53 protein-coding genes and 2 pseudogenes (1 of these 55 running past the window's edge) are annotated in these 57,671 nt (G+C 36.1%); 53 read left to right on the forward strand and 2 right to left on the reverse strand.

Annotation, left to right across the window (positions count from 1 at the left end; all coding sequences use genetic code 11):
* The 53 genes and pseudogenes from NCCP28_RS09275 to dapA form a co-directional block, all read left to right on the forward strand.
* Positions 1-1,528: flagellar hook-length control protein FliK (locus NCCP28_RS09275; protein ID WP_248561146.1), on the forward strand; the 1,528-nt coding region annotated here is incomplete at its 5' end.
* An 18-nt stretch (positions 1,529-1,546) separates the two neighbouring features.
* Positions 1,547-2,176 carry a flagellar hook assembly protein FlgD gene (flgD, locus tag NCCP28_RS09280; RefSeq protein WP_248561147.1) on the forward strand — a complete coding sequence of 210 codons (630 nt, stop codon included), beginning with the start codon at positions 1,547-1,549 and terminating at the stop codon, positions 2,174-2,176.
* Positions 2,177-2,188: 12 nt separating this feature from the next.
* On the forward strand, positions 2,189-2,572 hold the full coding sequence (locus NCCP28_RS09285; RefSeq protein ID WP_248561148.1) for a TIGR02530 family flagellar biosynthesis protein: 384 nt from the start codon (positions 2,189-2,191) through the stop codon (positions 2,570-2,572).
* 81 nt (positions 2,573-2,653) lie between these two features.
* Entirely contained in the window at positions 2,654-3,532 is an 879-nt protein-coding gene (gene flgG, locus NCCP28_RS09290) for a flagellar basal body rod protein FlgG (protein WP_248561149.1), read from the forward strand.
* Positions 3,533-3,591: 59 nt separating this feature from the next.
* Complete coding sequence (locus NCCP28_RS09295; RefSeq protein WP_101175829.1) at positions 3,592-3,813, forward strand: flagellar FlbD family protein; 222 nt, start codon at positions 3,592-3,594, stop codon at positions 3,811-3,813.
* Entirely contained in the window at positions 3,803-4,231 is a 429-nt protein-coding gene (gene fliL, locus NCCP28_RS09300) for a flagellar basal body-associated protein FliL (RefSeq protein WP_248561150.1), read from the forward strand. Before NCCP28_RS09295 ends, fliL begins: the two co-directional genes overlap by 11 nt.
* A 174-nt stretch (positions 4,232-4,405) precedes the next feature.
* A complete protein-coding gene (gene fliM / locus NCCP28_RS09305) occupies positions 4,406-5,404 on the forward strand; it encodes a flagellar motor switch protein FliM (protein WP_248561151.1) in 999 nt (332 codons plus the stop codon).
* Positions 5,394-6,620, forward strand: a complete 1,227-nt coding sequence (gene fliY, locus NCCP28_RS09310) for a flagellar motor switch phosphatase FliY (protein ID WP_248561152.1) — start codon at positions 5,394-5,396, stop codon at positions 6,618-6,620. Before fliM ends, fliY begins: the two co-directional genes overlap by 11 nt.
* Before the next feature lie 27 nt (positions 6,621-6,647).
* Entirely contained in the window at positions 6,648-7,010 is a 363-nt protein-coding gene (locus NCCP28_RS09315; RefSeq protein WP_101175825.1) for a response regulator, read from the forward strand.
* Positions 7,011-7,036: 26 nt separating this feature from the next.
* A complete protein-coding gene (locus NCCP28_RS09320; protein WP_248561153.1) occupies positions 7,037-7,714 on the forward strand; it encodes a flagellar biosynthetic protein FliO in 678 nt (225 codons plus the stop codon).
* Positions 7,707-8,372, forward strand: a complete 666-nt coding sequence (gene fliP / locus NCCP28_RS09325; protein ID WP_248561154.1) for a flagellar type III secretion system pore protein FliP — start codon at positions 7,707-7,709, stop codon at positions 8,370-8,372. The genes NCCP28_RS09320 and fliP overlap by 8 nt, the downstream gene beginning before the upstream one ends.
* A gap of 15 nt (positions 8,373-8,387) precedes the next feature.
* Entirely contained in the window at positions 8,388-8,657 is a 270-nt protein-coding gene (fliQ, locus tag NCCP28_RS09330; RefSeq protein WP_248561155.1) for a flagellar biosynthesis protein FliQ, read from the forward strand.
* Between the two features lie 6 nt (positions 8,658-8,663).
* Positions 8,664-9,440: a flagellar biosynthetic protein FliR gene (fliR, locus tag NCCP28_RS09335; RefSeq protein ID WP_248561156.1), complete on the forward strand. Its 777-nt coding sequence runs from the start codon at positions 8,664-8,666 to the stop codon at positions 9,438-9,440.
* Position 9,441: 1 nt separating this feature from the next.
* Positions 9,442-10,527 (forward strand): flagellar biosynthesis protein FlhB, encoded by a 1,086-nt coding sequence (gene flhB, locus NCCP28_RS09340; protein ID WP_248561157.1) that lies wholly within the window; start codon positions 9,442-9,444, stop codon positions 10,525-10,527.
* A 131-nt stretch (positions 10,528-10,658) separates the two neighbouring features.
* Entirely contained in the window at positions 10,659-12,695 is a 2,037-nt protein-coding gene (gene flhA, locus NCCP28_RS09345) for a flagellar biosynthesis protein FlhA (RefSeq protein ID WP_248561158.1), read from the forward strand.
* The gene (flhF, locus tag NCCP28_RS09350; protein ID WP_248561159.1) at positions 12,692-13,852 is read left to right on the forward strand and encodes a flagellar biosynthesis GTPase FlhF; all 1,161 of its coding nucleotides are present in this window, start codon (positions 12,692-12,694) and stop codon (positions 13,850-13,852) included. Before flhA ends, flhF begins: the two co-directional genes overlap by 4 nt.
* Position 13,853: 1 nt before the next feature.
* The gene (locus tag NCCP28_RS09355; RefSeq protein WP_248561160.1) at positions 13,854-14,717 is read left to right on the forward strand and encodes a MinD/ParA family protein; all 864 of its coding nucleotides are present in this window, start codon (positions 13,854-13,856) and stop codon (positions 14,715-14,717) included.
* Positions 14,718-14,726: 9 nt separating this feature from the next.
* A complete protein-coding gene (locus NCCP28_RS09360; RefSeq protein WP_248561161.1) occupies positions 14,727-15,833 on the forward strand; it encodes a protein-glutamate methylesterase/protein-glutamine glutaminase in 1,107 nt (368 codons plus the stop codon).
* A 20-nt stretch (positions 15,834-15,853) separates the two neighbouring features.
* Positions 15,854-17,914: a chemotaxis protein CheA gene (locus tag NCCP28_RS09365; protein ID WP_248561162.1), complete on the forward strand. Its 2,061-nt coding sequence runs from the start codon at positions 15,854-15,856 to the stop codon at positions 17,912-17,914.
* A 30-nt stretch (positions 17,915-17,944) separates the two neighbouring features.
* On the forward strand, positions 17,945-18,415 hold the full coding sequence (locus tag NCCP28_RS09370) for a chemotaxis protein CheW (protein ID WP_248561163.1): 471 nt from the start codon (positions 17,945-17,947) through the stop codon (positions 18,413-18,415).
* Between the two features lie 2 nt (positions 18,416-18,417).
* A complete protein-coding gene (locus NCCP28_RS09375; protein WP_248561164.1) occupies positions 18,418-19,059 on the forward strand; it encodes a chemotaxis protein CheC in 642 nt (213 codons plus the stop codon).
* Entirely contained in the window at positions 19,052-19,549 is a 498-nt protein-coding gene (locus tag NCCP28_RS09380; protein WP_248561165.1) for a chemotaxis protein CheD, read from the forward strand. The genes NCCP28_RS09375 and NCCP28_RS09380 overlap by 8 nt, the downstream gene beginning before the upstream one ends.
* Before the next feature lie 620 nt (positions 19,550-20,169).
* Entirely contained in the window at positions 20,170-20,934 is a 765-nt protein-coding gene (locus tag NCCP28_RS09385; protein ID WP_248561166.1) for a FliA/WhiG family RNA polymerase sigma factor, read from the forward strand.
* Positions 20,935-21,059: 125 nt separating this feature from the next.
* Positions 21,060-21,593, forward strand: a complete 534-nt coding sequence (locus NCCP28_RS09390) for a hypothetical protein (RefSeq protein WP_248561167.1) — start codon at positions 21,060-21,062, stop codon at positions 21,591-21,593.
* A gap of 155 nt (positions 21,594-21,748) precedes the next feature.
* A complete protein-coding gene (gene rpsB, locus NCCP28_RS09395) occupies positions 21,749-22,450 on the forward strand; it encodes a 30S ribosomal protein S2 (RefSeq protein WP_248561168.1) in 702 nt (233 codons plus the stop codon).
* 145 nt (positions 22,451-22,595) lie between these two features.
* Entirely contained in the window at positions 22,596-23,480 is an 885-nt protein-coding gene (tsf, locus tag NCCP28_RS09400) for a translation elongation factor Ts (RefSeq protein WP_248561169.1), read from the forward strand.
* Between the two features lie 79 nt (positions 23,481-23,559).
* A complete protein-coding gene (pyrH, locus tag NCCP28_RS09405) occupies positions 23,560-24,285 on the forward strand; it encodes a UMP kinase (protein ID WP_101175808.1) in 726 nt (241 codons plus the stop codon).
* Positions 24,285-24,842 carry a ribosome recycling factor gene (frr, locus tag NCCP28_RS09410; RefSeq protein ID WP_248561170.1) on the forward strand — a complete coding sequence of 186 codons (558 nt, stop codon included), beginning with the start codon at positions 24,285-24,287 and terminating at the stop codon, positions 24,840-24,842. The genes pyrH and frr overlap by 1 nt, the downstream gene beginning before the upstream one ends.
* 347 nt (positions 24,843-25,189) lie before the next feature.
* Positions 25,190-25,966 carry an undecaprenyl pyrophosphate synthase gene (locus tag NCCP28_RS09415; protein ID WP_248561171.1) on the forward strand — a complete coding sequence of 259 codons (777 nt, stop codon included), beginning with the start codon at positions 25,190-25,192 and terminating at the stop codon, positions 25,964-25,966.
* A gap of 20 nt (positions 25,967-25,986) precedes the next feature.
* Positions 25,987-26,784: a phosphatidate cytidylyltransferase gene (locus NCCP28_RS09420; RefSeq protein ID WP_248561172.1), complete on the forward strand. Its 798-nt coding sequence runs from the start codon at positions 25,987-25,989 to the stop codon at positions 26,782-26,784.
* 53 nt (positions 26,785-26,837) lie between these two features.
* Positions 26,838-27,980, forward strand: coding sequence for a 1-deoxy-D-xylulose-5-phosphate reductoisomerase (gene dxr / locus NCCP28_RS09425; protein WP_248561173.1), 1,143 nt, complete (start codon positions 26,838-26,840; stop codon positions 27,978-27,980).
* A 15-nt stretch (positions 27,981-27,995) separates the two neighbouring features.
* Positions 27,996-29,264, forward strand: a complete 1,269-nt coding sequence (gene rseP, locus NCCP28_RS09430; protein ID WP_248561174.1) for an RIP metalloprotease RseP — start codon at positions 27,996-27,998, stop codon at positions 29,262-29,264.
* A gap of 100 nt (positions 29,265-29,364) precedes the next feature.
* Entirely contained in the window at positions 29,365-31,065 is a 1,701-nt protein-coding gene (locus NCCP28_RS09435) for a proline--tRNA ligase (protein WP_248561175.1), read from the forward strand.
* Between the two features lie 242 nt (positions 31,066-31,307).
* A pseudogene (locus NCCP28_RS09440) lies at positions 31,308-34,232 on the forward strand (PolC-type DNA polymerase III); the annotation flags it as partial.
* A 751-nt stretch (positions 34,233-34,983) separates the two neighbouring features.
* A pseudogene (locus NCCP28_RS09445) lies at positions 34,984-36,387 on the forward strand (PolC-type DNA polymerase III); the annotation flags it as partial.
* A 395-nt stretch (positions 36,388-36,782) separates the two neighbouring features.
* The gene (gene rimP / locus NCCP28_RS09450) at positions 36,783-37,253 is read left to right on the forward strand and encodes a ribosome maturation factor RimP (RefSeq protein WP_282579544.1); all 471 of its coding nucleotides are present in this window, start codon (positions 36,783-36,785) and stop codon (positions 37,251-37,253) included.
* A 48-nt stretch (positions 37,254-37,301) separates the two neighbouring features.
* Complete coding sequence (nusA, locus tag NCCP28_RS09455) at positions 37,302-38,432, forward strand: transcription termination factor NusA (RefSeq protein ID WP_248561176.1); 1,131 nt, start codon at positions 37,302-37,304, stop codon at positions 38,430-38,432.
* A 9-nt stretch (positions 38,433-38,441) separates the two neighbouring features.
* Positions 38,442-38,732, forward strand: coding sequence for an RNase P modulator RnpM (gene rnpM / locus NCCP28_RS09460; protein ID WP_375709387.1), 291 nt, complete (start codon positions 38,442-38,444; stop codon positions 38,730-38,732).
* Positions 38,729-39,031 carry a YlxQ family RNA-binding protein gene (locus NCCP28_RS09465; protein WP_248561178.1) on the forward strand — a complete coding sequence of 101 codons (303 nt, stop codon included), beginning with the start codon at positions 38,729-38,731 and terminating at the stop codon, positions 39,029-39,031. The genes rnpM and NCCP28_RS09465 overlap by 4 nt, the downstream gene beginning before the upstream one ends.
* A gap of 19 nt (positions 39,032-39,050) precedes the next feature.
* Positions 39,051-41,219 (forward strand): translation initiation factor IF-2, encoded by a 2,169-nt coding sequence (gene infB / locus NCCP28_RS09470; protein ID WP_248561758.1) that lies wholly within the window; start codon positions 39,051-39,053, stop codon positions 41,217-41,219.
* Positions 41,216-41,497, forward strand: a complete 282-nt coding sequence (locus tag NCCP28_RS09475) for a DUF503 domain-containing protein (protein ID WP_248561179.1) — start codon at positions 41,216-41,218, stop codon at positions 41,495-41,497. Before infB ends, NCCP28_RS09475 begins: the two co-directional genes overlap by 4 nt.
* A gap of 18 nt (positions 41,498-41,515) precedes the next feature.
* A complete protein-coding gene (rbfA, locus tag NCCP28_RS09480) occupies positions 41,516-41,875 on the forward strand; it encodes a 30S ribosome-binding factor RbfA (protein ID WP_248561180.1) in 360 nt (119 codons plus the stop codon).
* Positions 41,876-42,083: 208 nt separating this feature from the next.
* Entirely contained in the window at positions 42,084-42,998 is a 915-nt protein-coding gene (gene truB / locus NCCP28_RS09485) for a tRNA pseudouridine(55) synthase TruB (RefSeq protein ID WP_248561181.1), read from the forward strand.
* Between the two features lie 108 nt (positions 42,999-43,106).
* The gene (gene ribF / locus NCCP28_RS09490; RefSeq protein ID WP_248561182.1) at positions 43,107-44,045 is read left to right on the forward strand and encodes a riboflavin biosynthesis protein RibF; all 939 of its coding nucleotides are present in this window, start codon (positions 43,107-43,109) and stop codon (positions 44,043-44,045) included.
* Positions 44,046-44,254: 209 nt separating this feature from the next.
* Positions 44,255-44,524, forward strand: a complete 270-nt coding sequence (gene rpsO, locus NCCP28_RS09495) for a 30S ribosomal protein S15 (protein ID WP_101175791.1) — start codon at positions 44,255-44,257, stop codon at positions 44,522-44,524.
* Between the two features lie 439 nt (positions 44,525-44,963).
* Positions 44,964-47,084, forward strand: coding sequence for a polyribonucleotide nucleotidyltransferase (gene pnp / locus NCCP28_RS09500; RefSeq protein WP_248561183.1), 2,121 nt, complete (start codon positions 44,964-44,966; stop codon positions 47,082-47,084).
* A gap of 282 nt (positions 47,085-47,366) precedes the next feature.
* Positions 47,367-48,323 (forward strand): polysaccharide deacetylase family protein, encoded by a 957-nt coding sequence (locus NCCP28_RS09505; RefSeq protein WP_248561184.1) that lies wholly within the window; start codon positions 47,367-47,369, stop codon positions 48,321-48,323.
* Between the two features lie 346 nt (positions 48,324-48,669).
* Positions 48,670-49,908, forward strand: coding sequence for a M16 family metallopeptidase (locus NCCP28_RS09510; RefSeq protein ID WP_248561185.1), 1,239 nt, complete (start codon positions 48,670-48,672; stop codon positions 49,906-49,908).
* Positions 49,909-50,113: 205 nt separating this feature from the next.
* Positions 50,114-51,016, forward strand: a complete 903-nt coding sequence (gene dpaA, locus NCCP28_RS09515) for a dipicolinic acid synthetase subunit A (protein ID WP_248561186.1) — start codon at positions 50,114-50,116, stop codon at positions 51,014-51,016.
* Entirely contained in the window at positions 51,013-51,606 is a 594-nt protein-coding gene (gene dpaB / locus NCCP28_RS09520) for a dipicolinate synthase subunit B (protein WP_248561187.1), read from the forward strand. The genes dpaA and dpaB overlap by 4 nt, the downstream gene beginning before the upstream one ends.
* 224 nt (positions 51,607-51,830) lie before the next feature.
* Positions 51,831-52,880 (forward strand): aspartate-semialdehyde dehydrogenase, encoded by a 1,050-nt coding sequence (gene asd, locus NCCP28_RS09525; RefSeq protein ID WP_248561188.1) that lies wholly within the window; start codon positions 51,831-51,833, stop codon positions 52,878-52,880.
* A gap of 245 nt (positions 52,881-53,125) precedes the next feature.
* Positions 53,126-54,352, forward strand: a complete 1,227-nt coding sequence (gene dapG, locus NCCP28_RS09530) for an aspartate kinase (RefSeq protein ID WP_248561189.1) — start codon at positions 53,126-53,128, stop codon at positions 54,350-54,352.
* A 38-nt stretch (positions 54,353-54,390) separates the two neighbouring features.
* A complete protein-coding gene (gene dapA / locus NCCP28_RS09535; RefSeq protein ID WP_248561190.1) occupies positions 54,391-55,257 on the forward strand; it encodes a 4-hydroxy-tetrahydrodipicolinate synthase in 867 nt (288 codons plus the stop codon).
* A gap of 233 nt (positions 55,258-55,490) precedes the next feature.
* On the opposite strand, the gene NCCP28_RS09540 is transcribed toward dapA, so the two are convergent.
* Positions 55,491-57,092 (reverse strand): GNAT family N-acetyltransferase, encoded by a 1,602-nt coding sequence (locus NCCP28_RS09540; RefSeq protein ID WP_248561191.1) that lies wholly within the window; start codon positions 57,090-57,092, stop codon positions 55,491-55,493.
* A 47-nt stretch (positions 57,093-57,139) separates the two neighbouring features.
* Positions 57,140-57,671: the 3' portion of a glycerol-3-phosphate acyltransferase gene (locus NCCP28_RS23775; protein WP_375709398.1), read on the reverse strand. 47 nt of this gene lie beyond the right edge of the window; only the last 532 of its 579 coding nucleotides appear in the window; the start codon falls outside the window, past its right edge; the stop codon is at positions 57,140-57,142.

Consider the following 57,671-nt stretch of genomic DNA (forward strand, 5'->3'; position numbering starts at 1 on the left):
GGATGAAAGAACATTTATGTCAGAAGGAACTGGGCATCCAATCGAAGAAATATTAAAATTCAGTCAGGATACTAGTCAATTAGCACAACAAAATAAAGAGTATGCTGATGGTTTAGGCAAAATAAGAAGAGATCAAAGTGTTCGAACTATGGAAGCACATGCAGAAATGAAGAATTTGTCTAATGCGAATGAATCAGCGCACCGAATAACTCCTTTATTTGAACAATTACAGCAAGTAACGGAAGGAAAAGCCTTCAATCGTTTTAGAAGTCAGTTTGCAAACACAAATTTTGCATCACAAGCTGCTAATAGTGAAAAAAACAGTAATAAGACTACTTTATTACAAGAAACTCCAACAAGCAGTAGTGGAATAATTAGGCAAACAAATGGAATGAATATAACAGAGAATACGGAACAAGAGCTGCCTATTCATGCGGGCACAAAAATAAATGAAGCAGCTAGTTTGCAGCCGAATTTGCAGTCAAATCAAAAAGAAGCAATGTCTCTGAATCAAACAATGGCGCTTGATACGGTACAATTAATTAATCCGCTGCTTTATCAAACATCTTCTCAAATGGCGGAAAGACGAGCAAATGAACACAATAAGGATGCCGTCATGGCAAATGGTTCACAAGCTCGTGCAAATGCAATTATAGATGAAGCTGCAATAAATTCAGGCCAGATAATGCATAGTGGACAGTCAATAAACCCATTTCATTACAAAACTTTTGTAGGAAGAGCAGATACCCAACTGAAAATTTCTAGTCAAGCAGTGAAGCCAGCAGAAGCAGCAACAGAAGGGGAAGAAACGCCATTCCAGCTAAATAACATCAAGTCATTGGTTTCGAGCATTGTAGATAAGTTGAATACAGCTGCAAAAAAAGAAGAAAAGCCAAATGCAATGTTTGCCAAAATGGTAAATCCACTAATGATAGGTTCCATAAAAAAAACAAATGATGTGGAAAGTGTTAGAATGGAAAGTATTAAACCGCTAGTGGAAAAGAATGAAACAGATGCCAAAACAATTGTTGTAGGACAAATGCAAACAGCAATCTCAGCAAAACAAGAACCATTAGTACTCTTAACAGCAAGCGGCAATCCAGTTTCAGCACATCAGTTGCGAGAACAATTAGAGAAGGTGCTTTCAAATGGAAAGTTTGTCAATAATGGGGATAATCAAACATTTACGCTAAGGTTAGCTCCAGATCATTTAGGTTCTATAAAAATAGAAATCTATCAAAAAGAAGGCAATATTTCAGCGAAAATCTTTACTGCTTCACAAGAAGCAAAAGACGTGTTGGAAACTCATTTAACAAGCATTAAACATACTCTTGGTTCGCAAAATGCTGTTGTAGATAAATTAGATATTTCGTATACTCCATCTCCTCAAGATAAAACGGCAAAAGATAATCAACAGCATCAGCAACAACAGCAAGAGCAGCAGCAAAAAGAAGAGCAGCCTTCCCAGCAGAAAGAGCGAGAAAAACAAAGAAAAACCTTTTTGGAAGAGCTTCTTAATATGGAATAAGTTGGAGGAGGTGAGAATATGGCGAATACAATTGATTCGTCCCTTTATTTAGCAAATTATCAAGAGCAAACAAAAGCAACTGGAAACTCTGCTCTAGGAAAAGACGACTTTTTGAAAATATTAATTACACAATTGCAAAACCAGGATCCAACTAAACCGTTAGAGGATAAAGATTTTATTGCACAAATGGCTACCTTTTCTTCTCTGGAACAAATGACCAATATGAATACAACGATGGAAAGTTTTATTACATTGCAGACACAATCCAATTTAATATCATATGGCCAATTTGTCGGCAAAGAAGTGAACTGGACGAAAACAGAAACAGATAATTCAGGTGCAGAAACGACAACTTCCGGAACAGGCAAAGTGGCATCTCTAGCCTATAAAAATGATAGTGTAGAATTTACATTAGAAGATGGCACAACTTTATCGCCTGCCAATATTTCTAGCATAAGTGCAGAAACAAGTAATTTGGCATCAGCAAGTCAACTGATTGGAAAGATTGTCACCTATTTAAATGATAATCAGGAAGAACAAAGCGCCGAAGTGAAATCCGTGTCGTCAAAAAATGGCGTGATGCAATACACGTTAAATGATGCAAACAACACACAAATCACTTCCAAGCAAATAACTAAAATTGAATAGGAAGTGATTGAAATGGATAAATCTGTTTATCCTGCTTTTCAATCACAAGCTGCCATAAAAAAAGGCGTAAATGCCATTAAATTTAAAAATAATGGGACATTTTCAGCGCATTTAAAGACATCTATTGACACATTTGATAAACTAAGCATCAGCAAACACGCCAATGAGCGCTTACAGCAACGAGGGATTGTGATTGATGAGACAAAATGGCAGCAAATAGAAGCGAAAGTTAAACAGGCAAGGCAAATGGGTGTAAAAGAATCATTAGTTCTTCTTAATGATGCTGCACTTATTGTCAGTGCCAAAAATAATACAGTTATTACTGCAATGGACAGACAAGAAGCAACCGAACAAATCTTTACAAATATAAATGGCACAATCGTTATGAATGAATAAATAAAAAAATCAGCTGGACCAATAATGGAAGCTGTCACTGTGGAAGGATAGAAGCAGTGAAATTGAAGGGAGAAAAAGCAAATGTTACGTTCATTATATTCAGGTGTTACAGGAATGAAAAACTTTCAAACAAAATTAGATGTTATCGGAAATAACATTGCAAACGTCAATACGTATGGTTTTAAAAAGGGAAGAGCAACATTCAGCGATTTAATCAGTCAAACAACAGCTGGTGCAACGGCTCCATCTACTACAACTAATGCTGGAGGGATGAATCCAAAGCAAATTGGTTTAGGTTCACAAGTGGCATCAGTTGATACAATTGCTACACAAGGAAGTATGCAGACAACTGGAAGAACCCTTGACTTATCACTTTCTGGTGAAGGATATTTTGTATTAGCAGGACCTGACGCTAATACACAATATTATACAAGAGCAGGTAATTTTTATTTAGATGCCGATCGAAATATTGTAAGTTCGAATGGATTGAAATTGCAGGTAACAGGGGGAATTACAGGAGATAATAATGGAGAACCTACTTCCTCAGGAAATGTTGTAGGTAGCACGGTAATCCCTACTGGTGCACAAAGTTTCAGTATCGGTTCTAATGGAATTATTACGTATATTAATGAAAATGGAGAAACTAGACAAGCCGGTCAAATTCTTCTTGCAAAAGTTTCTAATCCAGAAGGGTTAACAAAAGTAGGAGCAAATATGTATCAAACATCTGCAAACTCAGGAGGATTATCACAGCCAACAACTACCCAACTTGGTGGTCTGGTATTTTCAGGAGAAGACGGTACTGGTGCCATCAACAGCGGATACCTTGAAATGTCCAACGTGGATTTAACAGATGAATTTACAGAAATGATTGTTGGGCAAAGGGGCTTCCAATCTAACTCCAAAATTATTACAACATCTGATGAAATCTTGCAAGAACTGCTTAACTTAAAACGATAAGTAGAAGGGGGATTTAGAGGCTAGTGGATACTTATTCATTAGTCTCTAAAAAATAATTGATGATAACTGTAACACGATTAAATGGTAAAAAATTTAAATTGAATGCTTTGTTTATTGAAACAATTGAATTATTTCCAGATACAACAATTATGCTGTCAAATGGAAATAAATATGTTGTAAAAGAGACCGAGCAAGAACTGATGGAATTGATACATCAATTTTATCGATCTGTGAGCCTTTTCGGATTACCGAACTTGGGAGAGAAGCACAATGAAGAATAATAAAATACTTATGATTATGCTAATACTATTACTTACCATTGCCATTGTTGGTGCTGGAGCATTTTTTTATTTATGGAAGTATACTGGAGATCAAAAAGAAAAAGAGCCTTCTATTGATGAAGTGATTGAGTCCTCCGTAGATATTGAAGAAATGACCACAAATTTAGCAACTGATAATTTCATTAAAATATCATTTAAAATCCAAACAGACAGCAAAAAAGCAAAAGAAGAATTAGAAAAAAGGGATTTCCAAGTGAAAAATATTATAATTCAAGAGCTTTCGGAAAAAACTGTGGAAGATATGAAAGGGAAAAAAGGACAAATTACATTGGAGAATGATTTAAAAGAACAAATAAATGAGCACATGCAAGAAGGAAAAGTGATCCAGGTTTATATTACCAGTTCTCTACTTCAATAATGTAAAGTATTTAAGGCAGTGAAAAATTTTGTCTGAACCTAATCCGTGTTGGTTAATGGGGAAAATCAGGTTGATGAGTAGTATAAACTCCGTTTCCTCTTAGAAATAACGAGGACATACTGCCGTTAGACATGATAAATGATGGGATCATCATACTTAAGGGGTGAAGATTTTTTGTCAGGAGATGTACTATCCCAGAATGAAATAGATGCACTATTATCTGCTATAACTTCTGGTGAAATGGATGCAGAGGAGCTAAAAAAAGAGCAATTAGAAAAAAAGGTAAAAGTGTATGATTTTAAACGGGCACTCCGGTTTTCGAAAGATCAAATCAGAAGCTTAACACGCATACATGAAAATTTTGCTCGATTGCTGACGACGTTTTTCTCTGCACAGTTGCGAACATATGTACAATTTAATGTTGCTTCTGCTGATCAAATACCATATGAAGAATTTATTCGCTCGATTCCCAAAATGACTATATTGAATGTGTTTGATGTAGCACCTTTAAATGGACGAGTTCTTATGGAAGTAAATCCTAATATTGCATATGCAATGATGGATCGAATGATGGGCGGCAGAGGATCCAGCATTAATAAAGTAGAAAATTTAACAGAAATAGAAACAAAAATAATGTCTAATACCTTTGAAAATGCTTTTGACTATTTTCGGGAAGCAATGGAAGAGCTAGTTGATATTGAACCATCTTTAGAGGAATTTGAAGTAAATCCTCAATTTTTGCAAATGGTTTCTCCAAATGAAACTGTTGTGGTTATTTCGTTAAATACGACAATCAGCGATACAAGCGGAATGATTAATATTTGCATTCCTCATGTTGTATTAGAACCGATTATCCAAAAATTATCTGGACATTATTGGATGCAAACAGAAAAAAAGGCTCCAGAACCTGAAGTGATAAAAGGACTAGAAAATAATGTAAAAAAATCAGTTATCCCGTTATCAGCACAATTGGGAACTTCAGAAATCTCCATACAGGATTTTTTAATGCTGGATGTTGGCGATGTTATAGAAATGAATCAAACAATAGAAGAACCTCTGCTTATTAAAGTAGGAGATATTCCTAAATTTTATGGACAGCCAGGTAAAGTCAATAAAAAAATAGCTGTTCAAATTTTAGGGGCTTTAGAGAGGGGGAAAGAAGATGATGAGTAAAGATATGCTTTCACAAGATGAAATAGATGCTTTATTAAGAGGCGACGATATTGAAAAACCACAAACAGAATTAGTGGTAGAAGAGTATTTATCTGCAATGGAACAAGATGCTTTAGGGGAAATCGGCAATATATCATTTGGCAGTTCTGCTACTGCATTGTCTACTTTGTTGAATCAAAAAGTAGATATTACAACACCTAGTGTAGGTGTCGTTTTGAGAAATAGGCTTCCAGAAGAGTTCCCTCATCCATATGTGGCGATACGAGTAAATTATACAGAAGGTTTTTCAGGAATGAATTTATTAGTAATAAAGCAATCAGATGCCAGCATTATTGCTGATCTGATGCTTGGTGGTGATGGAATAAATCCATCAGAGGTAATGGGAGAAATCCAAATGAGCGCTGTTCAGGAAGCGATGAATCAAATGATGGGATCTGCTGCTACTTCTATGTCAACTATTTTTAATAAAAGAGTTGATATATCGCCGCCTACGATTGATATACTTGATTTAACACAAGGAGAAGGCACAGACAAGATTCCAGCAGATGATCTTTTTGTGAAAATATCCTTTCGTTTAAAAATTGGAACACTTATTGATTCAAAGATCATGCAATTATTGCAGCTGCCTTTCGCCAAAAAATTAGTAGAAGGCTTATTAAATACAGCAGATAGTACAGAAGAAGTTTCCAATCCATCCAATTTAGATTATAATTCTGTTTATGAGCCAAAAGAACCAACTGTGGAAGATGTTTTAGTCTCGCCTGCTTATTCGGAAGGCACTGGTGGAGGGTACAATCAATATGCTCCATTAAATCAAGCAGCTCAACCGACTGCTCCACAGCCAGTCAATCACCCAACGCAACATTTCGGGGCAAGTTTTCCGAATGGCTCACAACCGAATGTGCAACCAGCTGTATTTTCAAATTTTGAACCATTTACACCTGCAGAACCGGAGACAAAAAATTTAAATATGCTGCTGGATATTCCTCTTCAAGTAACAGTAGAATTGGGACGAACCAAGCGCTCCGTAAAAGAAATTTTAGAATTAACAGCAGGTTCTATCATTGAATTGGATAAATTAGCAGGTGAGCCGGTCGATATATTGGTAAATAATCGTCTTGTTGCACAGGGGGAAGTAGTCGTTATTGATGAAAATTTCGGTGTAAGAGTAACCGATATTGTTAGTCAAAGCGATCGTTTAAATAAACTAAGATAATCATTATTTTAATGGGGGTAGAGATTTATGGCACAAAAGATTTTAATAGTGGACGATGCAGCATTTATGCGCATGATGATTAAAGATATACTATCAAAAAATGGATATGAAATTGTTGGGGAAGCTGCTGATGGCATGCAGGCAATCGAAAAATACAAAGAAACACAGCCAGATTTAGTTACGATGGATATTACAATGCCCGAAATGGATGGCATTACAGCATTAAAAGAAATCAAAAAAATTAATCCGAATGCTAAAATAATTATGTGTTCTGCGATGGGGCAGCAAGCGATGGTAATAGATGCCATTCAGGCGGGAGCAAAAGACTTTATTGTGAAACCATTTCAAGCAGACCGTGTATTAGAAGCTATTAGCAAAACATTGGGTTAAGTTAAAAAAAGTAGAGGGTGCCTTTAGTGGATAGATTAAAGTATTTATTTACAAGTTCACTACTCATTTTTGTTCTCATAGGCTTGGGAAATCAAGCCTATGCAGAGCAGCTTGATAATAGTGTTCATGATATGTTTGAAGACTCAACAAGTGATGAAAAAGAGAGCACAAAGGAAGGTCAGGGACAAACGCAAAAAGAAACAAATATAGCAAAAGATACTGCTAATATTGGAATTTCTTTTTTTGATATTGTCAAAATGGTATTTGCCACTGTGTTTGTTGTGGCACTTTTGTATGTCCTTTTAAAGTTTATTAATAAACGCAACCATTCTTATAAAAGCTCACAATTAATCGAGAATTTAGGCGGGACGTCTCTTGGAGCGAATCGTTCCATTCAAATTGTAAAGCTCGGAAAGCGCCTATTAGTTGTTGGGGTAGGAGAAAATATTCATTTAATTAAAGAAATCGAAGATGAAGCAGAGTATAAAGAGATTTTAGAGGACTATAATCGAAAAATGGATCAGTTGATTATTCCAAGCGATATTGTGACAAAGGTAATGGGGAAGGCAAATAGAACGCCAGCAGAAACAAATAATAATGCGCCTTTTGCTGCACATTTAAAAAAACAATTACAAGAAATTTCTAATCGCCGCAAAGAAGCATTGGGTGAAAAGGAAAAGAAAGGGTCAGAAAAAGATGAATGAATTTATGCAATTTTTTAATGACAGTTCTCCTGAAAATGTTTCTACTTCAGTACAGCTGTTATTATTGTTGACTGTCCTTTCTTTAGCACCGAGTATTTTGATTTTAATGACTTGCTTTACAAGAATTGTGATTGTTCTTTCCTTTGTCAGAACGGCGCTTGCGACCCAACAAATGCCGCCAAATCAAGTGATTGTTGGCTTATCTTTATTTTTGACTTTTTTTATTATGGCACCAACATTCCAAGAGGTGAATGATAAAGCTTTAACCCCTTTATTTAATGAAAAAATAACGTTGGAACAAGCCTATGATCGAGCAGCAGTGCCTTTTAAAGAATTTATGAGCAAACATACAAGACAAAAAGATTTGGCATTGTTTTTGGAATATTCTGGTGCCGAAAAACCTAAGTCTATTCAAGATATTCCCTTAACAACACTTGTTCCTGCTTTTGCTATTAGTGAGTTAAAAACAGCATTTCAGATTGGATTTATGATATTTATTCCCTTTTTGGTAATCGATATGATTGTTGCGAGTATTTTAATGTCGATGGGGATGATGATGCTTCCGCCGGTTATGATTTCCCTCCCATTTAAAATCTTGCTGTTTGTTCTTGTAGATGGCTGGTACTTGGTTGTTAAATCTTTATTAGAAAGTTTTTAAGAAGGTGTGAATTAGATGTCGCAAGAAATGGTTATATCCGTTGCAGAAAAGGGAATACTAACCGTACTAATTGTCAGTGGACCGTTGCTTATTATTGCATTAGTTGTAGGGCTAGTGATTAGTATTTTTCAGGCTACTACCCAAATACAAGAGCAAACTTTAGCTTTTGTTCCAAAAATAGTAGCAGTGCTCCTTGGAATTGTATTTTTTGGTTCCTGGATGCTAAGCCATATGCTCTCTTACACTGTTGATATATTTTCAAATTTAACAAGGTTTATAGGGTAATGAGAGATGATTGATTTTCTGCCGAAATTTCCAAGCTTTTTACTTGTATTAGTGCGTGTTACATCATTTTTTCTTATGCTCCCTTTATTCTCTTATCGGACGATTCCAACAAATCATAAGATAGGTTTAGGGTTTTTTCTTTCCATTCTTATTTTTTTTAATCTGGATGCTCCTGTCTTAACCATTGATGGTACATATTATTTACTTATTTTAAAAGAAGCGCTCGTAGGATTGTTTATTGGTTTTTTGGCTTATATGCTATTTTCTGCCGTCCAGATTGCTGGAGGCTTAATTGACTTTCAAATGGGATTTGCGATGGCAAATGTTATGGATCCGCAAACAGGAGCCCAAAGTCCTCTTACAGGGCAATACTTAAATATTGTGGCCTTATTTTTTTTATTGTCGGTAAATGGTCATCATCTTTTATTGGACGGCATTTATTACAGTTATCAATTTATTCCATTGGATCAAGCATGGATAGCGTTTGGACAGGAGAATGTCTCCCTATATTTAATAAAGTCGTTTTCTGTTATGTTTGCTGTTGCTTTTCAAATGTCTATCCCAGTTGTAGCTAGTATTTTTTTGGTGGATGTAGCTTTGGGAATAGTAGCAAGAACAGTTCCTCAATTAAATATTTTTGTTGTTGGTGTGCCGATAAAAATTATTGCTGGGTTAGTGATATTAATGATTGTAATGGGTGTATTAATGGCATCTGTTTCCAATCTTTTTACAACTATTCTTAACGCAATGCGGGGAATAATGAACATATTGGGAGGTTCATAATGTGAAGCTTCTAGTTTTAGATTTACAGTACTTTGCGGGAGAAAAAACAGAAAAAGCAACGCCGAAAAAAAGACAAGATACACGCAAAAAGGGACAAGTTGCCAAAAGTCAAGATGTTAATACGGCAATTGTATTAATTGCAGTGTTTGCTGTTCTGTATTTTACAGGCAGCTATATGCTTAAAGGGTTTGTTTCTTTAATGAATCATTCTTTGCAAGACGTTTTATTGATCAATATAACAGATGAATCTATTAAGGGAATACTTGTAGATGTTTTAAAAGAAATGGCCTTATTACTGATTCCTATTTTGGCTGCTGCCTTGGTAGGAGGACTTATTAGCAATTATATGCAAGTTGGAATTATGTTTTCAACAGAAACCATTCAATTTAAATTGGATAAAATTAATCCTTTATCTGGATTTAAACGAATATTTTCCATGAGATCAATTGTTGAATTATTAAAATCAATCTTAAAAATAAGCATCATTGGCATCATTACATTTGCTGTATTATGGTCTAAATTTAGTGAACTTCTTGTTTTATCACAAAAATCAACTTATTCCATATTAATCACATTGGCTAAATTAACGGTGCAGATGGGATTATATGCGTCAGGAGCTTTATTATTTTTATCGCTGCTGGATTTTATGTACCAGCGTTATGATTATGAAAAAAATATTCGAATGTCAAAGCAAGATATTAAAGATGAATATAAAAATATGGAAGGGGATCCATTAATAAAATCCAAAATTAAGCAGCAGCAGAGAGAGATGGCCATGAGAAGAATGATGCAGGACATTCCTGCTGCAGATGTTGTTATAACGAATCCGACTCATTACGCTATTTGTTTAAAATATGATGAGGATAAATATGATGCACCATATGTTGTGGCAAAAGGAGTAGACTTTGTTGCTCAAAAAATAAAGTTGATCGCAAAGGAAAATGATGTGGCAATAGTAGAGAATCGCCCACTTGCACGAGCTTTATATAGTCAAGTGGAAATTGGCGATATCGTTCCAGAAGAATTTTTTAAAGCAGTAGCAGAAGTGCTCGCATTTGTTTATCGTACAAGAAATGAAAAAATATAAAGGTTTTTCTGGGGGCTTATTTCATAGACATTCATTTTTGAGGTTGGAATTGCCCTTTTATTAATATTAAATGAAAAGATAGGACGATAAGCAAGAAATGATGGAAGTGTGACTAGTTAGGAGCGAAACATATGTCTGGTAGAGACTTAACGGTAGTATTTAGTGTTATTTTAATTGTGGCCATGCTGATCATCCCTTTTCCGACGTGGCTTTTAAGCATATTAATTCTTTTAAATATTTCTTTGGCCTTACTAATATTATTATTGACTATGAATATGCAGGAGCCATTAGAATTTTCTATTTTCCCATCCTTGTTATTATTGATGACATTGTTTCGTTTAGGATTAAATGTATCGACTACCAGATCCATTTTGTCCACAGGCGATGCTGGGGGAGTAGTCCATACTTTTGGCACATTTGTAGTTGGAGGAAACATCGTTGTAGGATTAGTTGTCTTTTTAATATTAATTATTATTCAATTTGTTGTTATTACTAAGGGGTCGGAGCGTGTTTCAGAAGTTGCGGCAAGATTTACATTAGATGCAATGCCAGGAAAGCAAATGAGCATTGATGCTGATTTAAATGCAGGCATGATTTCTGAGAAAGAAGCAAGAGCAAGACGGGAAAAAGTAAGCAGAGAAGCGGATTTTTACGGTTCAATGGATGGAGCAAGCAAATTTGTTAAAGGAGATGCTATTGCGGGTATTATCATTGTTTTTATTAACTTGATTTTTGGAATAGTGATTGGCATGACCCAGTTGGATATGGCTGCTGGGGATGCTGCAAATCACTTTTCTTTATTATCAGTAGGAGACGGCATAGTAAGTCAAATACCTGCATTATTAATTTCAACTGCAACTGGGATTGTGGTAACAAGAGCTGCTTCTGATGGTAATTTAGGCTTAGATATTACGAAGCAATTACTGTCTTATCCGAAAATGCTTTATGTAGCAGGAGGAACTATTTTTCTATTAGGGATCGTTACACCCATTAATGATTTAATGACAATCCCAATTGCAGGGTTATTATGTTTTGGTGGATATCAACTATCAAAAGCGCCAAAGGAAAATTTAGAAGAAATCCAGGAGATGGAGGAAGAAGCCCAGACAGAAGAATTAAAGAGTCCAGAAAATGTTGTATCATTGCTTAATGTTGATCCGATTGAATTTGAATTTGGTTATGGATTAATCCCTCTTGCAGATGCCAATCAAGGTGGAGATCTTTTAGATCGTGTTGTCATGATCAGAAGACAACTGGCAATTGAATTAGGACTTATTATTCCTGTTGTCCGCATTCGAGATAATATTCAGCTGCAGCCAAATGAATATCGATTAAAAATTAAAGGAAATGAAATGGCGCGGGGAGAGCTTCTGCTTGACCACTATTTAGCGATGAGCCCTGGAATGGAGGATGATTCCATTGAAGGAATCGATACGATTGAACCTTCTTTTGGCTTGCCTGCAAAATGGATAACAGAAAAAGTAAAAGAACAGGCAGAAATCTTTGGATATACTGTAGTAGATCCTCCTTCTGTTGTTTCAACGCATATTACAGAAGTGATAAAAGCAAATGCACATGAATTATTAGGAAGACAAGAAACGAAACAATTAGTAGATCATGTAAAAGAATCCTATCCGATTTTAATTGAAGAAGTGACTCCAAATCCATTGTCGATCGGGGATATTCAAAAAGTATTGGCAAAATTATTAAAAGAACATGTATCAATCCGCAATTTGCCGATAATCTTTGAAACATTGGCTGATTTTGGGAAACTGTCAAGTGATACAGATTTGCTTGCGGAATATGTAAGACAAGCATTGGCACGGCAAATAACCAATCAGTATACAGCAAAAGGGAGTTCGTTAAAGGTTATTACTTTGTCAGGAAGAGTAGAGAAATTAATAGCAGATAATATTCAGCAAACAGAACATGGCAATTATTTAGCGATTGATCCAGGAGCGTCTCAAGCAATATTAGAAGCAATCGCAAATCAAGTCGAACAGCTTTCCATCATGGAGCAAATTCCGATTATATTATGTTCGCCGGCAGTAAGAATGTATGTAAGACAATTGACAGAGCGGTATTTTCCGCAAGTGCCGATTTTATCTTATAACGAATTAGAAGCAGATGTAGAAGTGCAGAGTGTAGGGGTGGTGAATGTCGATTGAAGATAAAAAAATTTATTGCACCAAGTATGCCAGAAGCTATGAAGCAAGTAAGAGAGCAACTAGGGTCGGAAGCTGTAATATTGCACTCAAAGGTAATTTATACAGGCGGATTTTTAGGCGTGTTCAAAAAAAGAAATATTGAAGTATTAGCAGCGATTGATCCGGAAATGAAACAAGAAGAAGTTCAAAGGAACATGGATAAAATAAATACTCCGCCAAATTCATTTTTTGTTACTAAAACTAACGATTTAAAAGAAAACGAGATAAAGTCAAGCGTAGAGAAACCAGATCAAGTATTAAAGCAGCTGAATGAACTAAAACGTGCCGTAAAAGAAATATCTGAACATAATGCAGCAAATCATTTAACTATCCCTAGTGCAGTACTTGAAGTATTGGCTGTGCTGGAAAAGCAAGAAATCGATAAAGAAATAAGAGAAACTATTTTAGCGAATGTTATGGAGAAGTGGTATGTAGAAGGGGGCAGCAAAACAGTAGCAGAGGTAAAAATGTGGATAAGAGACATGCTGCTGGAAAAATTGTCGCCATACTCTTTTGGAGATATTACCTACAGCAAAAAATATATTAATGTCATTGGGCCAACAGGGGTAGGAAAAACTACTACTTTAGCCAAAATGGCTGCAGAATTAATGTTGAAGCATCAGAAGAAAATTGGTTTTATTACAACAGATACGTACCGGATTGCAGCGATTGAGCAGCTTAAAACATATGCAAATATTTTAAACGTTCCTTTAGAAGTGTGCTATAACTTAGATGATTTTGAAAATGCCACAAAAAAATTAGCTATGTGCGATATTATTTTAATTGATACAGCAGGAAGAAATTTCCGAAATCAAAAGTATGTTGAAGATTTGCAAAAAGTAGTCGATTATAAAAGAGAGATGGAAACATTGCTTGTTTTATCTTTAACAGCAAAACAAAGGGATATGGAAGTAATTTATCAGCAATTTTCAACTATGCGTATTGATCATTTTATTTTTACAAAAATAGATGAAACATCTGCCATTGGGAGCATGCTAAATTTAATTATGAAATATAAAAAAGGCGTTGCATATATCACAACAGGACAAAATGTTCCAGAAGATATGCTTGCAGCAACTCCCCATGAGATTGTAAATAGGATAATCGAGGTCGAATAATATGACAGATCAAGCTGCAAATTTACGTGAAAGATTTAAAAATCAACGTATTCGAAAGCAAAAAACAATAGCTGTTGTGAGTGGAAAGGGAGGAGTTGGGAAATCTAACTTTTCTCTTAATTTTTCCCTTTCTTTAATAAAAAAGGGATATTCCGTTCTGTTAGTAGATATGGATATTGGAATGGGCAATATCGATATTCTAATGGGAACACAAACCAATGCTACCATTGTTGATTACTTTGAAAATAATACGCCTTTATCAGAAATTATTAATCAAGGAAAAGAAGGCATTCATTTTATTGCAGGTGGATCTGGTTTAACTAAGTTTGTCCATATGGAGCATAAAGATCTGGGGAAATTTTTTTATGATTTCACAAATGTATTAAACATGTATGATTATGTCTTGTTCGATATGGGAGCAGGAATCAGCACAGATTCTTTAAAATTCATTCTTTCTGCAGATGAAGTAATGGTCATTACGACACCAGAACCGACTTCCATAACAGACGCATATGCAACGATGAAATTTATTCATTTACATAAAAAGGATATGCCTTTTTATTTGATAATTAATCGAACAATAACAAGTACAGACGGCATGGAAACTTTTCAGAAGCTAAAAAATGTATTGAATCGTTTTCTTGGAAAAGAAGTATTATGTTTAGGAATGATACCTGAAGATCAGAGTGTCGTAAAGGCTGTTAGAAGTCAAATTCCTTTAGTTTTCTTTAATGAAAAGTCAACAGCCGCTAAAGCATTGTTTGAAATTGCCGATAGATATTGTAAACAACAGTTTTCTGAACTAACGACAATAAATAAACCTCCATTTGTGACAAAATTAAAGAGGTTTTTGTTTGAAAGGTAGTGCGTTAACATGGAAAAAATAAAAGTGTTAATAGTGGATGATTCGGCATTTATGCGCAAGCTTATTACCGATTTTCTTTCAGAAGATCCTCGCATTACAGTTATTGCTACAGCAAGAAACGGTGAAGACGGAATTAAGAAAATTAAAGAACTAAAACCTGATGTTGTAACATTAGATGTAGAAATGCCAGTTCTTAATGGCATTGCCGCATTAAAACGGATTATGGAAGAAAACCCGGTTCCCGTTATTATGCTTTCTAGCACAACGCTTGAAGGGGCAGATAATACCCTCCATGCGATGCAGATAGGTGCCATTGATTTTATTGCAAAACCATCTGGATCCATTTCTCTCGATTTATATAAAGTAAAAAAGGAATTAGTGGATAAAGTAGTTTCTGCAAGTTCAGTAAAGGTAAAAACGATTTTAAATTTGCCGCATAAGGGACAAAGTACTATTATTCCTCAACGAAATTATAGTAAAATAGAACCACGAGACGAAAAGAAGCAAAATCAAAAGTCTTTCGCTACAGAAAAGTGGAACAGCAATAAACAAAAGCTTATACTTATTGGAACATCTACAGGGGGGCCTAGAGCGCTTCAGCATGTTATTACCAAACTGCCAAGAGATATTAATGCGGCTATACTAATTGTACAGCATATGCCGCCAAATTTTACAAAGTCACTTGCAAGCCGGTTAGATTCTCTTTCGGAGATAACGGTAAAGGAAGCTGTGCACGGAGAATTTATTCACAGAGGTGTAGCATATATTGCTCCTGGCGGATTTCATTTGAAAGCAAAGTCTATTGGCAGAAATATTGCTGTCCATCTTGATCAGACTGTACCAATTAATGGTCACAGACCGTCTGTGGATGTTATGTTTCAATCCGCAAGCACGATCAATAATTATGAAAAAATTGCCGTTATAATGACTGGAATGGGCTCAGATGGAAAAAATGGACTAGTGGAATTAGCTAGTCAGGGTGAAATAAAAGCAATTGCAGAATCAAAAGAAACCTCGATTGTATTTGGAATGCCAAAAGCGGCGATTGCAACTAATTATATTAATAATATCGAGAATGTAGAAAATATTGCAGAGACAATCATGAAATATGTATAACGCCAAGGGGTGTGAAGCAAGTGGAGATGAATCAATATTTAGAAGTTTTTATCGAAGAAAGCAAGGAGCATTTGCAAGCATGCAATGAACATTTGCTGGAATTGGAGAAAAACCCAGGAAATATTCAAATAGTAAATGAAATATTCCGTTCTGCCCATACACTAAAAGGTATGTCTGCAACAATGGGATATGAGGATTTAGCAAGTCTTACTCATCAAATGGAGAATGTCCTTGATGCCATTCGTAATCAAAAGATTGCATTTACACCTGAAATATTGGATGTGATTTTTTTAGCAGTAGATGACTTAGAAGCAATGATAGCATCGATTGAAACAGGTGGAGACGGAAAAAAGAATGTAGAGAGTGTAGTCAAAAAATTGGCTGCTATTGAAAAGGGTGAAGTTATCTTTGATGTAGCGGCTGAAGAAGTTGCAGCAACTGTTGCAGTAGAAGAAAAAAATGCTGCTGCAAGCTATGATGATTTTGAAATAACAGTAATGAAGCAATCATCTGAACAAGGATTTTTCCCTTATGAAATCAGCGTTACTTTAAGACAAGATTGCTTATTAAAGGCAGTAAGGGTATTTATGATATTTGAGGCATTAGAAAGCTTAGGCGAAGTAATTAAAGCTAATCCTTCGGTGGAAGAATTAGAGGAAGAGAAATTTGATGATAGTTTTATTATCACATTTATTTCAAAAGAAGATGCGGATGGCATTAAAGCGCGAGTTATGAAAGTTTCTGAAGTGGACAATGTGGAAGTTAAACCAGTTGTATTTTTAGAAGAAACAATTGTGAATCGAGAAAGCATTGTCCCAGCCAAAAGCAGTGACGCAGCAGAGAGTGAGTTAAAAGATACTTTCGAAAGTCAAACGCAGCAGGAAGAAAATAATCAAGAAGAAAAAGCGGCCACTGCGGTTTCTGCAAAACAATCAAGCAAAACAATTCGAGTAAATATTGAGCGACTAGATATCTTAATGAATCTATTTGAAGAATTAGTGATTGATAGAGGAAGATTAGAACAAATTTCCCAGGATTTAAAAGACCAAGAACTTCATGAAACAGTAGAAAGAATGTCTCGTACCACAGGAGATCTGCAAAATATTATTTTAAATATGAGAATGGTTCCTGTAGAAACGGTGTTTAATCGTTTTCCACGCATGGTTCGCCAGCTTGCAAGAGATTTAAATAAAAAAATCAACTTAGAAATAGTGGGAGCCGAAACAGAGCTAGATCGGACAGTAATTGATGAAATAGGCGATCCCCTTGTCCATCTTATTCGAAATGCTCTAGACCATGGCATTGAAACGCCAGAAATTCGTAGAGCCAGCAATAAAAATGAAGAAGGAACTGTCATATTAAGAGCATACCATAGCGGTAATCATGTTTTTATTGAGCTAGAAGATGATGGTGCAGGGATAAATAAAAAGAAGGTTTTAGAAAGAGCATTAAATAAAGGGATTATTTCAAAAGAAGCAGCTAATAGTTTAACAGATTCCCAGATAGCAGAATTAATTCTGGCTTCAGGCTTTTCAACTGCTGATAAAATCTCTGATATTTCAGGACGGGGTGTCGGATTAGATGTTGTAAAAAGCACTATTGAAGCGCTAGGCGGCAATATTACGATTGAATCACAAGAAGGAAAAGGCTCTTTATTTTCTATTCAGTTGCCATTAACACTTTCCATTATTTCTGTCATGCTAGTTGAAATTCAAGAAGAAAAATATGCAATTCCGCTTTCTTCTATTATAGAAACCGCTATTGTGAATAAAGAGGATGTATTGCAAGGGCATAATCAGACTGTCATTGATTTCCGAGGGAAAGTGGTCCCGCTTTTATTCTTAAAAGACTTATTTGAGGTTCCGGCAACAAAAGAAGAAGACGAATTTTATTCTGTAGTTATTGTTAGAAAAGGGGATAAATTGGCGGCTCTTGTGGTAGATTCCTTTATTGGCCAGCAAGAAGTTGTACTTAAATCATTGGGCAGCTATCTTTCCTACGCCTTTGCTATTTCTGGCGCTACTATTTTAGGAGATGGTCAAGTAGCGCTAATTGTGGACTGCAATGCACTAATTAAATAGTTAATAGGCTGATAGAAAGGGATGAAGATAATGGCAGAATCTGTGGCAACAGATGTAAAATTAATTATTTTTGAACTAAAAGGAAAAGAGTATGCAATTCCAGTGCATCAAGTTCGTTCGATTGAAAAGATGATGCATATTACACGCATACCAAATATCGCTCCATTTGTAAAAGGCGTCATAAATCTTCGAGGTGTGGTTACGCCAATTATTGATCTTCGTTTAAGATTTGGACTTGATGAGCTAGAATATTCTGATCGAACACGCATTATTATCATCACATTAAATGATATGGATGTAGGATTAATTGTAGATGGTGCAAATGATGTCGTAGATGTATATGAAGATACATTTGAACCATCTCCAGAAGCTGCTTTCGGCACAGAAGTAGACTATATAAATGGTGTGGTGAAATTAGAAAAAAGATTGCTGATTCTCGTGAATCTGGAAAAAGTTTTTGATAGGGAAATATTAAAAAATTATATGAGAAGTGAAGGGTAACAATGGCATTTATAGATAATATTCACTCCTTGCATATGGATGTATTAAAAGAAATAGGTAATATTGGAGCAGGACATGCTGCAACTTCGTTATCAAAACTGCTGAATAAAAAAATTGATATGCAAGTGCCAGATGTCCAAATTGTATCCTTTGACGAAATTATGGAATTGGCTGGCGGAAGCGAAAATATCGTGGCAGGAGTGTTCTTGAGAATTGAAGGGGATGTTTCTGGAAGCATGTTTTTTATGCTGCCTATTGAGCAAGCAACTAATTTTGTTAAAGACATGATTGGCGATGAATCAATAGATCTGCAGCAGCCTCCATTTGGTGAATTGCCCTTATCAGCCCTGCAAGAGTTGGGCAATATTTTATCTGGATCCTATTTATCCTCTTTATCAGATTTTACAAATTTGTCTTTGTATCCATCTGTACCTGCACTGGCCATTGATATGGCTGGTGCGATTGTAAGTTATGGCTTAATTGAATTGTCGCAAGTAAGTGACTATGCAATTGTTATTAATACAGCCATCAATGAAGAAAATACAAGTGTATCTGAAAGTGTTAATGGTCACTTTTTTTTGCTGCCCGACCCAACTTCTTTTCATATAATATTTAAGGCACTTGGAGTGACTATTGATGACTGAACAAATAACTGTTGTTAAAGTGGGTATTGCGGATATGAACATAATAAAAGTGCCAAATTTGATTAGAACATCTGGTTTAGGCTCTTGTGTTGGGGTTGTATTGTATGACCAATTAAGGGGGGTGGCAGGGTTAGCTCATATTATGCTCCCAGATTCCTCCTTATCAAAAACGACTCCAATAAATATAGCAAAATTTGCTGATACAGCTATTATTGCCCTTGTGAAAAAACTAGAAGGGCTAGGCGCTAAAAAAACAGCTTTAAAAGCAAAAATTGCAGGTGGCGCCCAAATGTTTCAATTTTCAGGAACAACTGACATCATGAGAATAGGTCCTAGAAATGTGGAAGCAGTAAAAAAGGAATTACAGCAATTGAATATTCAGATCTTTGCTGAAGATGTTGGAGGAAATAGTGGCAGAACAATTGAGTTTAATCCGGAAAACTGTCAGTTAACCATTCGAACTGTAAATAAAGGAACAAGCGTTTTGTAAAAACCGTTCTCGTTGGAGAATGGTTTTTTTAGGTTTATTTTTCTTCTCCATTTAAAAAGGGCATAATTATAAGATGTTTTATCACTAGCCTAATTCTTCAAAGTTTTTGGTTTTTACATATAAAATGGAGGAGCATCCAGCCTTTTCGTTGTTTTTCCATGAAAAGTGAAGGGTATTCAGGCTGGGTTTTAAGAATACCAATTTATACAAAAACCGCTTATTGATTATACAGATTAACATAATCTAAAAAAGATGGATTTCATAAAGTTTAATCTTGAATCTTTTGATAAAATAAAAAAGTGTACTGTTAGGACAAAACAATGGGTATATGTTACTTAACTATTAATTTAGTTGAAAATAAGATTAATGAGATAAATGTAAAGCAAACGGATCCTTTATTATGATATGAGGAATAATGCACTGTTTGGATGAAAAAGTAAAGTGTAAATGAATCTATGAAGTAATGGATTTTAATGGGAAAAAGATAAATCTGATTCTCAGCTAACAAAAAAGTTTTTGGTTATAATAAGATAACAGGGTATATAAATTGGATGGACTGCGATATCTAAAGTAGAGGAATAAACTGATGCAGTGCATGTTGTTTGTTAGGAGGAAATAGGATGGGCAATGAATTGACAACAGAAGATCAAAATGCCTGGAATTTATGGAGTGAAACAAGAGATGCTGATGCAGGCAATGTTTTAATCAAAAAATATATGCCTTTAGTCAGTTTTCATGTTCAGAGAATATCTGTAGGTCTTCCAAGAAGCGTTTCAAAAGAAGAGCTAAATAGCCTAGGGCTGATGGGACTTTATGATGCCTTAAAAAAATTTGATCCAAAAAGAGATTTGAAATTTGATACATATGCTTCGTTTCGGATAAGGGGCAGCATAATAGATGGATTAAGAAAAGAAGATTGGCTTTCAAGAGGCACGAGAGAAAAGTCAAAAAAAATCGAAGCGGCAATAGAAAAATTGGAACAGCAAAAAATGAGAAATATAACAATTGAAGAAGTTGCATCTGAATTGGATCTTACGCCAGAAGAAGTGTATACGACGATGAATGAACATTTTTTTGCAAATGTACTTTCCATTGACGAACAGCTAAATGACCAAGAGGAAAAAGAAGGATCGACCTATGCAATACGAGATGATAAAACAGCTATTCCAGAAGAGAAAATTGTAAAAGATGAATTAATTAAAGAAATGGTGGAGATGATTGAGCAATTAAATGAAAAAGAGCAATTGGTCATCAGCTTATTTTACAAGGAAGAGTTGACTTTAACAGAAATTGGACAAGTTATGAATCTTTCGACATCAAGAATTTCTCAAATCCATTCAAAGGCCATCTATAGATTAAGGCAATCTTTAGAAAAAATAATATAGGCAAGGACTGCTGTTAAATAAGAGCTGGCATAAAAAAGAGCAGAGTTTTTAGGGGAATACGAGAAGATAAATAATATAAAAACAAATAGTTCTAAAAAACAGAATTAAATGCGAGAGGGATTAGTTTGATTACTTTTTTATTGATTTTAAGCATTACTTTAAACATGTTGGCATTTTTATTCATTGCCCTTTTGTATATTAGACAAAATCGTTTTGTCACTATGGAAAAACAGCAAAAGCAAGTGATAAGGGAAATGGAAGAAATAATTTCGACTTTTATTGCAGAAGTAAAAGAAGAAAACGATCAATTTATTCAGAAGATTACGAAGGCGGAAGGGGAAAAGGCAAAAAAAGAAGAAGAAAACGTTAATATTCCCTTTGATTCCGCTGAGAAAAACAGAGGTAATCTTCCGAAAGGTCTACTTAATAAACAGATGGTAAAAGCATATAAAAATACAAATCAAAATAAAAAAAATCTAGAAGAAGATACGGCAGAAAATTTATTAGGGTTAATCAAACCTGATGCAGCAGAGGAAAAAACTTTGTTGGATCAAGCTGTCGATTTACAGAAACAAGGAAAAAAAATAGAGGAAATTGCTAAAATATTAAATAAAGGCAAAACAGAAATAGAATTATTGCTGAAATTTAGACAAAAATAGCAGGAATAACTTGATTGTCTTACTTACATATGCTATATTAACAACTGGTGTTAATACACACGCTTTTGGATTTAATCATTGGTGCTGTACGGCTGTACAGTTTTGATTAAAAATGAAAAAGGCGGAGGAAATCAAAACCATTAGGAGGAAAAAACATGTCAGTTATTTCAATGAAACAATTATTAGAAGCTGGTGTACATTTCGGTCACCAAACTCGCCGTTGGAACCCAAAAATGAAAAAATTCATTTTCACAGAGCGTAACGGCATCTATATTATCGACCTTCAAAAAACAGTTAAAAAGGTTGAGGAAGCTTACAACTATGTAAAAGAGCTTGCTGGTAACGGCGGAACTATTCTTTTCGTAGGAACAAAAAAACAAGCTCAAGATTCAGTTAAAGAAGAAGCTATCCGTTCTGGTCAATACTTTGTAAACCAACGCTGGTTAGGTGGAACTTTAACAAACTTTGAAACAATCCAAAAACGTATTGCACGTTTAAAAGATATCGAAAGAATGTCTGAAGACGGAACTTTCGAAGTGCTTCCTAAAAAAGAAGTAGTTCAATTGAAAAAAGAATTAGAGCGTTTAGAAAAATTCTTAGGCGGAATTAAAGACATGAAAAAAATTCCGGATTGCTTGTTTATTGTAGACCCACGCAAAGAGCGCATTGCTGTTGCTGAAGCACATAAATTAAACATTCCTATTGTAGGTATTGTTGATACAAACTGTGATCCAGATGAAATTGATGTTGTTATTCCTGCAAATGATGATGCAATCCGTGCTGTTAAATTATTAACTGCAAAAATGGCAGATGCTATTTTAGAAGCTAAACAAGGCGAAGAAGTAACTACTGCTTAATTTCCAAACGGATTTTGCATGTTGCAAAAAGATAAAAGGTGATAAAGGGAATCCCTCTTATCACCTTTTTTTAAAGAACACTGCTTAAAAAAGCCTATTATTGGATAAAAAAATAATACATATTCATACAAGGAGGATAACTACTATGGCTGTAACAGCTCAAATGGTTAAAGAACTACGTGAAAAAACTGGTGCTGGAATGATGGACTGCAAAAAAGCATTAACTGAAACTAATGGTGATATGGAGAAAGCGGTCGATTTCTTGCGTGAAAAAGGAATTGCAAGTGCTGCTAAAAAATCAGATCGTATTGCTGCTGAAGGTACAACTTATATTTCAGTAAACGGAAATGATGCAGTTATTCTTGAAGTAAACTCAGAAACAGATTTCGTTGCGAAAAACGAAGGTTTCCAAGTATTAGTTAAGGAATTAGCTGATCATTTATTACAAAATAAACCTGCATCTGTTGAAGAAGCGACTGCTCAAAACATCGTAGAAGGCACAACAGTAGAATCACATATCAATGCAGCAATCGCTAAAATTGGGGAAAAATTATCTTTACGCCGTTTTGAAATCAAAACAAAAACAGACAACGATGCATTTGGTGCATACCTTCATATGGGTGGACGCATCGGTGTGTTAACAGTTCTTGAAGGAACAACTGAGGATTCAGTTGCAAAAGATGTTGCAATGCACATCGCTGCATTAAACCCTAAATATGTTTCTCGCGATCAAGTTTCTCAAGAAGAAGTAGAGCATGAAAAAGAAGTATTAACACAACAAGCTTTAAATGAAGGAAAACCAGAAAAAATCGTTGCTAAAATGGTTGAAGGCCGTTTAGGCAAATATTTTGAAGATGTTTGTGTACTTGACCAAACTTTCGTGAAAAATCCTGACCAAAAAGTTCGCCAATTTGTAGAATCAAAAGGTGCTACAATTCGTGAATTTGTTCGTTATGAAGTAGGAGAAGGAATTGAAAAACGCGAAGATAACTTTGCAGAAGAAGTTATGAACCAAGTAAACAAAAAATAAATGAATGATAAAAGTTTTTTATAGGGAACACCATGGTGTTCCCTATTTTTCAAGATATTTAACTTAAGCGGAGGTTTTCATGAGTAATCCAAAATATAAACGTGTTGTTCTTAAATTAAGTGGTGAAGCATTAGCTGGAGAAGCAGGATTCGGCATCAATCCTGCGGTAATTAAAAATGTAGCTGAGCAAGTGAAAGAGGTAGCAGAGCTAGGTGTAGAAGCGGCTGTTGTTGTAGGCGGGGGAAATATTTGGCGCGGCAAAATCGGAGAAGAAATGGGAATGGATCGTGCTAATGCTGATTATATGGGCATGCTTGCAACGGTGATGAACTCATTAGCGCTTCAAGACAGTTTAGAACAGTTAGGAATTGAAACGCGTGTGCAAACATCCATTGAAATGAGACAGGTAGCAGAGCCATATATCAGAAGGCGCGCTATTCGTCATTTAGAAAAAAAACGCGTAGTTATTTTTGCTGCTGGAACTGGAAATCCTTATTTCTCCACAGATACAACTGCTGCTTTACGTGCTGCTGAAATAGAAGCAGAAGTAATCTTAATGGCGAAAAACAATGTGGATGGCGTTTATTCAGCTGATCCTCGTGTAGATAAAAATGCGACAAAATTTGATGAATTAACTTATTTTGATGTAATTAAAGATGGATTGGCGGTAATGGATTCAACCGCATCTTCTTTATGTATGGATAATGATATTCCTTTAATTGTCTTTTCTATTATGGAGAACGGCAATATAAAAAGAGCAGTTATGGGTGAAACAATTGGAACTCTAGTAAGGGGGAAAAAATAATGCCGAAACAAGTTATGGATCAAACAAAAGAAAAAATGAATAAAGCGATTCAAAGCTATTCACGTGAACTAGCAAGCATCCGTGCAGGAAGAGCAAATGCGGCTCTTTTAGATAGAATAACAGTTGATTATTACGGGGCGCCAACACCTGTTAATCAATTAGCAGGCATTAGCGTACCAGAAGCAAGGCTTTTGGTTATTCAACCATATGATAAAAGTATTCTTGGCGAAATTGAAAAAGCAATTTTAAAGTCTGACATTGGATTAAATCCATCTAATGATGGAAGTATAATTCGTTTATCGATTCCAATGTTAACAGAAGAACGCCGTAAAGAATTAGTGAAAAATGTAAAAAAAGAAGCAGAAGAAGCAAAAATAGCGATTCGCAATATTCGTCGTGATGGAAATGATGATTTGAAAAAGCTGGAAAAAAGTGGAGATATTACAGAAGATGCACTTCGTGGATATGGTGAAGATATTCAAAAATTAACGGATGAATTCATTGCAAAAGTGGATTCTTTAACAAAAGAAAAAGAAAAAGAAATCTTAGAAGTGTAAGGATTTTTCTTTAATTAGAACTTTCTTGTAGTGAAACGGCAAGCTTTGTTGTTAAAAAGAATAAGAATGCTAAATGGAGCAAAGATGATTTGGACAATTTAGTGTCAATAAATTTTTTACAACTAAAAAGAAAGTGGACGTTTGCAAATAGATTGAACCCTCTAATTTTAGGGGGTTTTTTAACTATTTGGAGCTGCTTGATAAAACTGATAGTTGCTTAGGCGCTATCCTATCCTTTAAGATATAAAGGGAAACTTCTATTAATTATAGTACATAAGGAAGTAACTGGAAAGTTTAGTTTATTTAATAGAAGGTATGAGAGGATTTATTTTGGAGGAGCTATTTGTATGTTTAACAAGCTAACGTTTTGGAAGAAGAGGGCTATTTCTTCAAGTCTGCAGGAACGGATAAATGTCCTAAAGCAACAAAGTATTCCAGAACATATTGCAATTATAATGGATGGTAATGGTCGCTGGGCTAAAAAACGAAATCTTCCAAGAATTGCAGGCCATCATGAGGGCATGAAGTGTGTAAAAAGAATAACAAAAATGGCAGATGAATTGGGAATAAAAGTTTTGACTTTATATGCATTTTCTACTGAAAATTGGAAAAGGCCTAAAAAAGAAGTAGAGTATATCATGTCCTTGCCTGAACAATTTCTAAGTACATTTTTGCCTGAATTGATTGAAAAAAATGTAAAAGTTACATCAATCGGCTATATAGAGCAATTACCTGCCCATACATTAAAGGCATTGGAAGATGCAAAGGAAAAAACAAAGGATAATACCGGATTAATCTTAAATTTTGCTTTGAATTATGGAAGCAGATCCGAAATTCTTCATGGGATCAAAAATTTGGTGAATGACTGTAAAAATAATGATATAGATGCACATGATATAACAGAGGAACTTTTTTCTTCGTATTTAATGACAGAAGGCATGGCAGATCCAGATTTGCTGATCCGCACTAGCGGAGAACTAAGAATCAGCAACTTTATGTTATGGCAGCTGGCTTATACAGAATTATGGTTTACGGAAGTTTTTTGGCCGGATTTCAGCGAAGAACATTTAATAGAGGCAATTGAAGTATTCCAAAACAGGCAAAGGCGTTTTGGAGGAGTCTAATAAGGGTTGTGAATAGATAAATGAAACAAAGAATCATAACAGCAATAATTGCAATGGCCGTATTTATACCATTTGTGTATATGGGAGGCTGGCCTTTAATATTACTTACATTCTTACTTTCAGCAATTGGATTATTTGAATTATTAAGAATGCGCCATATTCGCTTGTTTTCTTTTCCAGGAATTTTTTCTTTGCTAGTTGTCTGGTTATGGATTTTGCCCAATAACTATGATGGTCTTTTGAATGCAATCTCGTTATCTAAGATAGAAATCGGTTTATTTGCTGTTCTTTTTTATTTAACCTATATGGTTGCATCTAAAAATAAATTTACGATTGAAGACCTTTCTTATTCTATTTTATCTGTTATCTATATGGGGGTCGGTTTTCTCTTTTTTGTAGAAATCCGTGAGACAGCAGGATTATGGATGCTTATTTATTCCCTATTTATTATTTGGGCAACAGATTCCGGTGCCTATTTTATTGGAAGAGCTTTTGGAAAAAGGAAGCTATGGCCGGAAATTAGTCCAAATAAAACAGTAGAAGGAGCTATTGGCGGAATTATTTGTGCCTGTATCGTTTCTGTTCTATTTAGCCTATTTGGCAACATAGAATGGTATATCATGGTATTTATCACGATTATTTTATCCGCTTTTGGACAAATTGGCGATTTAGCGGAATCGGCATTGAAAAGGCATTTTGGTGTAAAAGATTCAGGAAACCTTTTGCCAGGGCATGGGGGCATATTAGATCGATTTGATAGTTTATTATTTGTTTGGCCATTGCTTTATTTCATATTGGATGCCTTTCAGGTTATCTAATTTGTACTTCGACATCATTTGAAAGAAACATAGTAGGAAAAGAGAGTGAGATAGTGAAGTATATTAGTTTGTTAGGAGCCACTGGATCCATTGGAACACAAACGCTTGATGTGATAAAAAATAATCCAGAAAGCTTTCAGCTGGTTGCATTTTCTTCAGGAAAAAATATAGAATTAACCAAAAGCATTATTTCAGAATTTCAGCCTTTTTTTGTTGCGGTTGCAGATAAACAAGATTGCGATCAATTAAAACAGGAATTCCCTTCTATTCGTTTTTCTTATGGACAAGAGGGGCTAATCGAAGTTGCGGTTTACCATAAAGCAGATATACTAGTGAATGCTGTATTAGGCAGTGTTGGTTTGCAGCCAACATTGCAAGCGATTGAAGCGAAAAAAACAATCGCCATTGCAAATAAGGAGACATTGGTAACGGCAGGCCATTTAGTAATGGAAGCAGCCAAAAGAAATAATGTGGCGATATTGCCTGTTGATAGTGAACACTCTGCGATTTTCCAAAGCTTACAAGGAGAATATGACAAAAATATTGAGCGTCTTATTATCACAGCATCAGGAGGAAGCTTTCGAGAGTTAACAAGAGCGGACCTGCAGCATGTAACACGAGAAGATGCCCTAAACCATCCTAATTGGTCAATGGGAGCGAAAATTACGATTGATTCTGCTACAATGATGAATAAGGGGCTAGAAGTAATAGAAGCACATTGGCTATTTTCCCTTTCATACGATAAAATTGATGTATTGCTCCATAAGGAAAGCATTATCCATTCTATGGTAGAGTTCCATGACAGCAGTGTGATGGCGCAATTGGGATCCCCTGACATGAGAGTGCCAATCCAATATGCTTTAACTTATCCGGATCGTATTCCTCTAAAGGGAGCTAATAGATTAGACTTAGCTGCTATAGGGAAACTTCATTTTCAAGAGATGGATTTAGATAGATTTCGCTGTCTTCGCTATGCATATGAAGCTGGCCGAGCAGGGGGAACTTTGCCAACGGTATTAAATGCCGCAAATGAAATAGCTGTTGCTAAATTTTTAGCGGGAGAAATCAGCTTTCTGAAAATAGAAGAGCTGATTGAACAAGCTATCAACGATCATCAAAATATAGCAAACCCAAGTCTTGCTGTTATACAAGAGGTTGATTTGGAAACAAGAAAAAAAGTAAGCACACTTCGATAAAAAGGTGGTTATATTTTGAATACAGTAGTAGCGTTTATTATTATCTTTGGTGCATTAGTTTTTTTTCATGAATTGGGCCATTTTATTTTTGCTAAAAGAGCAGGGATTTTGTGCCGGGAATTTGCAATTGGTTTTGGGCCGAAAATATTCTCGCAAAAAAGAGGAGAAACTACGTATACCATTAGGCTTCTTCCTTTAGGGGGATATGTTCGAATGGCTGGAGAAGACCCGGAGATGGTCGATATTAAAGCTGGCCATCGCATAGGCCTTATTCTGGATAAAAACGAAGAAGTGACCAAAATCATTATCAATAATAAAGAAAAATATCCAAATGCTCGCATTGTAAATGTAGAAGCAGCGGATTTAGAGCATGATTTGTTTATTAAAGGGTATGCAGAAGATGACATCGATGAAAAATTATTGGTTTTTCCAATAAAAAAAGATGCATTAATAGTTGAAAATGGCACGGCATCACAGATAGCTCCATATGATCGTCAATTTGCCAGCAAAACACTAGGTCAACGAACAATGGCGATTATTGCAGGACCCATGATGAACTTTATTTTGGCGTTTGTCGTATTTGTGCTGATTGCTCTTATTCAAGGGATTCCATCTGATCAGCCAAAGCTTGGCAAATTAATAGATGATGGGCAAGCAATTCAAGCAGGTTTAAAGGAAGGGGATACGATTATAAGCATTGATGGAGATTCTGTCACCAGCTGGAATGAAGTCGTATCCATCATTCAGAAGAGTCCTGGCGAGGACTTGGAATTGAACTTGCTTCGAGAGGGAAAAGAAATGACTGTTGATGTTACGCCAAAAGCAACGGAAACAGAAGATGGAAAAACAATTGGGTTAATTGGGGTTTATAGCCCAATGGAAAAATCACCTTTAAAAGCAGTGCAGTATGGAGCAACGGAAACATACACATGGACAAAAGAAATTCTTGGAGCGGTCGGCAAGCTGGTTACAGGTCAATTTTCCATTGATGCATTGAGTGGACCTGTTGGGATATATAAATCAACAGATACTGTAGCCCAATCAGGAATTTATTATTTAATGAAGTGGGCAGGTATTTTGAGCATCAATCTTGGTATTATGAACTTGCTTCCATTTCCGGCTCTTGACGGGGGCAGATTATTGTTTTTTGCAATAGAAGCAGTTCGTGGAAAACCGATTGATCGCCATAAAGAAGGTATGGTTCATTTTGTAGGATTTGCTCTTCTTATGCTATTAATGATCGTGGTAACATGGAACGATATCCAACGATTTTTTCTAAGATAGTATTTCTAACATGAGGAAGAGTATTCCTCATGTTAGTTATTTTTTGAATTAACCATATAAAAACATCAAACCAACCAATTATTATAGAGGTGTTATGAAGATGAAACAAAGTAAAATGCTTATCCCGACATTAAGGGAAGTTCCATCAGATGCGGAGATTTCCAGTCATCAGCTGCTTCTGCGCGCTGGATATATTCGTCAAAATGCAAGTGGGATTTATTCTTATTTGCCACTAGCAAATAAAGTGCTGAAAAAAATTGAACAAATTATTAGAGAAGAAATGGATGCCGCAGGTGCAGTGGAATTATTGATGCCTGCTATGCAGCAAGCGGAGCTTTGGCAAGAGTCTGGCAGATGGTATACTTATGGCCCTGAATTAATGCGTTTAAAAGATCGAAATAGTCGTGAATTTGCTTTAGGAGCTACACATGAAGAAGTGATTACAAGCCTTGTTCGTGATGAAGTGAAATCATATAAACGTCTGCCGCTTGCTTTGTATCAAATTCAAACAAAATTCCGTGATGAAAAAAGACCAAGGTTTGGCATTTTGCGTGGACGGGAATTTATTATGAAAGATGCTTATTCTTTCCATTCATCGCATGATAGTTTGGATGAAGTGTATGATGCTTTATTTCAAGCGTACTGCAATGTATTTGCACGCTGTGATTTAAACTATCGGGCCGTAATTGCAGACAGCGGGGCAATGGGCGGGAAAGATACCCATGAGTTTATGGTATTGTCAGATGTTGGGGAAGACACAATTGCTTATTCGACAGAATCTAATTATGCAGCAAATATTGAAATGGCGCCTGTTGTAGCACCATATGGCAAAGAAGACAAGCCTCTTTTAGCTTTAGAAAAAGTGAAAACAGAAAATCAAAAAACAATTGAACAAGTATCTAGTTTCTTGAACAGCACGGCAGATCAATGCATTAAGTCATTGCTGTTTAAAGTAGATGAAAAATATGTATTGGTATTAGTGCGCGGCGATCATGAAGTAAATGATATTAAAGTGAAAAATTTATTAGAAGCCGATATTGTTGAATTGGCAGAAGCAAAAGAAACAGCAAATGTGTTAGGATGCAGTATTGGTTCACTTGGGCCAATTAATGTAAAAGATATCGAAGTTATTGCAGATAATGGAGTAAAATCAATTGTTAATGGTATTTGCGGTGCAAATGAAGAAGACTATCATTATATCAATGTAAATCCTGAGCGTGATTTCCAAGTGTCTCAATATGCGGACCTTCGTTTTATCCAAGAAGGCGATATATCTCCAGATGGAAAAGGTACGATTGCATTTGCAAAAGGAATTGAAGTAGGGCATGTATTTAAATTAGGAACTCGCTACAGTGAAGCGATGGGAGCAACTTATTTAGATGAAAATGGCCGCACACAGCCAATTATAATGGGCTGTTATGGCATTGGTGTATCAAGAACAATGGCTGCTATTGTGGAACAGTTCCATGATGATAAAGGAATTGTATGGCCACGTGATATAGCACCATTTGACGTGCATGTTATTCCTGTTAATACAAAAGACCAAACCCAAACAGAATTAGCAGACAAGCTGTATACTCTATTAAAAGCTAACCGTTTAGATGTATTGGTGGATGATCGTGCGGAACGTCCCGGCGTTAAATTTGCTGATTCTGATTTAATTGGATTGCCGATCCGCGTAACAGTTGGGAAAAAAGCTTCAGAAGGAATTGTTGAAGTGAAAGTAAGAGCTACTGGCGAAATGCTTGAAGTACATGAAAATGAACTAGTAGAGACTATTGCAAATTTATTGAAGAAATAAATTAAGTCATCTAAAAAGGCGCTTTCTTATAAAAGAAGGCGCTGTTTTTATGCAAAAAATCTTTTTGAGTAGATGAAACAAGCAGACTTATGCTAAAGTAAAAAGTTGTGTTAATAGACTTCCATCTATTTCTAATAAGCAGAAGAAGGGAAAAACAAACCATATGGTATAATAATAGTTATCCTATCTTTTGTAGGTAGTCAAATAAGGAAATAAAAATAGAAAAAGAAAGGAGAGGAATAATGAGTGATATAAGCAATCGAGTAGATAGATTTCAGCTGCTTCTCCAGCAATTGGGGTTAACAGATGATCAATATGTCAGCCATTTTCGCAATGCAAAAATTGATAAACTTGTCATTGAAAAACGAGCGAAAAAATGGCATTTTCATTTTTTGTTTGATGAAATTATTCCATTTCAAATTTATCAGCTTTTTACAACAAAATTAATGAATAGTTTTTCTCATATTGCGTCTATTACGTATTCTATAAATGTCCAGAACGCACTTGTTACAGATAGTTTAATTAAAGAGTACTGGTCGAGTGTAATTGAACAAATGCAAGGCATATCACCTCCTCTTGTTAAATTATTAAATGAACAAGTCCCAAAAATACAAGGGAATAAACTAACCATCCATGTTCGCAATGAAATGGAAGGTCTTGCAATCAAAAGAAAATATGCGCAAATGATTACAGATTCTTACCAGTATTTTGGTTTTCCCCCCCTTGCGTTAGAAACAGAGATAAAACAAGAAGAATCGAATGCTGAGTATGAACAATTTTTGCAGGCAAAAAGACTAGAAGATCAAGAGAGAGGGAAACAAGCTCTTCTTGATATTCAGAAGATGGAAGCAGAAAAAGAAGCAAGTGATATGGGAGTTCCATCTGGTCCCCTTACAATTGGCTTAACGATTAAGGATGACAGCGACTACCGCCGCATGGAAGAAATCGTTGATGAAGAACGACGAATCACAGTAGAAGGATACGTATTCTTTGCAGAGACGAAGGAGCTGCGGAGTGGAAGAACCCTTTTAACATTTAAAATAACGGATTATACAAGCTCTATCTTAGTTAAAATGTTTTCTCGCGATAAAGAGGATGCCGCATTATTCCAATTAGTGAAAAAGGGGATGTGGCTTAGAGCTCGTGGAAGCATTCAAAATGACACATTTGTTCGCGATTTAGTGATGATCGGCAATGATTTAAATGAAATAAAGCCAATCGAAAGGCAAGATACAGCAAAAGCAGATGAAAAAAGAGTAGAGCTTCATCTTCACACACCAATGAGCCAAATGGATGCTGTTTCCTCTGTCGGTAACTTGGTCAGCCAGGCCAAAAAATGGGGCCATAAAGCGATTGCTATAACAGATCATGCAGTTGCTCAAAGTTTTCCTGAAGCATTTGGCGCCGGCAAAAAAAATGATATTAAAATTTTATACGGCGTGGAAATGAATCTCGTCGATGATGGAGTGCCTATTGCTTACAATCCACACGATATTTTGCTTGATGATGCAACCTATGTGGTTTTTGACGTAGAAACAACTGGTCTATCTGCCGTTTACAATACAATTATCGAACTTGCAGCCGTGAAAATTCATAATGGCGAAATTATTGACCGGTTTGAATCTTTTGCGAATCCTCATCATCGTCTTTCGGCAACCACCATTAATTTAACAGGCATTACAGACGAAATGGTTCAAGATGCCCCAGAGATAGATATTGTTTTGCGTAAATTTGCAGATTGGACAGGTGACAGCATTCTTGTTGCCCATAACGCGTCTTTTGATGTTGGTTTTATTAATGTAGGATATCAAAAGGCAGGTCTTAAAAAATCAACAAATCCAGTTATTGATACGCTGGAGTTTGGCCGGTTTTTATATCCAGAATTAAAAAACCATCGTTTAAATACATTAGCGAAAAAGTTTGATATTGAACTAACCCAACATCACCGCGCCATTTATGATGCAGAAGCAACAGGATATCTTGTTCTTAAAATGCTGAAAGATGCAGCGGAAAAGGGCATTACAAATCATAATCAGCTTAATGACAATATGGGACAAGGGAATGCTTATCAAAGAGCCCGCCCATATCACTGCACGGTGCTTGCCCAAACCGAGATAGGATTAAAAAATCTGTTTAAATTAGTATCGATTGCCCATATAAACTATTTTTATAGAGTGCCGCGAATTCCTCGCTCTGTACTGCAAAAATATCGAGAAGGACTCCTGATTGGTTCTGCCTGTGATAAAGGGGAAGTTTTTGAGGCAATGATGCAAAAAGCTCCAGAAGAAGTAGAAGAGATTGCACCTTTTTATGACTATATAGAAGTAATGCCAAAAGAGGTGTATGCCCATTTAATAGAGATGGAGCTTGTTAATGATGAAAAAGCATTAGAAGAAATCATCACAAATATCGTGCATTTAGGCGATAAGCTGGAAATTCCAGTAGCGGCAACTGGAAATGTTCATTATGTGAATCCTAATGATAAAATTTACCGGGAAATATTAGTAGGGTCACAAGGGGGAGCAAACCCGCTTAATAGACATAAACTTCCTGATGTGCATTTTCGTACAACAAATGAAATGCTTGATTGCTTCCGTTTTTTAGGGGAAGAAAAGGCAAAAGAAATTGTTGTTGCAAATTCCAATAAAATTGCAGATATGATAGATGTCATTAAGCCGATTAAAGATGATCTATATACGCCGAAAATTGAAGGCTCTGATGAAGAAATGCGTGAAATGAGCTACAGTATGGCCCGCAGAATTTATGGCGAGGAACTTCCTGAAATAGTGGAAGCGCGCCTAGAAAAAGAATTAAAAAGCATTATCGGCCATGGATTTGCGGTTATTTATTTGATCTCTCATAAGCTTGTGAAAAAGTCGTTAGATGACGGTTATCTTGTAGGATCCCGGGGTTCGGTTGGTTCCTCTTTTGTTGCAACTATGACAGAAATAACGGAAGTAAATCCGCTTCCGCCACATTATGTTTGTACATCATGCAAACAATCAGAATTTTTTAATGATGGTTCGGTTGGTTCAGGTTTTGACTTGCCTGATAAAGATTGTCCAACTTGTGGCATACCATACAAAAAAGATGGCCACGATATTCCTTTTGAAACGTTCCTTGGATTTAAGGGCGATAAAGTTCCCGATATTGATTTGAGTGTGTCACGTTGCTAATTGAAAAGATTAGCCACTAGCTATAATGCTAGGAGAACTGCTATTTCGAAGTGTGGAATGACGGAGTAACGCCCTGAAACACACTCACTGAAGCTGCGGCAGGCATAAGGAGTATTGCAAAAACAACTTTTGTCTGAAGCCCGCTAAAGTAGGCTGAAGGTCACCCTAACAGTACGGCTGAGGAAAGGGAGCTATAAAGCTTTTGTGATCGATAGGTCTGGTGTCTATAAAATCTATATGGTTAGAATCGGTACAATCACTGGGACGAACCCTCGACTGACTTCTCGTGAATGTCACGTACTAGAAATGGTATGGGGTCAATATTGACTTCTAGGTGTGGATGAGTAAACGTTTGGTTATGAAAATCCATAATGTGTTACAGGCACATTCAAGCCTAGCGGGATTTAGAGGGAACCTAAGTAGATAATAAACAGATAGGAATAGCGGAACGTGAGAAGCTTCCAACACATCAGAAGATTGCAATTTGCTAAAAGTGGTTCTATGGAAAAGCATTGGCTATAACATAGATTTACGGAAGTGGCAGTAATGCCGTAGTACCGCTTACAAGAATGCCTATGATGACTGAATAACCAATAAGTCTGAGGATAAAACATTCTTTCAGGGAAGGGCATTAGTCGTTAACAATTAACGATGGAACGCCGTGTGAGTGTGAAAGCCTCATGCACGGTGTGAGATGGGGGAAAAGCTGGAGATGAATTCAAATGCTTACCTATCATCATATTTTTCCGGTGAATATCAGCCTAAAGCCCATAATTATACGAAAGCATTGTTTGGGGAGGAGTATGTATATCGCGCAGGAACAATTGGCACAGTTGCGGATAAAACAGCTTATGGATATGTGAAAGCATATCAAAATGATAATAATCTGCAAATAAGAGGAGCGGAAATTGACCGGCTAGCATCAGGCTGTACTGGGGTAAAAAGAACGACTGGGCAGCATCCTGGCGGTATTATCGTTATACCAGATTATATGGATGTATATGATTTCACCCCTATTCAATTTCCGGCAGATGATAGAAACTCAGAGTGGAAAACAACGCATTTTGACTTCCATTCTATTCATGATAATGTATTAAAGCTAGATATACTTGGACACGACGATCCAACAGTCATCAGAATGCTGCAAGATTTAAGCGGCATTGATCCAAAAACAATTCCGACTGATGATCCGGAAGTAATGAAAATTTTCAGCGGAACAGAGTCTCTAGGGGTAACAGCAGAACAAATTAATTGCAAAACAGGTACATTTGGAATTCCTGAATTCGGTACAAAATTTGTTCGGCAAATGCTGGAGGACACGAAGCCAACTACTTTTTCCGAGTTGGTGCAAATCTCTGGTCTTTCTCATGGTACAGACGTATGGCTCGGAAATGCACAAGAACTTATTCATAATAATATTTGTAATCTGAGTGAAGTTATCGGGTGCCGTGACGATATTATGGTTTATCTGATCTATCAAGGACTAGACCCAAGCTTTGCCTTTAAAATTATGGAAAGTGTACGTAAAGGGAAAGGTCTGTCAGATGATATGGAAGAAGAAATGCGCAAAAATGAAGTGCCGGAATGGTATATAGATTCATGCAAAAAGATAAAATATATGTTCCCCAAGGCGCATGCAGCGGCATATGTATTGATGGCAGTTCGGATTGCTTATTTTAAAGTGCATCATCCGCTCCTTTATTATGCAGCATATTTTACTGTTCGTGCCGAGGATTTTGATGTAGATGCAATGGTAAAAGGCTCGCACAGCATTAAAGCAGTAATTGATGAAATCAGCGGCAAAGGGCTTGATGCCTCTACTAAAGAGAAAAACTTGTTAACTGTTATGGAACTGGCATATGAGATGGTAGAACGTGGATTCTCTTTTCAAAAGGTTGATTTATATAAATCAAGTGCAACAGAATTTATTATTGAAGGAAATGCACTGATACCTCCATTTAACAGTATACCGGGATTAGGTACAAATGCTGCATTAAACATCGTTCGTTCAAGGGAAGATGGAGAATTTTTATCCAAAGAAGATCTTCAGCAAAGGGGAAAAGTTTCGAAAACAATTATGGAATATCTAGATAACCATGGATGTTTAGCAGGCATGCCAGACCAAAACCAACTATCTTTATTCTGATTATAGTGGAAGCGGATGGAGGAGGGGCTTGAAAGTCTTATGAAACGTGAGCTCTATTTGCATAAAAGCCATGGTTATGGTATAGTTAGTTTGGAGATACTAAAGATAACTTTCGCAAAATGAGAGTGGGGAAACCCACTCTTTCCTATTGTGTACACATTTTTTTCCAAAAAAGAAAAAGTGATTGCTTGTTTATAGGTAAAACGCATGGATGTGTCACTACATAAAAACCTTTATACCACTTGCATGTATTTATTGAAGGAAAGGTATAGTAAGAACATCATCGACCTTTAAAGATTGATGAAATGAAGAGCGTATTGTCTAAAAGTATAGTGGATTCCTGATTTTAGGAACTTTTTACAAAAGAACAGTTCCTTGTACAAGGAGGGAAAAAGTTGAGCAAAGTAACAGAATTAGTAGAAGAAATGGTGACACCCATTTTGGAAGAACTTCATTTAGAATTAGTGGACGTTGAGTATGTAAAAGAAGGTCCGAACTGGTTTTTGCGTGTTTCTATTGATAAAGAAAACGGAGTAGATATAGATGAATGTGCAGCGGTTAGCGAAAAGCTAAGCGAAAAACTAGATGAAGTCGATCCAATTACGGAAAATTATTTTCTAGAAGTATCATCACCGGGTGCTGAAAGGCCTTTAAAAAAGGATAAGGACTTTGAAAGAGCCATTGGAAAAAATGTGTTTGTTAAAACCTATGAACCGATTGACAATGAAAAGGCATTTGAAGGCACTTTAATAAGTTTTGATGGAATAAGCTTATCAATAGAAATAAAAATTAAAACTAGAAAAAAAACAATAGTCATTCCATACGAAAAAGTGGCTAAAGCTCGTCTTGCAGTAACATTTTCGTAAACTAAAGCAGCCTTATTTTTAGGAGATTAAAAGGGGGATACAATCTTTATGAGCAGTGAATTAGTAGATGCTCTTGTATTGCTTGAAAAAGAAAAAGGGATATCACGCGATGTAATCATGGATGCTATCGAAGCAGCCCTTATCTCGGCATATCGCCGCAACTTTAACCAAGCACAAAATGTTCGAATCGATTTAAATTTAGGATCTGGCACTATGCGTGTTTATGCTCGCAAGGAAGTGGTAGATGAGGTGTTTGATCCACGCCTTGAAATATCTCTTGAGGACGCACAAAAAATCAATCCAAACTACGAAGTGGAAGATGTTGTAGAATTGGAAGTGACGCCAAAAGATTTTGGCCGCATAGCTGCACAAACAGCAAAACAAGTAGTGACTCAGCGTGTTCGTGAAGCAGAAAGAGGCATTATCTATTCTGAATTTATCGATCGTGAAGAAGATATTATGACGGGAATTGTTCAACGCCAAGACAGCAAGTTTATTTATGTCAGCTTAGGGAAAATCGAGGCGATTCTACCTGCTAATGAACAAATGCCAAATGAATTCTATAAACCTCATGATCGCATAAAAGTGTTTATCACAAAAGTAGAAAAAACAACAAAGGGGCCACAAATTTATGTTTCCAGAACACATCCCGGCCTCTTAAAAAGATTATTTGAAATGGAAGTGCCGGAAATATTCGATGGCACAGTAGAAATAAAATCCGTGGCACGTGAAGCTGGCGACAGATCCAAAATCTCTGTTCATTCCGATAACGAAGAAGTAGATCCAGTAGGATCATGTGTAGGACCAAAAGGGACACGCGTGCAAACAATCGTCAATGAATTAAAAGGCGAAAAAATTGATATTGTGAAATGGTCTGAAGATCCAACTATATTTGTTGCCAATGCTCTAAGCCCTTCTAAAGTATTGGAAGTAATTGTGAATGAAGAAGAAAAAGCAACAACTGTTATCGTTCCTGATTATCAATTGTCTTTGGCAATTGGGAAAAGAGGGCAAAATGCTCGTTTAGCAGCAAAACTTACTGGCTGGAAAATTGATATCAAGTCAGAAACTGAAGCAAGAGAAGCAGGAATTTATCCAACAGAATCTTCTTTAATAACTTTTGATGATGCAGAAGATGAGCAGGATGAATTCCATTTAACTACAGAAGATTTGGATTAATTGAGGTGAATGTGTGTGAACAAACCGAAAAAAGTTCCAATGCGTAAATGTGTTGCTACCGGTGAGATGAGGCCGAAAAAAGAACTAGTTCGCATCGTTCGCTCGAAAGAAGGAGAAGTAACTGTTGATTTAACAGGAAAGAAATCCGGACGTGGGGCATATCTTTCTAAGGATAAAGAAGCAGTGCTTTTAGCCAAGAAAAAAAATATTCTTTCCAGCCAGCTTGGAGTGGCTATTGAAGATTCAATTTATGAAGAGCTCATGGAAATAATAGAGAAGGAGCAAAGACAATCCAAATGAATCAAAAACAATGGATGTCATTACTTGGCTTAGCAAATCGAGCACGGAAGATTACCTCAGGTGAGGAACTAGCCGTTAAGGAAATTAGAAGCGGAACTGCAAAGCTTATTTTATTATCAGAAGATGCGTCGGAAAATACGACAAAAAAAATTACCGATAAATGCAAGTCATATGCTGTGCCAGTACGTTTGGTGCCAAATCGAGAAATATTGGGACAGTCTATCGGTAAAGAAGCGAGAGTAGTTGTCGCTGTTTTGGATAATGGATTTGCAAAAAAACTTTTAACGCTGCTCGATTAATTCTAGCGGGGGTGAAATGATGAGTAAAATGCGAGTTTATGAATACGCTAAAAAATTCAATATTTCCAGCAAAGATGTTATTACGCAATTAAAAGATATGAATGTCGAAGTATCCAACCATATGACAACACTGGAAGAAGATGCAGTCAAACAGCTGGATAAGGTATATAATAAGAGCGCTGGAAACAGCCAAAATAAACCATCGCAAATAAATCCTGCGAAAAATATAGCAGACAGCTACGAGGAGGAGACAGATGCAATGGTCGAAAAGGGGAAAGTAAATCAATCTGTGAAGAATACGAAAGATAATAAACCAACCTTTAATAATAAATCAAAAACTAATAACCGTCCTAATAATAAAAATAATAACCGCAAAGGCAAACAGCAAAATCAAGCGCCTGTAATGCCGCCTGCTCCTAAAAAGGAAAAGGAATTACCAACAAAAATTACATTTAGCGAATCTTTAACAGTTGGGGAACTAGCAAAAAAATTACATCGTGAACCATCTGAAATTATTAAAAAGTTATTTATGCTTGGTGTAATGGCTACTATCAATCAAGATTTGGATAAAGATTCCATTGAACTGATTGCAAGCGACTACGGAGTAGAAGTAGAAGAAGAAATCAAAATCGATGCAACAGACTTAGAAGTATACTTTGCCGATGATGAAGACGCAGAATTAGTAGAGCGTCCATCTGTTGTTACAATTATGGGACACGTAGACCATGGGAAAACAACATTGCTTGACAGCATCCGCAATACAAAAGTAACTGCTGGAGAAGCAGGAGGCATCACACAGCATATTGGTGCATATCAAATAGAAGAAAATGGCAAAAAGATCACTTTCTTAGATACTCCTGGGCATGCTGCCTTTACAACAATGCGTGCACGTGGCGCAAAAATTACAGACATCACTATTCTAGTAGTAGCAGCAGATGACGGTGTAATGCCGCAAACAATTGAAGCTATTAACCATGCTAAAGCGGCAGAAGTGCCGATTATTGTAGCGGTAAACAAAATGGATAAACCAACAGCAAATCCTGATCGTGTTATGCAAGAATTAACAGAACATGCATTAGTACCAGAAGCATGGGGTGGGGATACTATTTTTGTTCCTCTGTCTGCTCTTACAGGTGAAGGAATTGATACATTACTGGAAATGATCTTGCTTGTAGGAGAAGTGGAAGAATACAAAGCAAATCCTAAACGCAATGCAGTTGGAACGGTTATTGAAGCAGAACTTGATAAAGGAAAAGGTTCTGTTGCAACCCTGTTAGTTCAAAATGGAACATTAAATATTGGAGATCCAATCGTAGTAGGTAGCACATTTGGCCGTGTTCGGGCCATGGTAAATGATTTAGGCCGTCGTGTGAAAAGTGTTGGACCATCTACACCTGTTGAAATTACAGGATTAAACGAAGTGCCTCAAGCTGGTGACCGTTTTGTTGTCTTCAAAGATGAAAAAACAGCAAGACAAGTAGGGGAAGCGCGTTCTACGCAAGCCATTCAAGCACAAAGATCTGAAAAAACACGCATTAGCTTAGATAATTTATTTGAGCATATGAAACAAGGAGAAATGAAAGATCTTAATATCGTCTTAAAAGCGGATGTTCAAGGTTCTGCAGAAGCATTGGCAGCAGCACTTTACAAAATTGAAGTAGAAGGCGTTAACGTTAAGATTATTCATACAGCAGTTGGTGCAATTAATGAATCAGATATTACGCTTGCAGCAGCGTCAAATGCGATTGTTATCGGATTTAACGTTCGTCCAGATGTAAATGCAAAAAGAGCAGCAGATGCTGAAGAAGTAGATGTACGTCTGCACCGCATTATCTATAAGGTGATTGAAGAAATTGAAGCAGCGATGAAAGGAATGCTAGATCCAGAATTCCAAGAAAAAATCATCGGCCAGGCAGAAATCCGTCAAACATTTAAAGTATCAAAAATTGGAACAATCGCTGGTTCTTATGTAACAGACGGAAAAATTACAAGAGATAGCGGAATTCGTTTAATTCGTGATGGTGTTGTTATTTTTGAAGGCGAAATTGACGCATTAAAACGTTTTAAAGACGATGCAAAAGAAGTAAGCCAAGGCTACGAGTGTGGTGTAACTATTAAGAACTTCAATGATGTTAAAGAAGGCGACATTATCGAAGCGTATATTATGGAAGAAATTGAACGCAAATGATTATAGGTCTTTTAACTGTTGAAGCAATCATTTATGATGCTCATTCGTTAAAAGAAAAGCGGGCTGTACTTCAGCGAATTACAACCCGCTTAAAACAAAAATATAATATTTCTGTATCGGAAGTAGACTTTCAAGACACTTGGCAGCATACAAAGATAGCTATTGCAGCTGTCGCTTCTAGCAAAATGCCTCTGGAAAAAGAGTTTGATTATGTTTTGAAATTTATTGACTCATTTCCAGAAATGGAGAGAACACTAACAGATATAGAATGGCTTTAATAAAAGAGGTGGAATACGATGAGCCTTAGACCAAATCGTGTTGGAGAACAGATGAAAAAAGAACTTGGCGAGATTATTAGTCGCAAGATTAAAGATCCTCGCATTGGTTTTGTTACTGTAACGGATGTAAATGTTACAGGCGATCTCCAACAAGCAACGGTTTATATCTCCGTTTTAGGAGATCAAGAACAGCGTGAAAATACGCTAAAGGGATTAGCAAAAGCAAAAGGATTCATTCGTTCTGAAATTGGACAAAGAATTCGTTTACGCAAAACTCCTGAAATTACGTTTGAATTTGATGAATCTATTGATTACGGAAATCGCATTGATACATTGCTTCATCAAATTGCAAAAGAAGAACAATCAGAAGAGAAGTAAACAAATTTTGTTTACATTAGTATTAGGGGTGGCTTTTTATTATGTCAAATTCCCTATGCAATAAGAAAGAAGCATCCTTTCTTTCACTATTGCATAGAGAAGAATGAGATAAAAAAGCCGCCTTTTTTTATATCGCAAGTATGGATGCTGTTTTTAAAGAAATCTAAAAAATAAATAACTGCAATAAATTGGAAAAGGAGTTCTTAAAATGGAAGGAATATTGCCTTTATGGAAACCAAAAGGAATGACATCACATGATTGTGTATTTAAGCTGCGCAAAATACTACATATGAAAAGAATAGGCCATACAGGTACATTAGATCCGGATGTGGACGGAGTGCTGCCTATTTGTTTAGGAAGAGCAACAAAAGTAGCAGAATACATTACTGATGCAGGCAAAACATATGAAGGAGAAGTGACTATTGGCTTTTCTACTACAACTGAAGATGCTTCAGGGGAAATTGCAAATCAAAAAAAGGTCACCCAAACAATTACAAGAGCAATGGTGGAAGATGTTCTAAAAACATTGACAGGTCTTATTAAGCAAACACCTCCTATGTATTCTGCCGTAAAAGTAAATGGGAAAAAACTGTATGAATATGCAAGACAAGGTATAGAAGTTGAACGGCCAACACGTGAAGTCACCATTTATTCATTAAATTTATTGGACGATTGGGAAGAACTTAGGGGAGAAACGGTTTCTTTTCGATTTATTGTCGATTGCAGCAAAGGGACATATATTCGAACACTAGCTGTGATGATAGGAGAAATGCTGGGATATCCTGCTCATATGTCTAAGCTTACGAGAACACGATCAGCAACAATGACGAAAAAGGACTGTCTCACCATAGAAGAAGTAGCAGAAAAACAACAGAATGGGACAATCGAGAAGTATTTGCGACCATTAGAGGATGCTTTATGTGATTTGCCGAAATTTCAAATAAATGATACATTAGCTATGAAAGTGCGAAATGGCATGGTACTTGAGATGCCATCTGATTTAAAGGGAGTAGGAGATCTGATTGTCATGGAGTCTGAAGAAGGAGAAGCATTGGCTATCTATGTGCATCATCCTACAAAGGCAGGAAAAATCAAACCAAGCAAAATTTTAAAAGTGCTTTGATTATCTTTATTTCATTGGCAAACAGAACCTCGCCGATTGAAGTTTCAAGAAAAGAATACATTAGTCGGTATAAATATAATTATATAGCTAGAAAAGGTGAGTAGTGTAGTGGAAGTTGTGAGAATTAATAACCCTGAAAACTTTAAAAATAATAATTTTCCGTCATTAGTCATGGCATTAGGTTATTTTGATGGTGTTCATTTAGGACATCAGAAAGTAATTGGAAAAGCAAAAGAAATTGCAGAGAAAAAAGGATGGAAAAGCGGCGTAATGACATTTGCGCCTCATCCTTCTGAGGTGTTAGGTGATGCCAAGCCCATTGCTCTGTTAACTTCTTATCAAACAAAAATAGAACAAATGGAAAAACTCGGCATTGATTATATTTTTATTATTCATTTTACAAAAGACTTTGCGAACCTTCTTCCACAACAATTTGTTGACCAGTGTTTAATTAACTTAAATGTTCAGCATGTAGTAGCAGGATTTGATTACACATATGGAAAAATGGCTAAAGGCACTGCGGAAACATTAAAGGAGCAGTCACGGAATGCTTTTGAGACGACCATAATAAAAAAAGAAACATATCATGGAGAAAAAGTCAGTTCTACTCTCATTCGCACGTATATTCAAAAAGGAGAAATGGATAAAGTCCCTTCTCTTTTAGGACGATTTTATATTAGTGAGGGCATTGTCATCCATGGCGATAAAAGAGGAAGAACGATTGGATTTCCGACTGCTAATATTGAAAGTGATTCAAACCTGCTTTTGCCGCCTCAGGGTGTGTATGCAGTGAAAGTTAAAGTAGGAAATGTATGGCATAATGGGGTATGTAATGTAGGAACGAAACCTACTTTTAAAAAGGATAATAAAAGACAATCGATAGAAGTTCATATCTTTGATTTTAAGGGAGAAATATATGGAGAAAAAGTCGTTGTAGAGTGGCATATCCGCTTAAGAAGTGAACAGAAATTTGCAGGAATTGAAGAATTGGTGAATCAAATTCAAAAAGATAAACAACAAGCGCTTGAGTACTTCCATAAAAAATAAAGGCGTCAAGTTTAAGCTAAAAGCTTTTAGGAAATAATGCTTAAAAGAAAGAGAAAATGAAAGAAAAAGAATGTTTGGCTTGATTTTTTTTAAAAAAAAGGTTATTCTTATAAACGTACTAAAGACAACCATTGCTTGGCAAATCGATTCACCAACGTTTTGCTCGGTAATTGGGGATTAGTGTAATAGGATATAGGAGGTGAAACAGGATGGCAATCACTCAAGAACGTAAAAACGAACTTATCAATGAGTACAAAACGCATGAGAACGATACTGGATCTCCAGAAGTTCAAATCGCTGTCCTTACTGAGTCAATCAACAATTTGAATGATCATTTACGTACACATAAAAAAGATCATCACTCACGTCGTGGTCTTTTGAAAATGGTAGGTAGACGTCGTAATCTACTAACATACCTACGTAATAAAGATGTTCAACGTTACCGTGTTTTAATTAACAAACTTGGTTTACGTAGATAGTTTAAAAAAGCGGGATACTTGTTCCCGCTTTTTTATTGTGCAAGAATAACATAATAAGGTATACATGTACAAATCAGCTAAAATAAATACTTGATACTTATATAATATACCCAACTTAAAGATTACATAACAATAGTTTTTAAGTAACACAAATTGTGTATACTATAAGAAAAGCGAAAGACGCCTGCACATCGCTGTACGTACTGGAAGAGCATCGACAGAGATAAAGAAAACACGAGGAGTGAAAGCGACTCGATTTTGTCTTATCGTAGAAGAAGATGATCTGAAGTACGATAGGCGATAGGCGGCTGCGCTTTCTACAGAAGCAAAATATATATATTGAAGGAATTTTCCCTTCAAAAAAAAGCAAGCAGGTTTAGGTAGTACTTTTTTAAAGCCAAAACCTCTAATAAGTGAATGAGTAGAGAGGGGTTTATGAATGGGACAAGAGAAACAGGTATATTCCATTGACTGGGCTGGCAGGAAGCTGACAGTCGAAATAGGTCAATTAGCGAAACAAGCAAATGGTGCAGTATTGGTAAGATACGGAGATTCTGCTGTATTAAGCACGGCAACTGCATCGAAAGAGCCAAAAAATCTAGATTTTTTCCCGTTGACTGTGAACTATGAAGAAAGATTATATGCAGTTGGAAAAATTCCTGGTGGATTTATTAAAAGGGAAGGAAGACCAAGCGAACGCGCGATTTTAGCAAGTCGTCTAATCGATAGACCAATTCGCCCGCTATTTGCTGATGGTTTCCGCAATGAAGTGCAAGTAGTAAGCTTAGTAATGAGTGTGGATCAAGACTGTTCAACAGAAATGGCAGCAATGTTTGGATCATCTCTTGCATTGTCTGTATCCGATATACCGTTTGGAGGACCAATTGCAGGTGTATATGTTGGCCGCATTGATGGAGAATTTGTTATTAACCCAACAGTAGAACAAGCAGAAAAAAGCGATATTAATTTAGCAGTTGCAGGAACAAAAGATGCGATTAATATGGTAGAAGCTGGCGCCGATGAAGTACCGGAAGAAGTAATGCTGCAAGCTATTATGTTCGGACATGATGAAATTAAACGATTAATTGCTTTCCAAGAAAAAATTGTTGGAGAAATCGGCAAAGAAAAAATGAAAATTGTTCTGTATGAATTAGATCAGACAATTGAAGCAGATGTTCGCGCACTATGTGAAACAGAAATGCTTGATGCAATTCGTGTCCAAGAAAAGCATGCAAGAGAAGCGGCGATTAAAGCAGTCAAAGAATCTGTTATCGCAAAATATGAAGCAGAAGAAGTAAGCGAAGAAGAGTTAAAACAAGTGAAACAAATTTTAGATAAACTAGTGAAAAATGAAGTGCGCCGCTTAATTACAGAAGATAAAGTAAGACCTGATGGACGTGGTTTGGAAGAAATTCGTCCACTATCTTCAGAAGTCCACTTACTGCCAAGAACACATGGATCAGGATTATTTACACGTGGACAAACCCAAGCACTAAGCATTTGTACATTAGGAGCATTAGGAGATGTACAAATCCTTGACGGGTTGGGCGTTGAAGAAGAAAAACGTTTTATGCATCATTATAATTTTCCAAACTTTAGTGTGGGGGAAACAGGCCCAATGCGTGGACCTGGTCGTCGTGAAATTGGACATGGAGCACTTGGTGAAAGAGCATTAGAGCCAGTCATTCCATCAGAAAAAGACTTCCCGTATACAATTCGCCTGGTTTCAGAAGTATTGGAATCAAATGGTTCTACATCACAAGCAAGCATTTGTGCAAGTACTCTTGCGATGATGGATGCAGGAGTTCCAATTAAAGCACCGGTTGCAGGGATTGCGATGGGCTTAATTAAATCTGGAGAATTCTACAGTATTTTAACAGACATTCAAGGAATGGAAGACCACTTGGGCGATATGGACTTTAAAGTAGCTGGAACTGCAAAAGGTGTAACAGCACTGCAAATGGATATTAAAATCGATGGACTTTCTAGACAAATTCTTGAAGAAGCATTGCAGCAAGCAAAAATTGGCCGCATGCAAATTTTGGAATCTATGCTAAACACAATTAATACACCAAGAGAAGAATTATCTTCTTATGCACCAAAAATTCTGATGATGAGCATTAATCCAGATAAAATCCGTGATGTTATTGGACCAAGCGGTAAACAAATTAATAAAATCATCGAAGAAACAGGTGTTAAAATCGACATCGAACAAGATGGAACAGTATTCATTTCATCTGTTGATGATGAAATGAATAAAAAAGCTCAACAAATTATTGAAGATATTGTTCGTGAAGTGGTTGTAGGACAAATGTATCTTGGAAAAGTAAAGCGCATTGAAAAATTCGGTGCATTCGTAGAAATTTTTAATGGTAAAGATGGACTTGTCCATATTTCTGAACTTGCAGAAGAAAGAGTTGGAAAAGTAGAAGATGTGCTTGCTTTAGGCGATGAAATACTTGTAAAAGTAACAGAAATTGATAAACAAGGCAGAGTAAACCTTTCCCGTAAAGCTGTTTTGCGTGAACAAAGAGAACAAGCAGAAAATGCCAAAAATTAAGGCATCTCATGAGGCCGATAACAGCGAAGTTTTAAAAAAATAGGAGGCTGACTCAAAAAAGAATTATTCCTTGAACTAATTTTCTTGGAATTTAATTCTTTCTAAAAGAGTCAACCTTTTTTATTTAGATTAAAATATGGGAAAAAATGTAAGGTTGCCCCGAGCTATTTATTCTAGTGTTTTTCATTTTAAAATTCCCTTATAAGATGGCGCTTTCTTCGCAAGATATGTTCTACCTTGTCCTTTTTAAACATAAAAATTTAAGAAGGAGGGGAAGGGAAAATGAAAAAGGCTATTCCTTTAATAATGTTAATACTAATATCATGGTTTATTGCAAATAATCCTTTATCTAATACATATGTAGCAAGTTTGAAAGAAGAAACAATGCTTGTTAGTGCAACTAAGGATCCTTTATATGAAGAAATCCAAAAAAAAGCTAAAAAATATAATGTTGCTCCAGAAGATGCAAAAATAGATCCTGTCTGGAAAGCGATTCCTGGCATTAATGGACTGGAAGTGGATGTGGATGCATCCTATAAAAAAATGAAGAATTCTGGTGCTTTCAAAGAGAAAAACCTTGTATATAAACAGCTCAAACCATCTGTGCACCTAGAAGATCTTCCACCATCTCCCATTTATAAAGGAAATCCAAATAAGCAGATGGTCAGCTTTATTATTAATGTGGCATGGGGTAATGAGTATTTGCCAGATATTCTTGCATCATTAAAAAAACATCATGTTAAAGCAAGCTTTTTTTTAGAAGGACGTTGGACAAAAAAAAATCCAGAACTTGCTAAAATGATTGTGGATGCAGGACATGAAGTCGGAAATCATTCTTATTCCCATCCCGATATGAGCAAAATCGGAACAGCGCAAATAAACCAAGAGCTAAAGAAAACAAATGATGTGATAGAAGCAACAACTGGAAAAACAGTCAATTGGTTCGCACCGCCAAGCGGCAGTTATACAAATGAGGTTGTCAATATCGCAAGCCAGTATAATATGGGAACATTGATGTGGTCTATTGATACAATTGATTGGAGAAAACCTTCGAAAGAGGAACTGATTAATCGGGTAGTGGAAAAAGTCCATAATGGAGCAATGATTTTAATGCATCCAACACAGCCTACTACCAGTTCAATCGATCAATTAATAGAACAAATTCAAGCAAAAGGATATGAAATAAATACGGTGACAGAACTATTAAGCGAAGAACGAAATGGCAAAGCGCTTAAGTAACTAGTAGATTTTATCCCTATGTAATGAAGATAAAAATCCCATATCAAAGATTAGTTTAGGAGAAATCTAGCTAGAAAAAATGCTGGCAAAATCCTGATATAAAAGAATATAGATTTATAGTTCTCGCGTTGAGTGGCAGCGCCTGTGTAACTATATCCTATCTTGTTGCTTTAAGGGCTTGAAATCAGCAAGGATGTGGAAAAACACTCCATATTAAAATTTCATTTTAGAAATTAATACAAAATCTCTGATATTGAAACAACTTTTTGGTAAAAATAATAAGAATAAGATATACTAGCATTCGCATAAGCTAATTTAATTGGCGTTTAGAACAGGAGGAACCTACTTGATTAAAAAGTATACTTGCCAAAATGGAGTACGCATTGTGTTAGAAAATATACCTACTGTGCGCTCTGTTGCTATTGGTGTATGGATTGGAACAGGTTCGCGTAAAGAGGACGAAACAAATAATGGTGTTTCGCACTTTTTAGAGCATATGTTTTTTAAGGGAACGAAAACAAGAAATGCTAGAGAAATTGCCGAGTCTTTTGATAGCATCGGCGGTCAAGTCAATGCGTTTACTTCAAAAGAATATACATGCTACTATGCAAAAGTGTTGGATGCCCATGCTCCGATGGCATTAGAAGTTCTTGCAGATATGTTTTTCAATTCTACTTTTGAAGAAAAAGAGTTGCAAAAAGAAAAAAATGTCGTGTATGAAGAAATAAAAATGTATGATGATACACCAGATGATATTGTGCATGATTTATTAAGTCAGGCTATTTATGAAAAACATCCGTTAGGCTATCCTATCTTAGGAACAGAAAAAACATTGGCTACTTTTAATGGAGATACGTTAAGAGAGTATATGTTTGACTATTATACACCTGAAAATGTAGTAATTTCGATTGCTGGCAATATAGAAGAAACATTTATTAGCGAAGCAGAAAAATATTTTGGAAATTATGAGGCAGGAAAAAGAAAACAAGAACTGACGATTCCAACATTCCATGCCAATAATGTAGCGCGAAAAAAAGAAACAGAGCAGGCTCATCTATGCTTGGGCTTTAATGGATTGCCTGTTGGCCATAAGGATATGTATAGTTTAATTTCCTTAAATAATATTCTAGGGGGCAGCATGAGCTCTAGATTATTCCAAGATGTAAGAGAACAAAAAGGCCTTGCCTATTCGATTTTCTCTTACCATTCAGCTTTTCAAGACAGTGGAATTGTAACGATTTATGGTGGAACCGGGGCTAATCAATTGGATGAATTATATGAAACCATTCAGACCAGCCTTGCCACATTAAAACGTGAAGGAATAACGGAAAAAGAATTATACAACAGCAAAGAGCAGCTAAAAGGCAGCTTAATGCTGAGTTTGGAAAGCACCAACAGCCGCATGAGCAGAAATGGCAAAAATGAATTATTGTTAAGCAAACATCGCTCCTTGGATGAAATTGTTGAGCAAATTGACCGTGTATCAAAAGATGATGTGAATAGCATGGCGCATCAAATATTTACAAATAAATTTTCTGTTTCCCTTATCAGTCCAGATGGCATTTTGCCAAAATCACTGCAATAGTTTTTATTGGATTTTTTCTGGAAAAATAAAAATTACGCAAAAACCGCAGTTTTTTTCTATTGTAATGATAGAAAAAAACTGCGGTTTTTGTTTTTGCGAGAAATTCAGGAAAGAAACTCACCGAATAACGAGTATTTACATAAGATGTTGAAGTAATATGATTCATTGCAAGGAGGATTTTTATAAAAAAGAAGGTGAAATATTCATGCTGACAGGGATGAAAATCGCTGTTATCGGCGGTGATGCGAGACAGCTCGAAATTGTCAGGAAACTAACAGAGCAAAATGCATTGCTTTCTTTAATAGGCTTTGAACAGCTAGATCACGCTTTTACAGGAGCTGCTAAAGAAAAAGTTGATGGAGTCGATTTTTCAAAGATTGATGCCATTATTATACCTGTAAAAGGAACAACTCTTGACGGACAGGTAGATACCATTTTTTCAAATGAGGAAGTACATTTGACGGAAGAACTATTAAAAAAGACACCTCCTCATTGCGTTGTTTATTCAGGAATTTCCAACGCTTATTTAAATAGTATTACTAAAAATGCTAACAGATCTTTAATCCAGTTGTTTCAAAGGGATGATGTTGCCATATTGAATTCTATCCCAACAGTGGAAGGGACAATAATGATGGCCATTCAGCATACAGACACAACCATTCATGGTTCTAACATTATTGTATTAGGATTGGGGCGTGTAGGCATGAGTGTTGCACGCACATTCCATGCATTAGGAGCTAAAGTAAAGGTTGCAGCAAACACAAGTGAACATTTGGCCCGCATCACAGAAATGGGCTTAACGCCGGTGCATTTAAATCATCTCAAAGAGGAAGTTGGCAACATTGATATTTGTATAAATACAATTCCTCATTTAGTTGTTACCTCTGCTGTAATTGAAAAAATGCCCTTGCATACATTAATCATCGACCTTGCTTCCAAGCCGGGAGGAACGGATTTTCAATATGCAGAAAAAAGAGGAATTAAAGCTTTATTAGCACCTAGCTTGCCTGGAATTGTTGCACCGAAAACCGCTGGGAACATTTTGGCAGATGTTTTGTCACAGTTATTACACGAGGAGCTGCAAAAGGGAAAGGAGCAGTCAGAATGAGCTTAAAAGATAAAAGAATTGGATTTGGCATTTCCGCATCACATTGTACGTATGCAGAAGTATATCCACAAATAGAGAAATTAGTGAACCTTGGAGCAGATGTTGTTCCAGTTGTTACAGGAAATGTAAAAAGTACAAATACTCGTTTTGGCAAAGGATTTGAATGGATTGGAAAAATAGAGGAATTAACTGGAAATCAAACCATTGACAGTATTGTTGCTGCGGAGCCGCTAGGACCTAAGATTCCTTTAGACTGCATGGTTATTGCTCCGCTTACAGGAAATAGCATGAGCAAATTTGCCAATGCGATGACAGACAATGCCGTTTTAATGGCAGCAAAAGCTACATTGCGCAATCAAAAGCCGGTAGTATTAGGGATTTCTACAAATGATGCTCTTGGTTTAAATGGGGTAAACTTAATGAGGCTAATGGCAACAAAAAATATTTATTTTATTCCATTTGGCCAAGATGATCCTGTGAAAAAACCTAATTCTATGGTAGCAAGAATGGCGGCGCTTCCTGAAACGATTGAAGCAGCAATTGAAGGCAAACAAATTCAGCCAGTCATTATTGAAAAATATTTAGATTAAATGATGGATAGCATTCCATTATTTTCAAGAAAAAGATGTTTGTCCATTAAAAAGGTTAGAGGTTATTGCGCTTCTGATCATCTTTTTGAAAGAATCAGAAAAAAGATTCTGTTCATATGTGTGTAATATGTTAAAATAAAGAATATTCATTGATGGCGGCGAGCTTGTCGCCGTCATTATTGTATACTATAGAGAAATTTTCACCTTGGAAGGGGAGCCTTTAAATGGAGCAAAAAAAAGGATTTAACGTCGCAGTAGTTGGAGCAACTGGAGCAGTAGGGCAACAGATGATTAAAACACTTGAGTCAAGAGATTTTCCGATTTCAACATTAACTCTTTTGTCCTCTAAGCGTTCTGCTGGGACAAAGGTTACTTATAAAGGGCAAGAAGTGACAGTACAGGAAGCTACACCGGAAAGCTTTAAGGGAATTGATATTGCTTTATTCAGCGCAGGCGGAGGGGTTTCAAAAGAATTGGCGCCACACGCAGTGGAGCATGGGGCAATTGTTGTCGACAATACAAGTGCATTCCGCATGGATGAGAATGTGCCATTAGTAGTGCCGGAAGTAAATGAAGAGGATTTGTTCAAACATAAAGGAATTATTGCAAACCCGAACTGTTCTACTATTCAAATGGTAGTAGCACTTGAGCCATTGAAGGCAAAATATGGTTTGTCAAAAGTATTAGTTTCTACTTACCAAGCAGTTTCTGGTTCTGGAGCAGCTGCTGTGGAAGAATTAAACAGCCAAACAAAAGCAATCATTAACAATGAAAGCTTTGAACCCAAAATTCTTCCAGTTAAAAGCGATAAAAAACATTACCAAATTGCATTTAATGCAGTTCCGCAAATCGATGTGTTTACAGAAAATGGATTTACTTATGAAGAAATGAAAATGATTAATGAAACAAAAAAAATTATGCATGACGAAAAACTGAAAGTGGCAGCAACATGTGTACGCATACCGGTGGCAACAGGTCATTCAGAGTCAGTTTATTTTGAATTAAATGACAATAATGTAACTGCTGCTGATATAAAAGAAATTTTAAAATCAGCTCCGGGTGTTGTTTTGCAAGACGATCCAGAAAATCAAATTTATCCAATGCCGGCTGATTGTGTTGGATTAAACGACACATTTGTAGGACGTATCAGAAAAGATTTAGATGCAGAAAATGGCTTCCATATGTGGGTTGTTTCCGATAATTTATTAAAGGGTGCTGCATGGAACTCTGTTCAAATTGCTGAAAGCCTAGTGAAGTTAGGAATCGTAAAATAAATAAAAAAAAATTATGGACAGTAGCAACAAAGTAGTGTCCTCTGCTTAACATATAAATAGATAAAGGTGCATTTCTGTACAATTTCAGAAAACAGTCTATACTATGTATGTGAAAGAAATAGAGGGTCTTTAAAACAGCAATGAATAATTGCACTTTATTTTTTAGTGTAAAATGAAGTGCAACCTGTTCTAGAGTAGAGAACCCTCAAAAATAGCACTTTTTTAAGTGTATTGAGGTGTTTATAATGAAAATAATTGTACAAAAATTCGGCGGAACTTCTGTTAGAGATGAAGAAGCTCGCAACAAAGCAAAAGAACATATTGAAGATGCATTGCAGCAGGGATATAAAGCAGTGGTTGTTGTATCTGCAATGGGCCGTAAAGGAGAACCATATGCAACAGATACTCTATTGTCTTTAATTGGCGGTGCAGAAAATAGATTAAGCAAACGGGAAAACGACTTGCTTTTATCATGCGGTGAAATTATCTCAAGTGTTGTTTTTACCGAAATGCTAGTGAACAACAATATTAAAGCGACTGCCTTAACAGGGGCACAAGCTGGATTTTTAACAAATGATGATTTTAATCAAGCTAGAATCATTGAGATGGATGTCGCGCGTTTAAAAAAAGAGCTGGAAATAGTGGATGTTGTCGTTGTGGCAGGATTTCAAGGAGCTTCTGCAAATGGTGATACAACTACATTAGGAAGAGGCGGAAGTGATACTTCAGCAGCGGCATTAGGTGCAGCTTTAGATGCAGAAGTAATTGATATATTTACAGATGTTGAGGGAATTATGACGGCAGATCCCCGAATTGCAGAAAATGCAAGACCCTTATCTGTTGTTACGTATACGGAAGTTTGTAATATGGCGTATCAAGGCGCAAAAGTTATCCATCCTAGAGCGGTTGAAATTGCTATGCAAGCAAAAGTTCCCATACGAATTCGTTCCACATACTCCAAAGGTCTTGGCACACTAGTAACAACTATTAGCCCTGAAAATATGGGCAGTGATATAAAAGAAAGGCCTGTAACAGGCATTGCTCATGTTGCGCCAGTTACACAAGTGAAGGTATTTGCTAAAAAGGACCAATACGATTTGCAGGCACAAGTGTTTAAAGCAATGGCAAATGAGGAAATCAGTGTTGATTTTATCAATATATCACCCAATAGTGTTGTTTATACAGTAAGTGCTGAAATGACTGCCAAGGCAATTTCTATTTTAGAGCAAATGGGCTATGAACCTGTTGTGGAAAGAGATTGTGCTAAAGTATCTGTTGTTGGTGCAGGTATGGCTGGTGTTCCTGGAGTAACTTTTAAAATTGTGACGGCATTATCCAAAGAAGGTATTCGCATTTTGCAATCTGCTGATAGCCATACGACGATTTGGGTGCTTGTGAAGCAAGAAGATTTAAAAAAAGCCGTAAATGTATTGCATGATGCATTTGAATTAGAAAAAGAAGTGTTGCAATAAAACACAACAAGATTGAAAATGAGAATAGGAGTGGAACGATGGGTTTATTTGGTAGGGTAGCAACGGCCATGATTACACCATTTGATGCAAAGGGACATATTGATTTTCCGAAAACAACACAGTTAATTAACTATTTACTTGAGAATGGAACAGATTCATTAGTAGTAGCAGGTACAACTGGAGAATCGCCAACATTATCAAAGCAAGAAAAAGTTGCTTTGTTTAAACATGTGGTAGATGTAGTGGAAAAGAGAGTTCCAGTAATTGCAGGAACAGGTAGTTATAACACATATGATTCCATCGAATTAACAAAACAAGCAGAAGCGGCAGGAGTAGACGCTGTTATGGTAGTAGGTCCATACTATAACAAGCCAAATCAAGAGGGGATTTATCAGCATATTAAAGCAGTAGCTGAAAACACATCTCTTCCAGTTATGATTTATAATATTCCTGGGCGATCTGTAGTAAATATTGAACCAGAAACGATTATCCGTTTGGCTAATGCTATTGATAATATTGTTGCTGTTAAAGAAGCAAGCGGCAATTTGACAGCAATGACAAAAATTATTGCAGGGACAAAAGATGATTTCGCTGTATATAGTGGGGATGATAGCTTGACATTGCCGATCCTTTCTGTTGGCGGAAATGGCATAATATCTGTAGCTTCTCATATAATTGGAAATGAAATGCAGGAAATGGTGGCATCCTTTTTAGAAGGGAATGTAGAAAAGGCGGCAAAAATTCATCAGCAATTATTGCCTATTATGACTGCGATGTTTATGGCGCCAAACCCTGTGCCTGTAAAAACAGCTCTTCAGATAAAAGGCTTGGATGTTGGTTCCGTAAGATTGCCATTAGTGCCGTTAACAGAGGAAGAGCGCGCTAAACTTGTTTCCTATATTTGATTATATGGTTTAAAATTTTTAAGCTGCTTGGTTATTGGATACGGTTTTTATTTAGGGATTTGAATAAAACGGCTAAAAACTAAGTAGAGAGCTTTGATAAAAAGGATCAGATTTCACAAATATATCTATAGTTGTTTAAGAACTGTTGTAGATAAAATGTGAAAACTGATTCTTTTATTTTTATTGTCCTCTTCAGTGAACAAAAGGAGGAGGAGCTGAAGTAGAAGATCTGACTAGCTGCCCATAATAGAATCTGCTCTTTCACTTTTTAAATAATGATAAAGCGCAGTAAAAAGGTCAATCATTTTATTCATCTCATCTAGGGTAATCTGCCCAATAGTGGCAATTTGAATCCAATTTCTTTCTAACAGATAGTCGCTTTCATAATGAAGGATATATCCTTGTCCCTTCAGTAAGTCACCCAACATACGAGAGGATAGGTCCTCAATACAAACAGTTAGAATAGGAAAAGCGCCGTTCTTTGAGTCTGTTAATATGGAAAATCCTTCTTCATTCAGTTTTTTATAGGCATTAGAATAAAGATTTTTTATCTGTATATATCTTTCTCTAAACTCCACAGAAAGAGCTGCGTCTAATGCAGAAAGCAGATAGGAAGAATGAGTATATGGAATGCTCCTTTTCTTAAAGTATTCTCCTAAATCTAGATAGGGCGGTAATTGTAAACTTGGTTGTATAGGGTAATTATGAAAAACAAAGGATAAACCAGCAAGCGAGCCTAAGGCTTTACCGCTTACTCCTGAGGCGAGATATACATTTTTTAACTGTAATGGGAGAGCACCTATTGAACTAATGGAATCAACTATTTCCTTTAAACCATACTTTTGGCAAAAAGAAGAAATCATGTCCATGGAGTTCAGAACACCAGTTGATGTTTCCAAGTGGACGTACCAAATCCATTTGATATCTTCTTCCAAAACTTCTAAAAGATCATCTTCATAAAAAATTCCGCCCCATTTTTTTCTAAGCGAGGAATAGGATAACTTAAAACGATCTGCCCTACTTATTAATCTTTCGCCAAATTCCCCATTGCTTAAAATCAATCCTTTTTCACCTAACAAACTAAGTTGTGCTGCGATGCAATCATTAGCTAAGGTGCCTGTACCAAGCAGCACTTGTGCATATGTAGACGAAGTTAAAGAACAAAGCTTATTTTGTACAGACTTCATCAATTCATAACATTTTTGATCTCTATGTGGGATAACATCTTGAAGGAGAGCCGATTTCACTTCATGATTTATTTCAACTGGCCCAGGCAAAAAAGATACTTGATGATGATATAAATTTTTTGACTGATTAATAATTTCCTTTGTTATATACATTGGCTGATAGAAAGCCCCTTTTTGTCCCACCAAATGAGCGAATGGCAAAAATCCCATATGTTTATAAAGCTTTAACTCCCGTGTCGTTCCACTAATGATAGCTAGTGTATAGCCATGCTGAATAAAATATTGATAAAGCATTCTCATTAGTCCAATAAAAACTTTTGTTTTTCGATATTCCTTTCTAATCGATAATAATCGTATTTCACATATTTTGGAAGAATGAACAGGCAAATAGCGTTCGACGGATCCTAATTTTTTATCTAAAGAAAATGGTCGATTATCATGAATCGCAACCATTCCAATAAGTGTTTGATCCTTTAAAGCGATTAAATAGGTGTTCTGTTGATGAAAAGAATCGACTAATGCCCGCTCTTCTTTTTTTTCATGCTGTGGAATTTCTTCCACAAATGTTTCATAGTTCAACTGATGTATTTGTTCAAATTCATGGGGCGAATTCGCTAGCTTAAAAAGATATGGTGATTGTTTTTTCATTAAAATCCACCTTTCAAAAAATCCAACGATAATAAAACAACTAGTAATTAATTATCGTTGGATTTTTTTTGTATAAAATGTCTTAAAGGAATGTTATGAGATAACACAATCATTGCCATCAGCATCGTTGCAATAAAAAAACTAGCAAGGCTTTCTTCAAGGAAGAGAAAGGAAACACAGCATGCTGCCAATGAAAGCAGACCAGGAACAGTGAAACTTCTATAAATAAGGTAAAAGAGAAGAAAAGCCGCTAAAATGATGAAGATAAAAATAGGCTGTATGGTAATCATTCCTCCTATAAAGGAAGAAATTCCTTTACCTCCTTTCCACTGAAAGAAAATTGGTTTGATATGTCCCGCGCAAGCGAATAATAATCCTAATAATAGAATACTAGTTGAGTAGCCCAAAAGCCTGCCAAGATAAACAATAAAAGCGCCTTTTAACGCATCGCCAAAAAAGGTGAAAATAAATGCTTTTTTTCCATATAGCCTTCCAGCATTTCTTGCACCAGCATTTCTGCTTCCTTCTTTTCGTATATCTTTATTGGCTAAAAACTTGCTTATTATGAAACCAAAAAGA

This window comes from Niallia sp. NCCP-28 (assembly GCF_023168165.1).
Taxonomy (GTDB): Bacteria; Bacillota; Bacilli; order Bacillales; family Cytobacillaceae; genus Niallia.

Coding starts and splice junctions, on each gene's coding strand:
- dpaB (WP_248561187.1), top strand. CDS start 51,013: ATGAGCTTAAAAGATAAAAGAATTGGATTTGGCATTTCCGCATCACAT.
- infB (WP_248561758.1), top strand. CDS start 39,051: ATGAGTAAAATGCGAGTTTATGAATACGCTAAAAAATTCAATATTTCC.
- fliP (WP_248561154.1), top strand. CDS start 7,707: ATGAATGAATTTATGCAATTTTTTAATGACAGTTCTCCTGAAAATGTT.
- NCCP28_RS09475 (WP_248561179.1), top strand. CDS start 41,216: ATGATTATAGGTCTTTTAACTGTTGAAGCAATCATTTATGATGCTCAT.
- NCCP28_RS09285 (WP_248561148.1), top strand. CDS start 2,189: ATGGATAAATCTGTTTATCCTGCTTTTCAATCACAAGCTGCCATAAAA.
- dapG (WP_248561189.1), top strand. CDS start 53,126: ATGAAAATAATTGTACAAAAATTCGGCGGAACTTCTGTTAGAGATGAA.
- fliL (WP_248561150.1), top strand. CDS start 3,803: ATGAAGAATAATAAAATACTTATGATTATGCTAATACTATTACTTACC.
- pyrH (WP_101175808.1), top strand. CDS start 23,560: ATGAGTAATCCAAAATATAAACGTGTTGTTCTTAAATTAAGTGGTGAA.
- rnpM (WP_375709387.1), top strand. CDS start 38,442: ATGTGTGTGAACAAACCGAAAAAAGTTCCAATGCGTAAATGTGTTGCT.
- NCCP28_RS09435 (WP_248561175.1), top strand. CDS start 29,365: ATGAAACAAAGTAAAATGCTTATCCCGACATTAAGGGAAGTTCCATCA.
- NCCP28_RS09465 (WP_248561178.1), top strand. CDS start 38,729: ATGAATCAAAAACAATGGATGTCATTACTTGGCTTAGCAAATCGAGCA.
- flgG (WP_248561149.1), top strand. CDS start 2,654: ATGTTACGTTCATTATATTCAGGTGTTACAGGAATGAAAAACTTTCAA.
- truB (WP_248561181.1), top strand. CDS start 42,084: ATGGAAGGAATATTGCCTTTATGGAAACCAAAAGGAATGACATCACAT.
- NCCP28_RS09415 (WP_248561171.1), top strand. CDS start 25,190: ATGTTTAACAAGCTAACGTTTTGGAAGAAGAGGGCTATTTCTTCAAGT.
- nusA (WP_248561176.1), top strand. CDS start 37,302: ATGAGCAGTGAATTAGTAGATGCTCTTGTATTGCTTGAAAAAGAAAAA.
- rpsB (WP_248561168.1), top strand. CDS start 21,749: ATGTCAGTTATTTCAATGAAACAATTATTAGAAGCTGGTGTACATTTC.
- NCCP28_RS09420 (WP_248561172.1), top strand. CDS start 25,987: ATGAAACAAAGAATCATAACAGCAATAATTGCAATGGCCGTATTTATA.
- rpsO (WP_101175791.1), top strand. CDS start 44,255: ATGGCAATCACTCAAGAACGTAAAAACGAACTTATCAATGAGTACAAA.
- NCCP28_RS09295 (WP_101175829.1), top strand. CDS start 3,592: ATGATAACTGTAACACGATTAAATGGTAAAAAATTTAAATTGAATGCT.
- fliQ (WP_248561155.1), top strand. CDS start 8,388: ATGTCGCAAGAAATGGTTATATCCGTTGCAGAAAAGGGAATACTAACC.
- NCCP28_RS09505 (WP_248561184.1), top strand. CDS start 47,367: ATGAAAAAGGCTATTCCTTTAATAATGTTAATACTAATATCATGGTTT.
- NCCP28_RS09540 (WP_248561191.1), bottom strand. CDS start 57,092: ATGAAAAAACAATCACCATATCTTTTTAAGCTAGCGAATTCGCCCCAT.
- NCCP28_RS09370 (WP_248561163.1), top strand. CDS start 17,945: ATGGCAGAATCTGTGGCAACAGATGTAAAATTAATTATTTTTGAACTA.
- dapA (WP_248561190.1), top strand. CDS start 54,391: ATGGGTTTATTTGGTAGGGTAGCAACGGCCATGATTACACCATTTGAT.
- pnp (WP_248561183.1), top strand. CDS start 44,964: ATGGGACAAGAGAAACAGGTATATTCCATTGACTGGGCTGGCAGGAAG.
- frr (WP_248561170.1), top strand. CDS start 24,285: ATGCCGAAACAAGTTATGGATCAAACAAAAGAAAAAATGAATAAAGCG.
- fliY (WP_248561152.1), top strand. CDS start 5,394: ATGATGAGTAAAGATATGCTTTCACAAGATGAAATAGATGCTTTATTA.
- NCCP28_RS09360 (WP_248561161.1), top strand. CDS start 14,727: ATGGAAAAAATAAAAGTGTTAATAGTGGATGATTCGGCATTTATGCGC.
- dpaA (WP_248561186.1), top strand. CDS start 50,114: ATGCTGACAGGGATGAAAATCGCTGTTATCGGCGGTGATGCGAGACAG.
- flgD (WP_248561147.1), top strand. CDS start 1,547: ATGGCGAATACAATTGATTCGTCCCTTTATTTAGCAAATTATCAAGAG.
- NCCP28_RS09375 (WP_248561164.1), top strand. CDS start 18,418: ATGGCATTTATAGATAATATTCACTCCTTGCATATGGATGTATTAAAA.
- NCCP28_RS09385 (WP_248561166.1), top strand. CDS start 20,170: ATGGGCAATGAATTGACAACAGAAGATCAAAATGCCTGGAATTTATGG.
- tsf (WP_248561169.1), top strand. CDS start 22,596: ATGGCTGTAACAGCTCAAATGGTTAAAGAACTACGTGAAAAAACTGGT.
- rbfA (WP_248561180.1), top strand. CDS start 41,516: ATGAGCCTTAGACCAAATCGTGTTGGAGAACAGATGAAAAAAGAACTT.
- NCCP28_RS09380 (WP_248561165.1), top strand. CDS start 19,052: ATGACTGAACAAATAACTGTTGTTAAAGTGGGTATTGCGGATATGAAC.
- asd (WP_248561188.1), top strand. CDS start 51,831: ATGGAGCAAAAAAAAGGATTTAACGTCGCAGTAGTTGGAGCAACTGGA.
- flhA (WP_248561158.1), top strand. CDS start 10,659: ATGTCTGGTAGAGACTTAACGGTAGTATTTAGTGTTATTTTAATTGTG.
- NCCP28_RS09315 (WP_101175825.1), top strand. CDS start 6,648: ATGGCACAAAAGATTTTAATAGTGGACGATGCAGCATTTATGCGCATG.
- fliR (WP_248561156.1), top strand. CDS start 8,664: ATGATTGATTTTCTGCCGAAATTTCCAAGCTTTTTACTTGTATTAGTG.
- NCCP28_RS09355 (WP_248561160.1), top strand. CDS start 13,854: ATGACAGATCAAGCTGCAAATTTACGTGAAAGATTTAAAAATCAACGT.